At 73.9% G+C, this 49,465-nt stretch carries 42 protein-coding genes, 1 tRNA gene and 2 rRNA genes (1 of these 45 only partly in view); 35 read left to right on the top strand and 10 right to left on the bottom strand.

Going from position 1 to position 49,465, the window contains the following annotated elements; all coding sequences use genetic code 11:
* The 9 genes from AB0302_RS02605 to xerD all read left to right on the top strand — a co-directional run.
* Positions 1-105, top strand: a 23S ribosomal RNA gene (locus AB0302_RS02605); the annotation flags it as partial.
* Between the two features lie 182 nt (positions 106-287).
* A 5S ribosomal RNA gene (gene rrf / locus AB0302_RS02600) occupies positions 288-404 on the top strand.
* Positions 405-1,086: 682 nt separating this feature from the next.
* Complete coding sequence (locus tag AB0302_RS02595; RefSeq protein ID WP_366370435.1) at positions 1,087-2,055, top strand: hypothetical protein; 969 nt, start codon at positions 1,087-1,089, stop codon at positions 2,053-2,055.
* The gene (locus AB0302_RS02590) at positions 2,052-2,867 is read left to right on the top strand and encodes an HAD-IIA family hydrolase (protein ID WP_366370434.1); all 816 of its coding nucleotides are present in this window, start codon (positions 2,052-2,054) and stop codon (positions 2,865-2,867) included. Before AB0302_RS02595 ends, AB0302_RS02590 begins: the two co-directional genes overlap by 4 nt.
* Positions 2,860-3,672, top strand: a complete 813-nt coding sequence (locus tag AB0302_RS02585; RefSeq protein ID WP_366370433.1) for a TlyA family RNA methyltransferase — start codon at positions 2,860-2,862, stop codon at positions 3,670-3,672. The genes AB0302_RS02590 and AB0302_RS02585 overlap by 8 nt, the downstream gene beginning before the upstream one ends.
* Positions 3,673-3,742: 70 nt before the next feature.
* Positions 3,743-4,840 (top strand): NAD kinase, encoded by a 1,098-nt coding sequence (locus tag AB0302_RS02580; RefSeq protein WP_298988000.1) that lies wholly within the window; start codon positions 3,743-3,745, stop codon positions 4,838-4,840.
* A complete protein-coding gene (recN, locus tag AB0302_RS02575; RefSeq protein ID WP_366370432.1) occupies positions 4,837-6,591 on the top strand; it encodes a DNA repair protein RecN in 1,755 nt (584 codons plus the stop codon). Before AB0302_RS02580 ends, recN begins: the two co-directional genes overlap by 4 nt.
* On the top strand, positions 6,584-7,291 hold the full coding sequence (locus AB0302_RS02570; protein ID WP_366370431.1) for an NUDIX hydrolase: 708 nt from the start codon (positions 6,584-6,586) through the stop codon (positions 7,289-7,291). The genes recN and AB0302_RS02570 overlap by 8 nt, the downstream gene beginning before the upstream one ends.
* A 98-nt stretch (positions 7,292-7,389) precedes the next feature.
* Positions 7,390-8,316: a site-specific tyrosine recombinase XerD gene (gene xerD, locus AB0302_RS02565; protein WP_366370443.1), complete on the top strand. Its 927-nt coding sequence runs from the start codon at positions 7,390-7,392 to the stop codon at positions 8,314-8,316.
* A gap of 197 nt (positions 8,317-8,513) precedes the next feature.
* On the opposite strand, the gene AB0302_RS02560 is transcribed toward xerD, so the two are convergent.
* The 4 genes from AB0302_RS02560 to AB0302_RS02545 form a co-directional block, all read right to left on the bottom strand.
* Complete coding sequence (locus AB0302_RS02560) at positions 8,514-9,659, bottom strand: bifunctional 2-methylcitrate synthase/citrate synthase (RefSeq protein ID WP_366370430.1); 1,146 nt, start codon at positions 9,657-9,659, stop codon at positions 8,514-8,516.
* 67 nt (positions 9,660-9,726) lie between these two features.
* The gene (prpB, locus tag AB0302_RS02555) at positions 9,727-10,665 is read right to left on the bottom strand and encodes a methylisocitrate lyase (RefSeq protein WP_366370429.1); all 939 of its coding nucleotides are present in this window, start codon (positions 10,663-10,665) and stop codon (positions 9,727-9,729) included.
* A complete protein-coding gene (locus AB0302_RS02550; RefSeq protein WP_366370428.1) occupies positions 10,665-12,191 on the bottom strand; it encodes an MmgE/PrpD family protein in 1,527 nt (508 codons plus the stop codon). Before AB0302_RS02550 ends, prpB begins: the two co-directional genes overlap by 1 nt.
* Positions 12,188-12,874 carry a GntR family transcriptional regulator gene (locus AB0302_RS02545; protein WP_366370427.1) on the bottom strand — a complete coding sequence of 229 codons (687 nt, stop codon included), beginning with the start codon at positions 12,872-12,874 and terminating at the stop codon, positions 12,188-12,190. Before AB0302_RS02545 ends, AB0302_RS02550 begins: the two co-directional genes overlap by 4 nt.
* 156 nt (positions 12,875-13,030) lie before the next feature.
* Here AB0302_RS02545 and AB0302_RS02540 point away from each other — a divergent pair, with 156 nt between their 5' ends.
* The 9 genes from AB0302_RS02540 (at position 13,031) to AB0302_RS02500 (ending at position 23,131) form a co-directional block, all read left to right on the top strand.
* The gene (locus AB0302_RS02540; protein ID WP_366370426.1) at positions 13,031-14,986 is read left to right on the top strand and encodes an AMP-binding protein; all 1,956 of its coding nucleotides are present in this window, start codon (positions 13,031-13,033) and stop codon (positions 14,984-14,986) included.
* Between the two features lie 151 nt (positions 14,987-15,137).
* Positions 15,138-16,520 (top strand): cation:dicarboxylase symporter family transporter, encoded by a 1,383-nt coding sequence (locus tag AB0302_RS02535; RefSeq protein ID WP_319076069.1) that lies wholly within the window; start codon positions 15,138-15,140, stop codon positions 16,518-16,520.
* Between the two features lie 207 nt (positions 16,521-16,727).
* The gene (locus AB0302_RS02530) at positions 16,728-17,588 is read left to right on the top strand and encodes a ParA family protein (protein ID WP_248117807.1); all 861 of its coding nucleotides are present in this window, start codon (positions 16,728-16,730) and stop codon (positions 17,586-17,588) included.
* Positions 17,589-17,717: 129 nt separating this feature from the next.
* Positions 17,718-18,677 carry a pseudouridine synthase gene (locus tag AB0302_RS02525; RefSeq protein ID WP_343281964.1) on the top strand — a complete coding sequence of 320 codons (960 nt, stop codon included), beginning with the start codon at positions 17,718-17,720 and terminating at the stop codon, positions 18,675-18,677.
* Positions 18,674-19,816: a prephenate dehydrogenase gene (locus tag AB0302_RS02520; protein ID WP_366370425.1), complete on the top strand. Its 1,143-nt coding sequence runs from the start codon at positions 18,674-18,676 to the stop codon at positions 19,814-19,816. The genes AB0302_RS02525 and AB0302_RS02520 overlap by 4 nt, the downstream gene beginning before the upstream one ends.
* 2 nt (positions 19,817-19,818) lie before the next feature.
* Complete coding sequence (cmk, locus tag AB0302_RS02515; RefSeq protein ID WP_366370424.1) at positions 19,819-20,592, top strand: (d)CMP kinase; 774 nt, start codon at positions 19,819-19,821, stop codon at positions 20,590-20,592.
* Positions 20,589-22,127 (top strand): ribosome biogenesis GTPase Der, encoded by a 1,539-nt coding sequence (gene der / locus AB0302_RS02510; protein ID WP_248117749.1) that lies wholly within the window; start codon positions 20,589-20,591, stop codon positions 22,125-22,127. Before cmk ends, der begins: the two co-directional genes overlap by 4 nt.
* A gap of 103 nt (positions 22,128-22,230) precedes the next feature.
* On the top strand, positions 22,231-22,719 hold the full coding sequence (locus tag AB0302_RS02505; protein ID WP_248117747.1) for a hypothetical protein: 489 nt from the start codon (positions 22,231-22,233) through the stop codon (positions 22,717-22,719).
* A gap of 338 nt (positions 22,720-23,057) precedes the next feature.
* Positions 23,058-23,131: transfer RNA gene (locus tag AB0302_RS02500), tRNA-Pro, on the top strand.
* A gap of 97 nt (positions 23,132-23,228) precedes the next feature.
* Here the strand turns inward: AB0302_RS02500 and AB0302_RS02495 are convergent.
* Positions 23,229-23,750, bottom strand: a complete 522-nt coding sequence (locus AB0302_RS02495; RefSeq protein ID WP_366370423.1) for an adenine phosphoribosyltransferase — start codon at positions 23,748-23,750, stop codon at positions 23,229-23,231.
* 213 nt (positions 23,751-23,963) lie between these two features.
* Between AB0302_RS02495 and AB0302_RS02490 the strand changes: the two genes are divergently transcribed.
* From AB0302_RS02490 to AB0302_RS02455, 8 genes are all read left to right on the top strand, one after another.
* A complete protein-coding gene (locus AB0302_RS02490; protein WP_366370442.1) occupies positions 23,964-25,430 on the top strand; it encodes a peptide MFS transporter in 1,467 nt (488 codons plus the stop codon).
* A gap of 178 nt (positions 25,431-25,608) precedes the next feature.
* A complete protein-coding gene (gene gcvH / locus AB0302_RS02485; protein ID WP_248117743.1) occupies positions 25,609-25,995 on the top strand; it encodes a glycine cleavage system protein GcvH in 387 nt (128 codons plus the stop codon).
* 101 nt (positions 25,996-26,096) lie between these two features.
* Complete coding sequence (locus tag AB0302_RS02480) at positions 26,097-26,522, top strand: FHA domain-containing protein (RefSeq protein ID WP_366370422.1); 426 nt, start codon at positions 26,097-26,099, stop codon at positions 26,520-26,522.
* Positions 26,523-26,613: 91 nt separating this feature from the next.
* The gene (locus AB0302_RS02475) at positions 26,614-27,294 is read left to right on the top strand and encodes a MerR family transcriptional regulator (RefSeq protein ID WP_298985571.1); all 681 of its coding nucleotides are present in this window, start codon (positions 26,614-26,616) and stop codon (positions 27,292-27,294) included.
* Complete coding sequence (locus tag AB0302_RS02470; RefSeq protein ID WP_366370421.1) at positions 27,287-27,808, top strand: bifunctional nuclease family protein; 522 nt, start codon at positions 27,287-27,289, stop codon at positions 27,806-27,808. Before AB0302_RS02475 ends, AB0302_RS02470 begins: the two co-directional genes overlap by 8 nt.
* A gap of 246 nt (positions 27,809-28,054) precedes the next feature.
* The gene (locus AB0302_RS02465; RefSeq protein ID WP_248117737.1) at positions 28,055-28,633 is read left to right on the top strand and encodes a MerR family transcriptional regulator; all 579 of its coding nucleotides are present in this window, start codon (positions 28,055-28,057) and stop codon (positions 28,631-28,633) included.
* 81 nt (positions 28,634-28,714) lie between these two features.
* Entirely contained in the window at positions 28,715-32,245 is a 3,531-nt protein-coding gene (locus AB0302_RS02460) for a pyruvate carboxylase (protein WP_319076088.1), read from the top strand.
* A gap of 39 nt (positions 32,246-32,284) precedes the next feature.
* Positions 32,285-33,748: a mycothione reductase gene (locus AB0302_RS02455; RefSeq protein ID WP_366370420.1), complete on the top strand. Its 1,464-nt coding sequence runs from the start codon at positions 32,285-32,287 to the stop codon at positions 33,746-33,748.
* A gap of 25 nt (positions 33,749-33,773) precedes the next feature.
* On the opposite strand, the gene AB0302_RS02450 is transcribed toward AB0302_RS02455, so the two are convergent.
* The gene (locus AB0302_RS02450; RefSeq protein ID WP_366370419.1) at positions 33,774-35,609 is read right to left on the bottom strand and encodes an AMP-dependent synthetase/ligase; all 1,836 of its coding nucleotides are present in this window, start codon (positions 35,607-35,609) and stop codon (positions 33,774-33,776) included.
* A 103-nt stretch (positions 35,610-35,712) separates the two neighbouring features.
* Entirely contained in the window at positions 35,713-36,492 is a 780-nt protein-coding gene (locus AB0302_RS02445) for an alpha/beta fold hydrolase (RefSeq protein ID WP_298711340.1), read from the bottom strand.
* A 70-nt stretch (positions 36,493-36,562) separates the two neighbouring features.
* Here AB0302_RS02445 and AB0302_RS02440 point away from each other — a divergent pair, with 70 nt between their 5' ends.
* On the top strand, positions 36,563-37,276 hold the full coding sequence (locus AB0302_RS02440; RefSeq protein ID WP_298711337.1) for a lysophospholipid acyltransferase family protein: 714 nt from the start codon (positions 36,563-36,565) through the stop codon (positions 37,274-37,276).
* 65 nt (positions 37,277-37,341) lie between these two features.
* Positions 37,342-38,742 (top strand): class II 3-deoxy-7-phosphoheptulonate synthase, encoded by a 1,401-nt coding sequence (locus tag AB0302_RS02435; protein ID WP_298711332.1) that lies wholly within the window; start codon positions 37,342-37,344, stop codon positions 38,740-38,742.
* 21 nt (positions 38,743-38,763) lie between these two features.
* On the opposite strand, the gene pknB is transcribed toward AB0302_RS02435, so the two are convergent.
* On the bottom strand, positions 38,764-40,689 hold the full coding sequence (gene pknB, locus AB0302_RS02430) for a Stk1 family PASTA domain-containing Ser/Thr kinase (protein WP_366370418.1): 1,926 nt from the start codon (positions 40,687-40,689) through the stop codon (positions 38,764-38,766).
* Positions 40,690-40,733: 44 nt separating this feature from the next.
* Entirely contained in the window at positions 40,734-41,894 is a 1,161-nt protein-coding gene (locus AB0302_RS02425) for a LysM peptidoglycan-binding domain-containing protein (protein WP_366370417.1), read from the bottom strand.
* 269 nt (positions 41,895-42,163) lie between these two features.
* On the opposite strand from AB0302_RS02425, the gene AB0302_RS02420 reads away from it, so the two are divergent.
* Positions 42,164-42,562, top strand: coding sequence for an Rv2175c family DNA-binding protein (locus tag AB0302_RS02420; protein WP_343281957.1), 399 nt, complete (start codon positions 42,164-42,166; stop codon positions 42,560-42,562).
* A gap of 44 nt (positions 42,563-42,606) precedes the next feature.
* On the opposite strand, the gene AB0302_RS02415 is transcribed toward AB0302_RS02420, so the two are convergent.
* Positions 42,607-43,728, bottom strand: a complete 1,122-nt coding sequence (locus AB0302_RS02415; protein WP_366370416.1) for a polyprenyl synthetase family protein — start codon at positions 43,726-43,728, stop codon at positions 42,607-42,609.
* Between the two features lie 36 nt (positions 43,729-43,764).
* Between AB0302_RS02415 and dinB the strand changes: the two genes are divergently transcribed.
* The 6 genes from dinB to AB0302_RS02385 all read left to right on the top strand — a co-directional run.
* Positions 43,765-45,036 carry a DNA polymerase IV gene (dinB, locus tag AB0302_RS02410; RefSeq protein ID WP_298985444.1) on the top strand — a complete coding sequence of 424 codons (1,272 nt, stop codon included), beginning with the start codon at positions 43,765-43,767 and terminating at the stop codon, positions 45,034-45,036.
* 82 nt (positions 45,037-45,118) lie between these two features.
* A complete protein-coding gene (locus AB0302_RS02405) occupies positions 45,119-45,493 on the top strand; it encodes a DUF3040 domain-containing protein (RefSeq protein WP_319076108.1) in 375 nt (124 codons plus the stop codon).
* Positions 45,494-45,888: 395 nt separating this feature from the next.
* Positions 45,889-46,320, top strand: a complete 432-nt coding sequence (gene mraZ / locus AB0302_RS02400) for a division/cell wall cluster transcriptional repressor MraZ (RefSeq protein ID WP_248117707.1) — start codon at positions 45,889-45,891, stop codon at positions 46,318-46,320.
* A gap of 157 nt (positions 46,321-46,477) precedes the next feature.
* Entirely contained in the window at positions 46,478-47,503 is a 1,026-nt protein-coding gene (gene rsmH / locus AB0302_RS02395) for a 16S rRNA (cytosine(1402)-N(4))-methyltransferase RsmH (protein WP_366370415.1), read from the top strand.
* A 20-nt stretch (positions 47,504-47,523) separates the two neighbouring features.
* Positions 47,524-48,123 (top strand): hypothetical protein, encoded by a 600-nt coding sequence (locus AB0302_RS02390; RefSeq protein WP_366370414.1) that lies wholly within the window; start codon positions 47,524-47,526, stop codon positions 48,121-48,123.
* Positions 48,123-49,465: the 5' portion of a penicillin-binding protein 2 gene (locus tag AB0302_RS02385; protein ID WP_366370413.1), read on the top strand. Its footprint extends 481 nt past the window's final position; the window shows 1,343 of its 1,824 coding nt (coding positions 1-1,343); its start codon is at positions 48,123-48,125; its stop codon lies off the right edge, out of view. Before AB0302_RS02390 ends, AB0302_RS02385 begins: the two co-directional genes overlap by 1 nt.

Below are 49,465 nucleotides of genomic sequence, written 5' to 3'. Positions count from 1 at the left end.
TGTGAGGCCCCCAGCGAGAACACTGGGTTGATAGGCTGGATGTGGAAGCGAGGACTGAAGACTCGTGGAGCTGACCAGTACTAATAGGCCGATGATTTTTACACACATGTTCCTTCTGCTGCTTCAAGCGGGAGGGGTGATGGTGCTTGCGTCCACTGTGCGGTTGTCTGATTGCAACCGGTCCTGTTCCTTGTGGGGGTGGGGTTGAGAATTGAAGAGTGTGTCACTGTTGTGTGACCCGATGGTTTCCCGCTGCGCCTGTTTGGGTGTGTAGGTGGGGTTAGGGTTACGGCGGTCATAGCGTGGGGGAAACGCCCGGTTCCATTCCGAACCCGGAAGCTAAGGCCCACAGCGCCGATGGTACTGCAACCGGGAGGTTGTGGGAGAGTAGGTCGCCGCCGGACATCTTTTGAAGAGGGAAAAGGCCCTGCACCGAGTGTGCAGGGCCTTTTTCTGTTTCCGCACCACTACGCTGGACGACAGACCTCGCGCTGCCTCGGACCTCGAGGACGAGCGCGGATTGAGCACCGCCCGATTCGTCCCTTTCCACGGGGCGGCGGGGAGAGAGGACACCACATGGCAGACGGCACCCCCCGCGAGGAGACCCCCCGAGACGATCGCCGCGATCGACCCTCCGGAGGCCGTGGGCGTCCGGAGCGCTCCTCCGACGGCGGTCAGCGTTCTCGCTCTCCCCAGGCAGGGGCGGGACGCGGGGACCGCCGTCGGGATGAGGCCGGGGGCGGTCAGCGTCGCGCCTTCTCCGGGGACCGTCGTCGCGACGACGCCGGCGGCGGAGAGCGGCGCGCGTGGGGTGGCGACCGTCGCCGCGACGATGCAGCGGGCGATCGGCGGTCCTCCTTCGGTGATCGCCGGCGCGACGGTGCGGGCAATGGCGACCGGCGCGCCTCCTCCGGCGATCGCCGCGGCGGCGCGGGGGAGCGGCGCCGGGACGACGCCCCTCAGGGAGCCCGGCGGCAGGGTGACCGTGACGCCCGCGGCGGACGTCCGTTCGAGGACCGCCGCCGCCCGGACGCCGAGCGTCAGCGCCCGGCCCACAACCCCCGGGATCTGCGCGCCGCGAACCGGGTGGACCAGGAGCGCTCCCCGGACATCGACCATGATGTGACCGGCAAGGAGCTGGACCGCGGCACTCTCAAGGAGATCGGCGGCCTCGACGAGCGCCCCGCGGAGTGGGTGGCCAAGCACCTGGTGATGGCCGGCCGCTACCTCGAGGACGATCCGGCCCTGGCGTTCCAGCACGCCCTCGCCGCATCCCGCAAGGGCGGCCGCCTCTCCCGCGTCCGCGAGGCCGTCGCGCTCACCGCCTACGCGGCGGGGGAGTACGGCGACGCCCTGCGCGAGTTCCGCACCTACCGTCGCATGACCGGCGACGACACCCACATCGCGGCGCAGGTGGACAGCGAGCGGGCCCTCGGCCGTCTCGACAAGGCGCTGCAGCTGGCCGCTGAGGTCGACCCCGTGGAGCTCAGCCGTGAGGCCCGGGTCGAGCTGGTGATGGTCGTCTCCGGCGTGCACGAGGACCTGGGTGACCTGCAGGGCGCCCACGACGCGCTCCAGATCCCCGAGCTGGACCGCCGACGCGGATACCCCTTCTCTCCGCGCCTCTTCCAGCGGCAGGCCGACGTCCTGGCAGCCCTCGGCCGACGCGAGGAGGCCCGCCTGTGGGCGCGCTCCGTCCGTGTGGCGGAGAAGGCGCTCGGCATCGGCGGGTTCGCCGAGCCCGAGATCATGGACATCGAGGTGGAGCCGGCAGAGGAGCCCGACCGGGGTGCTCGGGCCGGCGACCGGGGCGGTGCCCGCCACGGACGCGCCGATGACCGCCGCGAGGACCGTCCTCCTCGCCCCGCGAGCCCCCACGAGGAGGCGTCGGTGCCCGATGCCGCGGACACCGACGAGGCCGCTCCCTCGGTCGCCATCGACCACGACCCGGAACAGATGGCCCTCTTCGACGCTCCGGCGGACGCCTCGGCCGAGGTCCCCGCGGCAGATCGGGCCTCGGAGGACGGTGCGGCGGCGGAGGGCGACGCCCGATGACGGCCCACGGTGTGCTCCACGGACACGACGGCCTGCTCTGCGACCTCGACGGGGTCGTCTACGCCGGCGGCGCCGCGATCCCGGGTGCGGTCGAGACCCTGACCACCCTGCAGGACCGGGGTGTCCCGGTCGCGTTCGTCACCAACAACGCCTCGCGCGCCCCCGAGGCGGTCGCCGAGCACCTCACCGCGCTGGGCATCCCCGCCGAGCCGTCCCAGGTCTTCGGCTCCGCCGTTGCGGGGGCCGACCTGCTCGGGGAGACGCTCGGGTCGCAGGCCGGCCGTGTGCTCGTCGTCGGGTCGCCGTACCTGCGGGAGGTCGTGGCCGAGCGCGGCCACACCCTCGTGGAGTCCGCGGCCGAGCACCCGGATGCCGTCATCCAGGGCTTCGACCCCTCCCTCGCGTGGTCCGACCTCGCGGAGGCGGCCTACGCCGTCACCGCCGGCGCCGCGTGGGTGGCGACCAACCTCGACCGGTCCATCCCCCGGGCCGAGGGCGTCGCCCCCGGCAACGGCGCCCTCGTGGCGGCGGTCGCCCACGCGACGGGCACGTCCCCTGTGGCCGCCGGAAAGCCCGAGCCGCACCTGTTCCGCAGCGCTGCCCGCGCGCTCGGCCTCTCCCGTCCCCTCGTGGTGGGAGACCGCTTGGACACGGACATCCGCGGGGGCAACGCCGCCGGCTTCGACACCGTCCTCGTCCTCACGGGCATCGACACGCGTGCGACGGCCGAGGCGGCGCCCGCGGGGGACCGCCCCACGTGGATCGTCGCGGACCTCTCCGCCCTCCTCGAGGCGCTCGGGGCCGATGCCTGAGGTCGGACGCGCCGACGTCGTCCTGGCCGCCCGGGGCCTCGCCCGTTCCCGCACGGACGCCGCCGCCCTGATCCGCGCCGGCCAGGTCCTGGCGGACGGGACGCCGGTGCGCCGTCCCGCCCAGCCCGTGGGGCCCGGCGTCGAGCTCGCCCTCGTGGACGACGGCCCGCGGTACGTGTCCCGTGCCGCCCACAAGCTCGTGAGCGCCCTCGCGGCCTTCCCGGACGTGGCGGTCGCCGGGCGCCGCGCCCTCGACGCCGGGGCCTCCACGGGCGGCTTCACCCAGGTGCTCCTCGAACGCGGGGCCGCCCCCGTGGTGGCCGTCGACGTCGGCCACGACCAGCTGGCGGCCGAGATCCGGGCGGACGAGCGGGTGACCGTGCATGAGGGGCTGAACGTCCGCGATCTCACGGCCGCGCACACGGGAGGGCCGGTCGAGCTCGTCGTCTCCGACCTCTCCTTCATCTCCCTGCGCCTCGTGGTGGGAGCCATCGCGGGCGTGTGCACGCCCGACGCCGACCTGCTGCTCATGGTGAAGCCCCAGTTCGAGGTGGGACGGACCGCGCTGCCGCGCACCGGCGTCGTGACGGACCCCTCGGCGCGCCGGCGCGCGGTGACCGACGTGGTGGCCGCGGCGCATCGCGCAGGGCTCGAGGCCACCGGCGTGGCCCGCTCGGGCCTGCCCGGCCAGGACGGCAACGTGGAGTTCTTCCTCCGCCTGCGCGCCGCCGCCTCGCCCTCCACCGACGACGCGGCCGGGCACGCGGAGCGGCTGTGCACCGCCCGGGCCGTCGACTGGGGCTGAGGCCGCCCCGCCTGGTTATCCTGGTCGGACGCGTCCCGCCCCACCCCGCCGTCCGCCCGCGGAAGGAACCATGCCCCAGAACCCCGCACGCCGCGTCCTCGTGCTCGCCCACACCGGGCGGCAGGACGCCATCAGTGCGGCGCTCCAGGCCACCGCGGCACTCGCGGACGAGGGCCTGAGCACCGTGATGCTCGAGCAGGACATCCGGGCCATCCGTGAGGCGGCCGACGAGCCGGACGGCTTCGCGCCCCTCACCCTCGGCGTGGACTGCGCGCTGACCGACGTCGCCCTCGGACTCGTGCTCGGCGGCGACGGCTCGGTGCTGCGCGCCGCCGACTTCGTGCGCGGGCACGGGGTCCCGCTCCTCGCCGTCAACCTCGGCCACGTCGGCTTCCTCGCCGAGTCGGAGCGCACCGACCTGCACCGCACGGTCCAGGCGATCGCGGACGAGGCGTACGTGGTCATCGAGCGGATGGCGCTCGACGTCGTGGTCCGGGTGGACGGGCACGAGGTGGCCCGCACGTGGGCGCTGAACGAGGCCTCCGTCGAGAAGTCGAACCGGGAGCGCATGCTGGAGGTCGTCGTCTCGGTGGACGACTCGCCGCTGACGGCCTTCGGCTGCGACGGTGTCGTCCTGGCCACCCCGACCGGCTCCACCGCCTACGCGTTCTCCGCGGGCGGTCCCGTGGTGTGGCCCGGGGTGGAGGCCCTGCTGTTCGTGCCCATCAGCGCCCACGCCCTCTTCGCCAAGCCGTGCGTGGTCGGCCCGCGCAGCACGATCGCCGTGGACGTCATGACCCGCACGCGGGAGACCGGCGTGCTGTGGTGCGACGGCCGCCGCACCGTCGAGCTGCCGCCCCAGGCGCGGGTCGAGGTGTCCCGCTCGGCGGAGCCGGTGCGGCTGGCCCGGCTGAACCCCACCCCCTTCGCGGAGCGCCTCGTGCGCAAGTTCCGCCTGCCCACCGAGGGGTGGCGTGGCCCCGTGACGGCCGAGGAGAGGGACGCGGCCGCGGGCTATGCCGTGGAGACGGTCGAGCCGCGGCACGCGGGTCCGCGTCCTGAGGTCGTCGCCCCGGCCACCGCCAGCCTGCCCGTGCTCTCCCCGGAGGAGCTGCGGCGGCACCGGGAAGAGGGCCGCCCGTGGCGCCGCTCGGAGGAGGGCTCGTGATCGACGTCCTGCGCATCTCCGGTCTCGGGGTGATCGGGGAGGCCAGCGTGGAGCTGGACCCCGGCTTCACCGTCGTCACCGGTGAGACCGGCGCCGGCAAGACCATGGTGGTCACCGCGCTCGGCCTGCTGCTGGGCGCGCGGGCCGACGCCGGCGTGGTCCGGCGCGGCGCCAGGTGCGCCGCGGTGGATGCCGAGGTCCGCGTCCCCGAGGGGCACGCGGCGCTGGCGCTCGCGGAGGGGGCCGGCGCCGTCGTCGACGAGGCGGACGAGGCCGGGGTGCGCGACCTGGTGCTCAGCCGTTCCGTGACCGCGTCCGGGGACGGCACCCGGTCCCGCGCGAGCGCGGGAGGACGCACGGTCCCGGTGGGGCTGCTCTCCGAGATCGGCTCCACGCTCGTCGCCGTGCACGGCCAGAACGACCAGGTGCGCCTGCAGAGCGCGCAGGCCCAGCGGCGCGCCCTCGACGCGTTCGGCGGGCCGCCGCTGCAGGCCGTGCTCGCCGCCTACCGCAGCGACCACGCGGCGTGGAGCGCCGCCCGCCGTGAACGCGACGAGCTCAGCACCCACCAGCAGGAGCGCGCCCGCGAGGCCGAGGCCCTGCAGCGCTCCCTCGAGGAGATCGACCTCGCCCAGCCGGCCGCGGGGGAGGACGAGGAGCTGCGGACGCGGATCCGCCGCCTCGAGGACGTCGAGGAGCTGCGCGCCGCCTCCGGCACCGCGTATGCCCACCTGACGGGCGGCGACGTGGACGCCGCCGAGGAGATCCCCGGGGCCGTGGCTCTCGTGGAGGCGGCCCGGCAGGCCCTGGCGGCCGCCCCCGGGAAGGACGCGGACCTCGAGGCCGCGGCGGCGCGCCTGGCCGAGGCCTCCCTCGTGCTCACGGACATCGCCGGGGACCTCGCGGGCTACGGCGCCGACCTCGACGCCGACGCCGCCGGAGACCTCGACGCCGCCCAGTCCCGGCTGGCCGAGCTCACCCGTCTCCAGCGCCTCTACGGGCCCGAGCTCACGGACGTCGTGGCGTGGGCCGAGACGCAGCGCCCGCGCCTCGACGAGCTGCAGGGAGACACCGGCCGCCTCGAGGAGCTCGACGCGGAGCTCGCCCGCCTGGACGCCGTCCTGCGCGAGCGCGCCGCGGAGCTCAGCGCCCTGCGCGCCGCCGCCGCCGAGCAGCTGGAGGCGGCCGTCACCGAGGAGCTGCACGCCCTGTTCATGCCGGACGCGTCCTTCCACGTGGGCCTCACCCCCCTGCCCGGGGAGGAGCTCGGACCGCACGGCGCGGAGGAGGTGGCCCTCGCGCTGCGCCCGCACGCCGGCTCCGAGCCGCGTCCACTGGGCCGCGGCGCCTCGGGCGGCGAACTGAGCCGCGTGATGCTCGCGCTCGAGGTCGTCCTGGCCGCCACGGACCCGGTGCCCACCTTCGTCTTCGACGAGGTCGACGCCGGCGTGGGCGGCGAGGCCGCCGTGCGCATCGGCGCCCGCCTGGCCCGCCTGGCCCGCCACGTGCAGGTGATCGCCGTGACCCACCTGCCCCAGGTGGCCGCCTACGCGGACCGCCACGTGCGCGTGGAGAAGAACTCGGATCCCGGAGCGGGCGTGACCGTCTCCGACGTCGTGACCCTCAGCGAGGAGGAACGCGTCGAGGAGCTGGCCCGCATGCTGGCCGGCCACGGGGACTCCGCGGCCGCCCGGGCCCACGCCCGAGAGCTGCTCGAATCCCGCACCCACGAGGAGGACGACGATGCCTGAGATCCCCGCCGCCGCGGGCCGCGCCCCGCTGCGCGACCTGCACGTCCCGCGCAAGGTGAAGAAGGCCAAGACCGTGTTCGAGGGGCGCGTGTGGGACATCGCCCGCGAGACCTTCCGGCTGGACCCGGCCGAGAAGGAGGTCGAGCCGATCACGCGCGAGCTCATGGTGCACCCCGGCGCCGTCGCCGTGCTGGCCCTGCGCACCGCCATGACCGGGGCCGGACCGCAGGAGCAGGTCGCCCTCGTGCGGCAGTACCGGCACCCCGTGGGCATGGAGCTGTGGGAGATCCCGGCCGGGCTGCGGGACGTGGACGGCGAGGCGCTCCACGAGGTCGCCGTGCGCGAGCTGCACGAGGAGGCGGACCTGCGCGCCGACGAGTGGCACACCCTCGTGGACTACTTCACCACCCCGGGCGGCTCCACCGAGGCCATCCGCGTGTTCCTCGCCCGGAAGGTGCGCGAGGTGGGGGAGGAGGAGCGCTTCGCCCGCACCGACGAGGAGGCCGACATGCCGCTGGCCTGGGTGGGCGTGGACGAGGTCGTCGACGCCGTCCTCGACGGACGGGTGCACAACCCCTCCACCGTGGTGGCCGTGCTCGCCCTCCAGGCGCACCGCGCGCGCGGCTGGCGGCGGCTGCGCCCCGTGGACGCCCCGTTCGTGCCGGACCGGCAGGGCCCGGGGGCGGACTGGCCCGCGTGAACGCGGCGAGGACGACGACGGCCGGCGGCCCGGGGGGACAGGGCGGGCCCGGCGAGACCGGGCGCGAACCCGACGCACCCTCGCCGCTCGCGGCCCCGATCCGGCGACATCTGGACCACCTCGCCGTCGAGCGGGGACTGGCCGCGAACACGCTGGCCGCGTACCGGCGCGACCTCGAGCGCTACCGGGCCTGGCTGGACGCACACGGCATCAACGAGCCGCGCGCCGTGGAGCCGGGGCACGTCTCCGGCTTCCTCCAGGCGCTCGGCTCCGGAGCCGACGGCGGCCGTCCCCTCGCGGTGCGCTCGGCCGCGCGGGTGCTCGCCGCGGTGCGCGGCCTGCATCGGTTCTGGGCGCTCGAGGGGATCACCGAGTCCGACCCCGCGCGGGACGTCCACCCCCCGCGGCCCGGTGCCCGCCTCCCGAAGGCGCTGCCCGTGGAGCAGGTGACCGCGCTGCTCGAGTCCGTCTCCGTGGACACCCCGGCTGGGCTGCGCGACCGCGCCCTGCTGGAGTTCCTGTACGGCACCGGAGCGCGCATCTCCGAGGTCGTCGGCCTGGACGTGGACGACGTCGTGGGGCTCAGGGGCGTCGAGGACGGCGACGGCGGCCAGCCCGTGGTGCGCCTGTTCGGCAAGGGCTCGAAGGAGCGCGTGGTGCCCGTCGGCTCGTACGCGTCCGAGGCCCTCGAGGCGTGGCTCGTGCGGGGCCGGCCCGCGATGGTGGGCGGGGCGACGGCCTCCTCGCCCGCGCTGTTCGTGAACCGGCGCGGCGGGCGGCTCTCCCGGCAGTCCGCATGGGCCGTGCTGAAGCGAGCGGCGGAGCGCGCCGGGATCGACGCCGAGGTCTCCCCGCACACGCTGCGCCACTGCTTCGCCACACACCTGCTGGCCGGCGGCGCGGACGTGCGCGTCGTGCAGGAGCTGCTCGGCCACGCCTCCGTCACCACCACGCAGGTGTACACGCTCGTCACCGTCGAGTCGCTGCGCGAGGTCTACGCCACGGCGCACCCGCGGGCACGCTGATCCGCGCACGCTGACCCGGGCCGGCACGACGACGGCGGGCCGCCTCCCGTGTGGGGGGCGACCCGCCGTCGTCGTGGGTCAGGTCGTGACGGCCGGTCCGGCCGCGGCCCTGGATCTGACCCCGCAGGCTGGTCACGACACGCCGTGTGCCGTTCGTGCAGACGGCGTGTCGTGACCACTCTGCGGCGAGGGGGTGCTCACTGCTGGGGCAGCTCGCGCTGCTCGGGGCCGTCGTAGGCCGAGAGGGGGCGGATCAGCGCGTTGGAGGCGCGCTGCTCCATGATGTGAGCGGTCCAGCCGGTGATGCGCGCGGCGATGAAGATCGGCGTGAACATCTCGGTGTCGAAGCCCATGAGGTGGTAGGTCGGGCCGGCCGGGTAGTCGAGGTTCGGCTTGATCTGCTTCGCCTCGTCCATGGCCTGCTCGAGACCGTCGTACAGGCCGAGCATCTCGGCGCGGCCGTAGTGCTCGATCATGCGGTCCAGCGCGGCCTTCATGGTGGGCACCCGGGAGTCGCCCTTCTTGTACACGCGGTGCCCGAAGCCCATGACCTTCTTCTTCTGGGCCAGCGCGTCCTCCATCCACGCCTTCGACCGGGCGGCGGCGTCCTCGCGGGACTCCTCCTTGCGGATGCCGATCTCGTCGAAGGTATGCATGACGGCCTCGTTCGCGCCGCCGTGCAGCGGGCCCTTGAGCGCGCCGATCGCGCCGGTCACGGCCGAGTGCAGGTCGGAGAGCGTGGAGGTGATGACGCGCGCCGTGAAGGTGGACGCGTTGAAGGAGTGCTCGGCGTAGAGCACCATCGAGACGCGGAACGCGTCCACCACCTCGGGGGCGGCCTCCTCGGCGAACGTCATCCAGAGGAAGTTCTGCGAGTAGTCCAGGTCCTCGCGGGGCTCCACGACGTCCTGGCCGCGGCGGCGGCGCTGGTCGTAGGCGACGACGGCCGGGAACGCCGCGAACAGCGCCTTGGCCTTCTCCAGCTCGGCCTCCGGGGAGGAGTCCTCCGCCTTCGGGTGGTTGGCGCCCAGCACGGACACGGCGGTGCGGCCCACGTCCATGGGGTGGCAGTCCGTGGGGAGCAGGTCGATCGCGGCCTTCACCTTCGGGTCCAGGGCGCGGTGGGCGCGCTCGAAGCGCTCGAACTCGGAGAGCTCCTCGTCCGAGGGCAGCTCGCCGGTCCAGAGCAGCAGCGCGACGGCCTCGAACGGCAGGCTCGCCGCGAGGTCCTGCACGGGGTAGCCGCGGTAGAGCAGGGAGTTGGTCTCGGGGTTGACCTTGGAGACCGCCGTGGTGTCCACGACGACGCCGGCCAGGCCCTTCTTGATCTCGGTCTCGGTCATGATGTGCCTCCTAGAGGAGAGGCGGCCCGCCCGGGCGGGCGGGCCGCGGTGGTGTCAACGGTGACGGTCAGAGAGTGGCGTTGTTGGACTCGATGTCCGTGGTCGGCACGTCGAAGTTGAAGATGCCGGTGTCGAAGGCGTTGTAGGCCTCGTAGTCCACGAGCTCGTACAGGCGGGCGCGGGTGAGCATGTGCTCCACCTGCGACTGCTGGGTGCCCTCGGACGAGATCGCGTCGAGCACACGCTCGGCGGCGCCCATCGCGGAGCGCAGCAGGGTCACCGGGTAGATGACCATGGCCACGCCCGCCTCCGCCAGCTGCTCACGGGTGAACAGCTCGGACTTGCCGAACTCGGTCATGTTGGCCAGCACGGGCACGCCGAGCGGGGCGAGCTCGCGGCACACGGTCTCGAACTCGGAGATGTCCTTGAGCGCCTCCGGGAAGATCGCGTCCGCGCCGGCCTCCACGAGCGCCTTCATGCGGGCGATCGCGGCGTCCAGGCCCTCGACGGCGCGCAGGTCGGTGCGCGCCATGATGAGGAAGTTCGGGTCCCGGCGGGCGTCCACCGCAGCGGCGATGCGCTTGACGGCGGTGTCCAGGTCCACCATGTTCTTGCCGTCGAGGTGGCCGCACCGCTTCGGGTTGAACTGGTCCTCGATGTGGCATCCGGCGAGTCCGGCGTTCTCGAGCTCCTGCACGGTGCGGGCCACGTTCATCGGCTCGCCGAAGCCCGTGTCCGCGTCGATCAGGCAGGGCAGGTCCGTGAGGCGGGCGATCTGCCCGCCGCGCTGGGCCACCTCGGTCAGCGTGGTCAGCCCGACGTCGGGCAGGCCGAGCTCATTGGCGAGCACGGCTCCGGAGATGTAGACGCCCGGGAACCCCTTCTCCTCGATGAGCTTCGCGGTGAGCGGGGTGAACGCGCCGGGGAACTGCTGCGCGCCGCCCTTCGCGAGGGTCTCGCGGAGGTCCCTGCGCTTCTGCTCGGCGGTCTTGGTGGAGTACAGCATCAGAAGAGGCCCTTCGGAGCGGCGGCCAGGTCGGCCTCGGACAGGTAGGCCGGGTCGGCCTTGACGTTGAGCTGGTCCAGCTCACCGGCCTCCAGCTCGGACACGCGCTGGGCGGCCGCGAGGAAGCGGTCCTGCTCCTCGGGCGTGACGATGCCCTCGGCGAGGGTGCGGAACTTCTGGATGTACTGCTCGCGGGAGAACGGGCGCGCGCCGAGCGGGTGCGCGTCGGCCACAGCGATCTCGTCCGTGATGACGGTGCCGTCGGTCAGCGTGATCTCCACGGCGCCGCCGAACGCCTTCTCGGACAGGTCGAGGGAGTGGTACCGGCGGGTCCACTCGGGATCCTCCACCGTGGTGACCTTGTGCCACAGCTCCACGGTGTCCGGGCGCGCGGCGCGCTCCGGGGCGTAGGAGTCCACGTGGTGCCACGCGCCGTCCTGGAGGGCCACCGTGAAGATGTAGGGGATCGAGTGGTCGAGGGTCTCGCGGGACGCCGTCGGGTCGTACTTCTGGGGGTCGTTCGCGCCGGAGCCGATGACGTTGTGGGTGTGGTGCGAGGTCTTGATCAGCACGGACGCCACGTTCTTCGGGTCCGTGGCCTCGGGGTGCTCGCCGTGCAGCTTGCGGGCGAGGTCGATCCAGGCCTGCGCCTGGTACTCCGCGGAGTGCTCCTTGGTGTAGGTGTCCAGGATGCCGCGCTTGGGCTCGCCCTTCTCGGGCAGCGGGACCTCGTAGGAGGCGTCCGGGCCGTCGAGCATCCACGCGATGACACCGTCCTCGCCCTCGTAGATCGGCACGGGGGAGGTCTGGCCGCGCATCGCGCGGTCCGCGGCCTCGACGGCCATCTTGCCGGCGAAGGCCGGGGCGTGGGCCTTCCACGTGGAGATCTCCCCCTTGCGGGACTGGCGGGTGGCCGTCGTCGTGTGCAGGCCCTGGCCGATGGCCTGGAAGATCGTCTCGGCGTCGAGGCCGAGGAGCGTGCCGATGCCGGCGGAGGCCGAAGGGCCGATGTGCGCGACGTGGTCGATCTTGTGGCCGTACAGGTTGATGGACTTCACGAGGTCCACCTGCACCTCGTAGCCGGTCGCGATGCCGCGCACGAGGTCCTTGCCGGAGCGGCCCGTGTGCTGGGCGACCGCGAGGATCGGCGGGATGTTGTCGCCGGGGTGGGAGTACTCGGCGGCCAGGAACGTGTCGTGGTAGTCGAGCTCGCGCACGGCCACGCCGTTGGCCCAGGCCGCCCACTCGGGGGAGACCTTCTGGTCGATGCCGAACACGGTGGCGCCCTCGCCGCCGGTGGAGGCGGGGTGGGCGAGCGCCTGGGCGCGGGCGGCGACGATCGGGCCGCGCTTGAGCGAGGCGACGGCGACGGAGGCGTTGTCGATGATGCGGTTGACGATCATCTCCTCCACCTCCGGGAGGATCTCCACCGGGTCCACGGCGACCTCGGCGAGCTTCATGGCGAGCTGGTCCTTGCGCTCGAGGTTCTCCTCGGAGCGGTGGACGCGGACGTGGTGGTTCTTCATGGTCGGTCTCCTTCGGTGGGGGTCAGCAGGGCCCCGGCGTCGTCGCGACGGCTCCGGGTGAGGTGGTGGAAGGCGTGGTGCAGGTGGACGCGGGTGGTGGCCTCGGCCAGGTCGGCGGCGCCGGAGGCGACGGCGGACGCGATGTCCGCGTGCTCCTCGGCGGAGGTGGCCAGGCGTGCCGGGTCGTTCGCCGCGAGCCGGCGCAGGCGCGCGAGGTGCAGGCGCAGCGTCCGCAGGGTCGAGACGAGGTACGGGTTGTCCGCCGCGGCGTCGAGCGAGGCGTCCAGCTCGGACGTCATCGCGTAGTAGGCGGTCGGGTCGGACCCCGCGCGCAGGGACGGCGCGGCGGCCGCGAACCGCTCGGCCAGATCGGCCAGCGACTCGGCCGCCTCGTCCGTCGCCCGCTGGGCGGCTCGCCGGGCGAGGAGGGACTCGAGCGCGATCCGCAGCTCGAACAGCTGGTCCGCCTGCTCGAGGGAGATGTCGGCCACGACGGCGCCGCGCCCCGTGGCCTGTTCGGCCAGGCCGTCCGCGACGAGCCGGGAGATGGCCTCCCGGACCGGGGTGCGGGAGATCCCCAGCCGCTCGGCCAGCTCGACCTCGGCGAGCCCGGCGCCGGGCGGCAGGGACCAGTCGAGGATCTCCGTCCTCAGCGTCTGGTAGGCCCGCTCACTCGCTCGCATGCCAGAAGTGTATACACGGGCACCCCCCACCGCCAAGGCCCCATCGGGGTGAATGCGCCTGAGAATCGCCTCGGTGTTCTCAATCAGGCCTGCCGTTGCGAGAACATGTATACAGAAACCCTTGATCTCTGTGATGTGGCGCACTACGATCGCGGCATGGCGACTCCCGACGCATCCCCGGCCCCCGGCACCCGCAGCTCCTACGCAGACGTCCACGCCCGCTCCCTCGCCGACCCGGAGGGGTTCTGGCTCGAGGCCGCCCAGGCGATCGACTGGACCACCCCGCCCACGCGCGCGGTCGACTCCTCGAACGCGCCCCTGCACCGCTGGTTCCCGGACGGCGTCCTGAACACCGCCCACAACTGCCTGGACCGCCACGTGGACGCCGGCCGCGGCGACGCGCTCGCGCTGGTCCACGACTCGGCGATGACCGGCACGGTCACCCGCTACACCTACGCGCAGTTGCGGGACGAGGTGGCCGCGCTCGCGGGCGCCCTCGCGGCCCAGGGGGTGGGCAAGGGGGACCGCGTGCTCGTCTACCTGCCGATGATCCCGCAGGCGCCCGTCGCGATGCTCGCGTGCGCCCGCCTCGGCGCCGTCCACTCGGTGGTCTTCGGCGGCTTCGCCCCGCGCGAGCTCGCCGCCCGCATCGACGACGCCGCGCCCGACGTCGTGCTGACGTGCTCGGGCGGCATCGAGCCGAAGCGCCGCGTGGAGTACCTGCCCGCCGTCGCCGAGGCGCTCGAGACGGCTTCGCACCCGGTGCGGACGGTCCTCGTCCACCACCGCGACGGCTTCGAGACCGCGCTGGCCGACGTCGCCGAGCGTGGGGGAGCGGCGTGGAAGGACTGGGACGAGGCCGTGGCCGCCGCTGAGCCGGCCGCCTGCGTGGACGTCGCCGCCACCGATCCGCTCTACGTGCTCTACACCTCCGGGACCACGGGCAGGCCCAAGGGTGTGGTCCGGGACAACGGCGGACACGCCGTGGCCCTGCGGTGGACCATGGAGAACATCTACGACGTCGGCCCGGACCAGGCCATGTGCACCGCCTCGGACGTGGGCTGGGTGGTGGGCCACTCCTACATCGTCTACGGTCCGCTGCTGGCCGGGGCGACCACCGTCATGTACGAGGGCAAGCCCGTGGGCACGCCCGATGCGGGGGCGTTCTGGCGCCTGATCGAGGACCACGGCGTCCGCTCCTTCTTCACGGCCCCCACCGCGCTGCGCGCCATCCGCCGTCAGGACCCCGAGGGCGCGCTCATGAAGGAGCACGATCTCAGCACGCTCGCGCACTTCTACGCCGCCGGCGAGCGCCTGGACCCGGAGACCCAGCGCTGGATCGAGGGCCTGCTGGGCATGCCGGTCATCGACCACTGGTGGCAGACGGAGACGGGCTGGGCGATCGCCGCGAACCCGGTGGGGCTGGAGGAGCTGCCCGTGAAGATCGGCTCCTCGTCCGTGCCCTCGCCCGGATTCGACCTCGTGGTGCTGGACGGCCTGGGCGAGCCGGTGGGCCCCGGAGAGGAGGGGAACATCGCGGTGCGCCTGCCTCTGCCCCCGGGCACCCTGCCCACCCTGTGGGGCGACGACCAGCGGTACATCGACTCCTACCTCTCCGCCTTCGAGGGCCACTACGCGACGGGCGACTCGGGCCTCGTGGACGAGGACGGCTACGTGTTCGTCCTGGGCCGCACCGACGACGTCATCAACGTGTCCGGGCACCGCCTCTCCACAGGCGTCCTCGAGGCGGCGCTCGCCGCGCACCCGGCCGTGGCGGAGTGTGCCGTCGTCGGGCTCGCGGATCCGCTCAAGGGCCAGCGCCCCTTCGGCTACGTGGTGCTCAAGTCCGGGGTGGAGACGCCGGAGCCGGGCTCCCCGGCGGAGGCCGCGCTCCTCGAGGAGCTGCGCCAGGCGGTGCGGCGGGGCGTGGGCCCCGTGGCCGACTTCCGCGACGTCGCGATCGTGGACGCCCTGCCCAAGACCCGCTCCGGCAAGATCCTGCGCAAGACCATGCGCCAGATGGCGGACGGCGAGGAGTACACGGTGCCCTCCACGATCGAGGACGCCTCCGTCCTGGACGATCTGCGCCGGCTCCTGCACCCGCAGCGCTGAGGCCGCGTCGAGGGCACGCGCCGTGACGGGGGTGGGAAGGCCGGCCGGCCTCTCCCGCCCCCGTCGCAATGCCGTGCGTGGCCGAAGTGGCGCTCATCTCATCTTAGGGTGATCCTTGACATCTCTCGCACTCTCTGAAAGGACCGTGCCCATGGCGCACTCGACCGCCGCCGCACCGCCCACGGCGAAGCAGCCGAAGGACCGCACCCACTGGCTCTACATCTCCGTGATCGCCTCGGTGGTCCTCGGCGCCCTCGTGGGCCTGCTGTTCCCGGAGTTCGGCAAGTCCCTCAAGCCCCTGGGCGACGGCTTCGTCTCCCTCATCAAGATGATGATCGGCCCGGTCATCTTCTGCACGATCGTGCTCGGCATCGGCTCGATCGCCAAGGCCGCCACCGTCGGCAAGGTCGGCGGCATCGCGCTGCTCTACTTCATCACGATGTCCACCTTCGCCCTGGCCATCGGCCTCGTGGTCGGCAACTTCGTGCACCCGGGCGAGGGCCTGGCCCTGAAGCCCTATGACCCGAGCGCCCCCAAGCCGGAGATGGACTCCACGGTCAAGTTCCTGCTGGACATCATCCCGGGCTCCGTGCCCGTGCTCCCCGTGCTGTTCGTGGCGCTGCTCGTGGGCTTCGCGCTGCAGCAGATGGGCCCGGCCGGCGCGCCGCTGCTGCGCGGCCTCACGCTCATCCAGGGCGTCGTGTTCCGCATCCTCATGATGATCATGTGGATCGCTCCCATCGGCGCCTTCGGGGCGATCGCCGCCGTCGTCGGGTCCACGGGCTGGTCCGCGATCGGCGCCATGCTCCTGCTGATGGGCTCGTTCTACCTGACCTGCATCCTGTTCATCACCCTGATCCTGGGCACCCTCTTGAAGGTGGTCACGGGCCTGAGCATCTTCTCGCTCATGAAGTACCTGGGCCGCGAGTACCTGCTCATCTTCGCCACGAGCTCCTCCGAGTCCGCCCTGCCGCGCCTGATCGCCAAGATGGAGCACGCCGGCGTGCACAAGTCCGTGGTCGGCGTGACCGTGCCCACCGGCTACTCCTTCAACCTGGACGGCACCGCCATCTACCTGACGATGGCCGCCCTCTTCGTCTCCAACGCGATGGGGATGGAGATGAACCTCGGCGAGCAGGTCGGCCTGCTGCTCTTCATGATCATCGCCTCCAAGGGCGCCGCCGGCGTGACGGGCGCCGGCCTGGCCACCCTGGCCGCCGGCCTGCAGGCGCACCGCCCCGAGCTGCTCGGCGGCATGGGCGTGATCGTGGGCATCGACAAGTTCATGTCCGAGGCCCGCGCGCTCACCAACTTCACCGGCAACGCCGTGGCCACCCTCCTCATCGGCCGCTGGGTCGGGGAGCTCGACGGGGAGCGCGCGCGCGCCGTCCTCGCCGGCGAGGTGAAGTTCGACGAGGCCTCCGTGGTCGGTCACGACGTCGTCGAGTCGCCCACGGCCGCCGAGCAGGCGTTCGAGGGCCACCCCGGGTCGAGCCTGCACACCGCGATCCCGGACGAGGCGACGCGCCGCTGACCGGATGGCGCACGCGCCGCCGTCGCGGAGGGGCCGGGGGCTGCTGCCCTCGGCCCCTCGGCGTCTCCGCCCAGGCACTAGGGTGGAGGGCGAGCATCGCGCCGACGGCAGCCGCGCGCCCGTGACCGGGCGAGGCGCCGGCAGGGCGCCACACCCCCCGTGGAAGGAGCCGGCACCGCCGTGACCTCGAAGGAACCCACCCCCGTCATGACCATCCACGGGGAGCCCGTGATCGGCCCCACCGGCCGCCCCAAGCACGAGTTCCCCGAGCCTGCGCCCCTGGAGGGCCACGGCCCGGCCCGCATCATCTCGATGGTGAACCAGAAGGGCGGCGTCGGGAAGACGACGTCGACCATCAACCTGGGCGCCGCCCTCGCCGGGTACGGGCGCCGAGTGCTCATGGTGGACTTCGATCCCCAGGGCGCGCTCTCCGCGGGCCTCGGCGCGAGCCCCCACGAGCTCGACACCACCGTGTACAACGTGCTCATGGAGCGCTCCGTGACGGCGCGGGACGCGATCCTGCGGACCCCCTTCGAGAACATGGACCTGCTGCCGGCCAACATCGACCTCTCGGCCGCGGAGGTGCAGCTCGTGAACGAGGTGGCCCGGGAGCAGGTGCTCGACCGGGCCCTGCGCCAGGTGCGCGACGACTACGACGTGGTCCTCATCGACTGCCAGCCCTCCCTCGGCCTGCTCACCGTGAACGCGCTGACGGCCTCCCACGGCGTGATCATCCCGCTCACCGCGGAGTTCTTCGCGCTGCGCGCCGTCGCGCTGCTCGTGGAGACCATCGAGAAGGTCCAGGATCGGCTCAACCCTGACCTGGAGATCGACGGCGTGCTGGCCACGATGTTCGACCAGCGCACCCTCCACTCGAAGGAGGTCGTGGGCTCGCTCGTGGCCGGCTTCGGGGACAAGGTGTTCGAGACCGTGATCAAGCGCTCCATCAAGTTCGCCGACGCGACCGTGGCCGCCACGCCGATCACCAGCTACGCCGAGAACCACGACGGCGCCCGGGCCTACCGCCAGCTCGCCCGCGAGCTCATCAGCCGCGGCGGCGCCCCGTGATCCGCTGAGCGTCCGGGATCTGCGACAATGGAGGGTGCACGCGTGCGAACCGCCGCGTGAACCCCTCCGCATTCCGGCCCCTGGCGGCCGATCTGCGGTCGAACGCCTCCCGGAAGGAAGCACCCTCCCATGAACTCCCGCAAGCCGCGAGGCTCCGGACGAACCCCCGCCGTCGGACGACGAGGCGGCCCGTTCCAGGAGCGCGACTTCCAGCGTCAGATCGGCCCCCGCCGCGGGGCCGCCGCCCGTCCGCAGGACGAGGCCCCCTTCGACGAGAACGCCGTCGAGCGCCCCCGCGGGCGTCGCGGCCGCGGCGCCGGCGCCGCCCGCGCGAAGGCCGCGGACCTCACGGGCGTCCACACCGAGGACGGCGAGCGCCTCCAGAAGGTGCTGGCCTCGGCCGGCGTCGCGTCCCGTCGCGTGTGCGAGGACCTGATCGCCGAGGGCCGCGTGGAGGTCAACGGCAAGATCGTCACCGAGCCCGGCGTCCGCGTGGAGCCCCGCTCCGCCGTGATCCGCGTGGACGGCATCACGGTGCAGACGGACACCTCCCGTCAGTACCTCGTCTTCAACAAGCCCCGCGGCGTCATCTCCACGATGATCGACCCCGAGGCCCGTCCCTCGATCGCCACGTACCTCAAGCCGGGCCAGGAGCACCTCTTCCACGTGGGCCGCCTGGACAACGAGACCGAGGGGCTGCTGCTCCTCACCAACGACGGCGAGCTGGCCAACCGCCTCACCCACCCCAGCTACGAGGTCCCCAAGACCTACGTGGTGCAGACGCGCGGCCCGCTCGCGAAGGGCGTGTCCAACCGCCTGCGCGAGGGCATCGAGCTCGAGGACGGCATCGCCAAGGTGGACTCCTTCAAGCTCGTGGACTCGACGCCGGGCCACGTGCTCGTCGAGGTCGTCCTGCACTCGGGCAAGAACCGGATCGTGCGCCGCCTCTTCCAGGAGATCGGCCACCCCGTGGAGCGTCTCGTCCGCGTGAAGGTGGGCCCGATCCTCCTGGGCGACCAGAAGCAGGGCAGCGTCCGTCCGCTCTCGCAGCAGGAGCTGGGCCACCTCAAGGCCCTGGTCGGGCTGTGAGCACCGCCGAGGCGCCCGCCGCCGCGGTCGGCGTCCCGGATCCCGTGCTCATCCGCGGCACGGGCCTGCTCGGCACCTCGATCGGCATCGGCCTCAGCGCGGCCGGGTCCACCGTGCTCCTCCACGACCCCTCGCCCTCGGCGAGCGGCGTGGCCCAGGACATCGGGGCCGGCGTCGCGGTGGACCTCGACGGCGACGCCCTCCGGGACACCCCGCCCGTCCTCGTGGTGGTGGCGGCGCCGCCGGACGTGACGGCCGCCGTCGTGGTGGACTCGCTGCGGCGCTGGCCGGGCGCCGTCGTGGTGGACATCGCCTCCGTCAAGGAGGGCGTGGCCCGCGCGGTGCGGGAGGCCGTGGAGCGCGGGGAGATCTCCGCCGCCGACGCCGATCGCCACCTGGGCACCCACCCCATGGCCGGCTCCGAGCGCTCGGGCCCCGTGGCCGCCCGCGGGACGCTGTTCACGGCAAGCCCGTGGGTGCTGTGCCCCGAGCCCACGACCGCGCCGACGGCCCTGGCGGCGGGGGAGGCTCTCGCCCGCGTCCTGAAGGCGACCCCGTCCCGCATGGACGCGCAGGCGCACGACGAGGCGGTGGCCCTGATCTCGCACCTCCCCCAGATCGCGGCCTCCCTCGTGGCGGCGCGACTGCAGGACACCGCGGACGCGTCGCTCGCGCTCGCGGGCAACGGGCTGCGGGACACCACCCGGATCGCCGCGTCGGACCCGCAGCTGTGGGTGCAGATCCTGGCGGGCAACGCCGAGCGGATCATGCCTGCCCTGCGCAGCCTCCGGGACGACCTGGACGGCCTGCTCGACGTGCTCGAGGAGCCGGCGGCGCCGGGCGCGCGCCTGGGGATCGCCCGGCTCATCGCCGAGGGGAACGCGGGCCGGGCCCGCATCCCCGGCAAGCACGGGACGCCGCCTCAGGCGTTCGCCGTGGTGACCGTGGTCGTCGACGACGCCCCGGGCCAGATCGCAGCGCTCCTGGAGGCCGTCGGCCGCACGGGCGTCAACGTGGAGGACCTGCGCCTCGAGCACGCCTCCGGGCATCGGGCGGGCATGGTGGACGTGTCCGTGCTGCCCGGATGCAAGGACGAACTCGTGTCGGCACTGGCCGACGCCGGATGGAAGGTGGTCTGAGGATGACCGAGAACACCGCTGAGCACGCCCGCGCGGCCGAGGCCGCGCGCACGGACGCCGCGCCCCTCGTGGTGGCCGTCGACGGCCCCTCCGGGTCCGGCAAGTCCTCCGTGTCCCGCGAGGTGGCCCGGCGCCTGGGCGCCGCCTACCTGGACACGGGGGCGATGTACCGCGCCGTGGCGTGGCACTGCCTGGACTCCGGGGTGGACCTCGCCGACCCCGAGGCCATCCTCGAGGCGGCGCGCACCATGCCGCTGACCCAGTCGACCCACCCGGACGAGGACGTCGTGCTCGTGGGCGAGGCGGACATCACCGAGGCCATCCGCGGTGCCGAGGTGACCGACGTCGTCTCCACCGTGGCCGTCGTCATCCCCGTGCGTGAGGAGCTGCGCCGCCGCCAGCGCGCGGCCATCGCGGGCGCCGGGCGCATGGTGGCCGAGGGTCGGGACATCACCACCGTGGTGGCCCCCGATGCCCACGCCCGCGTCCTGCTGACGGCCTCCGAGGCCGTGCGCACGGCCCGCCGCTCCGGCCAGCTGGCCGCCGCCGGCGAGCCCGGCGTCGACGCCGGCACGTTGAATCGCCAGGTGGTCGGGCGCGATGCGCGCGACGCCGCCGTCTCCACGTTCGACCGCCCCGCCGAGGGCGTGGTGCTCGTGGACTCCACCGAGCTCGACTTCGAGCAGACCGTGGCGGCCGTGATGGCCGCCGTCGAGGAACAGGCCGGGGAGGCAGCCCGTGGGGCGCGCCCGGCCGAGAAGGGACAGGGACGATGAGCGAGAACCCGCAGAACCGCCCCGAGGACGACGAGTACACGCCCGCGGGCGACGACAAGGTGGCCGAGCGCCTCGCCGCGATGAGCGACGAGGAGGCCGCCGCGCGGGCCGCCTCGCTGCGCGCCGGCCTGGCCGACTACGAGCTGGACGACGAGGACGCCGCGCTCCTGGGCGACTGGGACGTGGACGACGACCTCGAGCCCGATGCGCCCGTGCCCCCGGTGCTCGCGATCGTGGGCCGCCCCAACGTGGGCAAGTCCACCCTCGTGAACCGCATCATCGGCCGCCGCGAGGCCGTGGTGGAGGACGTGCCGGGAGTGACCCGTGACCGCGTCTCCTACGAGGCGGAGTGGAACGGCCGCACCTTCACCGTGGTGGACACCGGCGGCTGGGAGCACGACGCGAAGGGCATCCACCGCCGCGTGGCCGAGCAGGCCGAGCTGGCGGTGGACGTGGCCGACGCCGTGGTGTTCGTGGTGGACTCCACCGTGGGCATGACCTCCACCGACGAGGCCGTGGTGACCATGCTGCGTCGCAAGGACCGCCCCGTGATCGTGGCCGCCAACAAGGTGGACGACATGGTGCAGGAGGCCGAGGCGGCCTCGCTGTGGTCCCTCGGCTTCGGCTACCCCCACCCCGTCTCGGCCGTGCACGGCCGCGGCGTGGCCGACCTGCTGGACGCCGCCCTCGAGGCGCTCCCCGAGGAGTCGGCGCACGGGGGCCTGGTGCCGCGTGGCGGCCCCCGCCGCATCGCCCTCGTGGGCCGCCCGAACGTGGGCAAGTCCTCCCTGCTGAACAAGCTCGCGGGCTCCGACCGCGTGGTGGTGGACGACCTCGCGGGCACGACCCGTGACCCGGTGGACGAGCTGATCGAGCTCGGCGGGCGCCTGTGGCGCTTCGTGGACACGGCGGGCATCCGCCGCCGCCAGCACATGGCGCACGGGGCGGACTACTACGCCTCCCTGCGCACCGCGTCCGCCCTGGACCGGGCCGAGGTGGCCGTGGTCCTCCTGGAGGCCCCCTCGGTCATCTCGGAGCAGGACGTGCGCATCCTGCAGATGGCGCTCGAGTCCGGCCGCGCCCTCGTGGTGGCGTTCAACAAGTGGGACAAGGTGGACGAGGACCGCCGTGAGCAGCTCGAGAAGGAGATCGACCGGGACCTCGCGCACGTGGCGTGGGCTCCGCGCGTGAACATCTCGGCGCTCACCGGCTGGCACAAGGACCGCCTCGTGCCCGCGCTGGACACGGCGCTCGACTCGTGGGAGACCCGCATCCCCACGGGCAAGCTCAACGCGTTCCTCGGCGAGCTCGTGGCCGCGCACCCGCACCCGCTGCGCGGCGGCAAGCAGCCCCGCATCCTCTTCGCGACGCAGGCCTCGGTCCGCCCCCCGAAGTTCGTGCTGTTCACGACGGGCTTCCTGGATCCGGGCTACCGCCGCTTCATCACGCGCCGCCTCCGCGAGACCTTCGGGTTCGAGGGCACGCCGATCGAGATCGGCATGCGCGTGCGCGAGAAGCGCGGCCGCCGCCGCTGACGCCGGCACCCCCTCCGCCGGGGGAGTCCGCCGCTCGTGGACTCCCAGGCGGCGGAGGCGGTGCTCCCATGCGGCGTCCATGCCGCCCGGCTAGCCTGGATCCATGAGAACCCGCCGACGCCCCCGCCCCGCGGCCTCGATGGCCGCCGTCGCCGCCCTGGCGCTGACCCTCAGCGGCTGTGCCGCGGACGACTCCGAGACCCAGGCCGCCCTGGAGAGCGCGAACGAGCGGATCTCCCGGGCCGAGCAGCGCATCCAGGAGCTCGAGGACGAGGCCGACCGCCGGGTCGACCTCCCGGACCTGCGGCAGCGGGCCGAGGACGCCCTCTCCGGGCTCGGCGACGCCTCCGAGGACGCGCAGGCCACGGCCGACGAGCTCGTGTCCTCCCTGCCCTCCGTGGACGACGTCGTGGACGTGGAGGCCATGAAGGAGGAGGGCAGGGTGATCGTGGACTACGCCGACGACGTCCTCTCCGCGGACCCCGCCGAGCTCGAGGGTCAGCTGCGGGACGCCGCCGAGAGGGCCAAGGAGTCCATGCCGGACCTGAAGGACGTGGAGTTCCGCGTGGGGGACCGCGCGTTCACGTTCTGACCTGCGGCGCCGTGGCACGGCGGGAGGCCGCTCCCGTGCTATCCTCGCCTGCGTACGCATGATCATCGATGGTTCGTGCCGTCCCCCGGGACGGCCCTGCCGCAGAGGCGTGTAGACCACCGCGGGACGCCTCGGCGAAGGCCGCGGACACCGGGGGACTCTCGGTCGGGTCACCCTTGGTACAGGGGCAAGGGGTGCATGGTCGCGGAAGCGGACGTGGGCCCCTTGTTCGTCTCCGGGCGGGGGGTCCCCGCCGCGTCGTCCTCGCCGATTCGCCTCCCGGCCGGGGGCGGTGTAGGATCATCGGGTGCCGAACCGCGCAGGACGCGGAGTCGCCACGGGCTGTAGCGCAGCTTGGTAGCGCACTTGACTGGGGGTCAAGGGGTCGCAGGTTCAAATCCTGTCAGCCCGACCGATCGAAGGACCCGGTTCCGCCGCAGGCGGGGCCGGGTCCTTCTGTGTCCGGGCCCCTCGGTGTGACGGGCCGTCCATGTGACCGCCCGTCCGGGTCAGACGCGGATGAGTGCGTGGGCATCGGGCACGGCCGCCCGTCCGCCGAGGCTCTCGAGCTCGAGCAGGCACGCCGCGCCGGCCACGTGTGCCCCCCGCTCCCTCACCAGCCGCGCCGCCGCGGCGAGCGTGCCGCCCGTGGCCAGGACGTCGTCGAGGACGAGGACGCGGTCTCCCGCGTGCAGTTCGGCGGAGACCTCGATGGCGGCCTCTCCGTACTCCAGCGCATAGCTCGCGGAGGCCACCGGGGCGGGGAGCCTGCCCGCCTTGCGCAGCGGCACGAGTCCCGTGCCCGTGAGCACTGCGGCGGCGCCTGCCAGCAGGAAGCCACGGGCCTCCACCCCGGCCACCACGTCGAACGACCCCGCGAAAGGCTCCACCAGCGCCTCCACGCACGCCCGGAACGCCCGGGCGTCGGCCAGGAGCGGGGTGATGTCCTGGAACGCCACGCCCGGGACGGGGTGGTCCTGGACGACGCGGATCAGGGAGCGCGCGCGGTCGATCTCGGGTGAGTGTGGCATGGGGCCAGCGTAGACGGGCGCCCGCGGGTGGCCCTCCGGGCGCGGGATGAGAGGGCCCGCCGCCCCCGCAACGTCCGTCGAGTGTCGAGCATCACCCCTTGTCAGTTTGATAACGAGGGCGTCCGGGAGGACAGTGGATCGGTGATCCATCGCACAGACACCGCCCCCGGCTCCGCGCCCGACGTCGAGCCCTCCGCCCGCGTGAACCCCGCCATGGCGCCGTCGCCCGGCGCGCCGGACGCGCACAACCCCTCGGGCCGGCGGTTCTTCGGCCAGCCCGGACCCCTCGCCAACATCTTCTCCGTGGAGATGTGGGAGCGGTTCTCCTTCTACGGCATGCAGGCCATGCTCGTGTACTACATGTACTGGTCCGTCGCGGACGGCGGCCTGGGGATCGACCGCGCGGTCGCCACGGGCATCGTGGGCGCGTACGGCGGCATGGTCTACGTCTTCTGCATCCTCGGCGGCTGGGTCGCCGACCGCCTGATCGGCTCCGAGAAGACCCTGTTCTTCTCCGCCATCGGGATCATGCTCGGCCACATCGCCCTCGCCCTCGTCCCGGGCGTGCCGGGCCTCATCCTCGGCCTCTTCCTCGTGGCCATCGGCTCCGGCGGCCTCAAGGCGAACGCGGCCAACATCGTGGGCTCGCTCTACGCCAAGGGCGACCGGGCCCGCGACGCCGGCTTCTCCATCTTCTACATGGGCGTGAACATCGGCGCCCTCATCGGCCCGCTCCTCACGGGCTGGGCCCGCGACATGTGGGGCTTCCACGTGGGCTTCGGCCTCGCCGCGGCGGGCATGGCCATCGGCCTGACGCAGTACGCCCTGACGCGCAAGGACCTCCCGGACAGCGTGCACGGCGTCCCGGACCCGCTGCCGCGCTCCCAGTACGGCCGCTGGGCGCTCATCGCGCTCGCCGCCGTGGCCGTCGTCGCGGCGCTGTTCCTCACCGGACTGGTGACGGTGGACAACCTCGCCGACGCCGTCGTCGCGCTCTCCGCCCTCGCGGCGGTCGGGATCTTCGTGATGCTCCTGACCTCGTCCAAGGTGGACGCGGACGAGCGGTCGCGCGTGAAGGCCTTCATCCCGCTCTTCGTCGGCACCGCGGTGTTCTTCGCGCTGTTCCAGCAGCAGTTCACCGTGGTGGCCCTGTACTCGGAGAACCGCCTCGACCGCGTCGTCGCCGGCTGGGAGGCCCCGATGGAGTGGGTCAACTCGATCAATCCGGTGTTCATCATCGCCTTCGCGCCGATCTACGCGGCCCTGTGGACCCGCCTCGGGAACCGCCAGCCCTCCACCCCGGTGAAGTTCGGCATCGGCATCCTCCTGATCGGCCTCGCGTTCCTGCTCTTCATCCCCATGGCGGGCGTGGCCTCCGTGCCGCTGCTGTGGCTCACGCTGATCCTCTTCGTCATGACGCTGGGCGAACTGATGGTGTCGCCCGTCGGCCTCTCCCTGTCCACGAAGCTGGCGCCCGCGGCCTTCCCCGTGATGACGGTGGCACTGTTCAACCTCGCCGTCGCGCTGGGCTCGGCCCTCGCCGGGTCCCTCGCCGGGTCCTACTCCGAGCAGAACGAGGCCGGCTACTTCGGCGTCATCGGCGCCGTGACCGTGGGCGTGGGCCTGCTCATGCTCCTGTTGGCCCCGGCCATCCGCCGCGGCATGCGCGGCGTGCGCTGACGCACGCCGTTCCCCTCCCGGCCCGCGCGCCGTCGCAGGCCCGCTCCGCGCCCCGCACCCCTCCCGGTGCGGGGCGCCGAGCGTTCCGAGTGCCGTGCGGTGGCGCGAGTCACCCGCGGATTCGGTAAGGTGCTGGAGAGCACCCACCGTCGTCTCCACCAGTGAAGGGGCCCTCCCGATGAGCACCATCCCCGCAGGACTGAAGTACTCCGCCGAGCACGAGTGGATCGCCGAGGCCGACGCCGCGGGCACCGTGCGCGTCGGCATCACCGACTTCGCCCAGGACGCCCTCGGCGACGTGGTCTACGTCGACCTCCCCGAGGTCGGCACCGAGGTCACCGCGGGCACCGCTGTCGGTGAGGTCGAGTCCACCAAGTCGGTCTCCGACATCTACGCCCCGGTGTCCGGCACGGTCTCGGCCGTCAACGAGGAGCTCGACGGCGAGCCCGGCCTCGTCAACAGCGCCTCGTACGAGGGCGGCTGGCTGCTGGAGATCACCCTCTCCGACGCCGCCGAGCTCGACGGCCTCATGGACGCCGAGGGCTACGCCTCGCACGTCAGCTGATCCCCTCCCTCCGACGCCGCCCCGCCCCCTTCGCGCGGGGGCGGCGTCGGCGGCACCCACACCACCCCCGCGCGTCGGGGGCCCGCGCACAGGAGCACCCCATGCAGCAGCCCGGATACGAACCGGACCTCCACACCTCCTCCATCAGCCTGACGGAGCTCGCCCCCCTCGTGGCGGCCGACCTCACCCCGGAGGAGTCCGATGCGGTGCGCGCGCTGCCCGTCGGCTCCGCGCTGCTGCTGGCCCACGGCGGCCCCGACCACGGGGCGCGCTTCCTCCTGGACCAGCCCGTGGTGACCGTGGGCCGCCATCCGGACGCGGACATCTTCCTCGACGACGTGACCGTCTCCCGCCGCCACGCCGAGCTGCGCGCGGAGGGCGGCGGGCACCGGATCGTGGACATGAACTCCCTCAACGGCACCTACGTGAACAACGACCGGGTGGATGAGGTGCGCCTGCGCTCCGGCATGCAGGTGCAGATCGGCAAGTACCGCCTCGCCTACTACGCCGGCGTCGCCGGCGCCTGAGCGCCGCCTCCGCTCCGTGAGCGCCCCCTCCGACGAGCCGACGCCGCCGTCCCGCACCGACGCGGGGACGCGGCCGCTCGGCGCGCTCGGCATCGGGGACGTGGTGGCCGAGCTCAAGCCGCACTTCCCCGCCGTGAGCGCCTCCAAGGTCCGATTCCTCCAGGAGCGCGGCCTGGTCCATCCGGAGCGCACCCCGGCCGGATACCGCCGCTACACCCCGGCCGACGTCGACCGGCTGCGGTTCGTGCTCACCCTCCAGCGCGACCAGTTCCTCCCGTTGAAGGTGATCCGGGAGCACCTCGACGCCATCGACCGCGGCGAGCGCCCCCAGGACCTGCCGGGCGGGGTCACGCTGGCCCCCCAGTCCGAGGCCGAGCGCCTCGGCCACGAGGTGGCCGGAGGCGAGCGGCGGCGGTCCCGCGCCGAGCTCGCGCGGGACTCCGGGGCGGCGGAGGAGCTGCTGGAGGAGCTCGAGAAGTACTCCCTGCTCCCCGTGGACGACGACGGCGGGTACAGCGTGCACGCCGTGAGCGTGGCGAGGGCCGCCGTCGCCCTGGCCGCCCACGGGCTCGAGCCGCGCCACCTGCGCCCCTTCCGTGCGGCCGCGGACCGGGAGCTCGGCCTCGTGGAGCGGGCCGTCGTGCCCCTGACGTCGCGCCGCGACGCCGCGACCCGCACCCGCGTGGCCCGCCGGGCCCACGAGATCGCCGAGGCGTGCCTCCAGCTGCACTCCGCGCTGGTGAGCACCGGCCTGGAGCAGTGGGATGACTGAGGGCGGGGACGGCATGGCCCGCGGACCGCGCAAGCGCGGTCCGGACGTGCCGCTCACGGTGCTCGGCGTGCGCGTCGAGCTGCCGGAGCAGCACCACGTCGTCCTGCTGCTCAACCCGGAGGGGGACACGATGCTGCCCCTCTGGGTCGGGGCGCCGGAGGCCGCGGCCGCCGCGCTCGCCCTGGACGCCGCACCCACCCCGCGGCCGCTCACCCACGAGCTGCTGGTCTCCGTCCTGGCGGCCCTGGGCCAGACGCTCGAGCGCGTCCGCCTCACGGAGGTGCGGGACGACGTCGTGCATGCCGAGCTCCACCTCAGCGGCGGCGCGACCGTGGACGCCCGGGCCTCCGACGCCGTGGTGCTGGCCCTGCGGGCCGAGGCCCCCGTGCTGTGCGACCCCGCGGTGCTGGCCGAGGCCGGGATGGACGCGCGCGGGCAGGAGGCCGGAGACGAGGGCGAGCTGGACGACTTCCGTCACTTCCTGGACTCGGTGCGCCCCGAGGACTTCGGCTGAGCGGTGCGCCCGGGCCCGCGCGGTGACGCCCGGCGAGTCCCCGCGGGCGCGAGCCGGGAGGGTCCGGGGGCGCGACACGACCGCCGTTCACGGCCGGGTTCGTTGACCGGCCCGGGGCTCGGACGTACCGTCGAGCAGAAGGGTCCCGCGCCGTGGACCGCCAGGACGCGTCCCCGCCTCGCCGGCCGGGCCGTCCGGGCGTCCTCGGCATCTCGCACGGGGACCCATGATCAGAAGGGTCCACCCATGACGCCGAGGACAGGTGCCGGCCATCCGCCCGTGATCGACGGCCGGCAGGACAGCCTCTTCGAGGCCGCCTCACCCGACGGCGACGTCGGCTACCGCGGCCCGACCGCGTGCAAGGCCGCGGGCATCACGTACCGGCAGCTCGACTACTGGGCGCGCACCGACCTCGTGGTGCCCACCGTGCGCGGAGCGGCCGGCAGCGGATCTCAGCGCCTCTACTCGTTCCGCGACATCCTCGTGCTCAAGGTCGTCAAGCGGCTCCTGGACACGGGCGTGTCCCTCCAGCAGATCCGCACCGCCGTCGCGCACCTGCGCGAGCGCGGCGTCGCGGACCTGGCCCAGATCACCCTGATGAGCGACGGCGCCTCCGTGTACGAGTGCACCTCCGCGGACGAGGTCGTGGACCTCGTGCAGGGCGGGCAGGGCGTCTTCGGGATCGCCGTGGGCCGCGTGTGGCGTGAGGTCGAGGGGAGCCTGGCCGACCTCCCCAGCGAGCTGCTCGGCGCCGCGACGGACGAGCCCGCGGACGAGCTCGCCCGGCGCCGGCACGCCCGCCGGCCCGCCCGCAGCGCCTCCTGAGACCCGCCTGGCGGCGGTCCCCGCGCGTCATGTGTGGGTCAGGTCACGGGCAATCAGGGTGCGCTGTGACACACTCGGGGCATGAATGCACCTGAGGAATCCGTCACCACCCGCAGCGCCGCGGGTCGGCAGGCCGAGGCCGGTTCGACCCCCGTCTTCTCCAAGGTCCTCGTGGCGAACCGCGGCGAGATCGCGGTGCGCGCCTTCCGTGCCTGCTACGAGCTGGGAGCCCGCACCGTCGCGGTCTTCCCCGTCGAGGACCGCAACTCCATCCACCGCCAGAAGGCGGACGAGGCCTACCGCATCGGCGAGGAGGGCCACCCGGTCCGCGCCTACCTCGACGTGGACGAGATCATCCGCGTCGCCAAGGACGCCGGCGCGGACGCGATCTACCCCGGCTACGGCTTCCTCTCCGAGAACGCGGGCCTGGCCCGCGCGGCGGCCGAGAACGGCATCACCTTCGTGGGCCCGCCCGCGGACGTGCTGGAGCTGACCGGCAACAAGGTGGAGGCCCTGCGCGCCGCGAAGAAGGCGGGCATCCCCACGCTCGCCTCCTCCGAGCCGAGCGCGGACGTCGAGTGGCTCCTGGAACAGGCGGAGGGCATCGGCTTCCCCATCTTCGTCAAGGCCGTCGCCGGCGGCGGCGGTCGTGGCATGCGCCGTGTCGAGCGACGCGAGGACCTGCGGGACTCCCTCCAGGCCGCGATGCGCGAGGCGGAGACCGCGTTCGGCGACCCCACGGTCTTCCTCGAGCAGGCCGTCCTGCGCCCTCGGCACATCGAGGTCCAGATCCTTGCGGACTCCGAGGGCAACGTGGTGCACCTCTTCGAGCGCGACTGCTCGCTGCAGCGGCGCCACCAGAAGGTCATCGAGATGGCGCCGGCACCGAACCTGGACGAGGACATCCGCCAGGCCCTGCACCGGGACGCCGTCGCCTTCGCCAAGGAGATGGGGTACGTCAACGCCGGCACCGTCGAGTTCCTGGTGGACACCGCAGGCGAGCGCGCCGGCCAGCACGTGTTCATCGAGATGAACCCCCGCATCCAGGTGGAGCACACGGTCACCGAGGAGGTCACGGACGTCGACCTCGTGGCGGCCCAGCTGCGCATCGCCGGTGGCGCCACCCTGCCGGAGCTCGGCATCACGCAGGACTCCCTGCACGTGCGCGGCTTCGCCATGCAGTGCCGCATCACCACCGAGGACCCGGCGAACGGGTTCCGCCCGGACACCGGCACCATCACGGCGTACAGGTCCGCCGGCGGCTCGGGCGTGCGGCTCGACGGCGGCACCATCTACGCCGGTGCCGAGGTCAGCCCCCACTTCGACTCGATGCTCGTGAAGCTCACGTGCCGCGGGCGGGACTACGCCACCGCCGTGCGCCGCGTCCGCCGCGCGCTGGCCGAGTTCCGCGTGCGCGGCGTGGCGACGAACATCCCCTTCCTCATGAACGTCATGGACGACCCGCAGTTCCTCAGCGGGGACGTGGCCACCGACTTCATCGACAAGCACCCCGAGCTGGCCTCCGTGAACCGCTCGCAGGACCGCGGCTCCAAGGCGCTGCAGTTCCTCGCAGACGTCACGGTCAACCAGCCGCACGGCCCCCGCGTCGAGGGCATCGACCCGCGCGACCGGCTGCCCGAGCACCCCGGGGACAAGCGCCAGGAGCCCGACCGCTCGCCGTTCGACGGGCCGAGCCGTGACCCCGCGGCCGTGCCGCCGCCCGGCTGGCGCCAGGTGCTGCTCGAGCGGGGCCCGGAGGGCTTCGCCGCCGCGCTGCGCGAGCAGACCGCGCTGGCCGTCACGGACACCACGTTCCGCGACGCCCACCAGTCCCTCCTCGCCACCCGCGTGCGCACGCGCGACCTCCTGGCCGCCGCGCCCGCCGTCGCCCACACCCTCCCCGGGCTGCTGTCCGTGGAGGCCTGGGGCGGGGCCACGTACGACGTCGCCCTGCGCTTCCTGCACGAGGACCCGTGGAAGCGGCTGGCCCTGCTCCGCGCGGAGCTGCCCAACATCCCGATCCAGATGCTGCTGCGCGGGCGGAACACCGTGGGCTACACGCCGTACCCCACCGAGGTGACGGACGCGTTCGTGGCCGAGGCCGCCGCCACCGGCGTGGACGTCTTCCGCATCTTCGACGCCCTCAACGACGTCTCCCAGATCACCCCGGCGATCGAGGCCGTGCGGGCCACGGGCACCGCCGTCGCGGAGGCGGCGCTGTGCTACACGGGCAACATGACCGACCCGGCCGAGACCCTCTACACCCTCGACTACTACCTGGGGCTCGCCCGCCGGATGGTCGACGCCGGCGCGCACGTGCTGGCCATCAAGGACATGGCCGGGCTGCTGCGCCCCGCCGCCGCGCGGGAGCTCGTGGGCGCCCTGCGCGCCGAGTTCGACCTGCCCGTCCACCTGCACACGCACGACACGGCCGGCGGCCAGCTGGCCACCCTGCTCGCGGCCTCCGAGGCGGGCGTCGACGCCGTGGACACGGCCACCGCGTCCATGGCGGGCACGACGAGCCAGGTGCCGCTGTCCGCTCTGGTGGCCGCGCTCGAGCACACCGAGCGGGACACCGGCCTCGGCCTCGACGCGGCCACGGCCATGGAGCCCTACTGGGAGTCCGTGCGCACCGTGTACGCGCCGTTCGAGGCCGGCCTGCCGGCACCGACCGGCCGCGTGTACCGCCACGAGATCCCGGGCGGACAGCTCTCCAACCTCCGCACCCAGGCGATCGCCCTGGGGCTGGGGGAGCGGTTCGAGCAGATCGAGTCGATGTACGCGGCGGCCAACGGCCTGCTGGGCAACATCGTGAAGGTGACCCCGTCCTCCAAGGTGGTGGGCGACCTCGCACTCCAGCTCGTGGGCCAGGGCGTGGACCCGGCGGAGTTCGGGGAGCGGCCTCAGGACTTCGACATCCCCGACTCCGTGGTCGGCTTCCTGCGCGGCGAGCTCGGCGACCCGCCCGGGGGCTGGCCGGAGCCCTTCCGCACGAAGGCCCTGCAGGGCCGCCGCGAGGGCGCCGGCACGGCCGAGGTGAGCTCCGAGGACGCGGCCGCCCTGGCCGCCGGCGGCCAGGAGCGTCGCGACACCCTGAACCGCCTCCTCTTCCCCGCCCCCACGCGGGAGTACGAGGCGCACCGCGACGAGTTCGGCGACACCGGGACGCTGCACACGCGCGACTTCCTCTACGGGCTCGTCCCGGGGCGGGAGCACGTCATCTCGCTCGGCCGCGGCGTCCGCCTGCTGGCCGTCCTGCAGTCCGTCTCCGAGCCCGACGAGAAGGGCATGCGCACCGTCATGCTCACCCTCAACGGGCAGCTGCGCCAGGTGATGGTGCGGGACCGCTCGGTGGAGTCCACGGTCCGCACCGCCGAGAAGGCCGACCCCGCGGCGGCCGGCCACGTGGCGGCGCCCTTCGCGGGCTCGGTGACGGTGCAGGTCGCCGTGGGCGACGCCGTGGAGGCCGGCCGGCCCGTGGCCACGATCGAGGCCATGAAGATGGAGGCGGCCATCACCGCCCCCGTCTCCGGCACGGTCTCGCGAGTGGTGACGGAGGGCGTGACGCCCGTCAACGGCGGCGACCTGATCCTGGTGATCGACGGTCAGTGAGCCAGCGACGACATGCCCCCCGGCCCCTAGGCTGGGGGCATGTCCACGTCTGAGGAACGCTTCGACCTGATCGTCATCGGCTCCGGATCGGGCAACACGCTCATCACGGAGCACTGGGAGGGCCGCCGCGTCGCCCTCGTGGACTCCGGCACCTTCGGAGGCACGTGCCTGAACGTGGGCTGCATCCCCACGAAGATGTACGCCTACCCCGCCCAGCTCGCGGCGACCCCCGCCGAGGCCGCGCGCCTCGGGGTGGGGCTCGAGTTCACGGGGGCGGACTTCCCGGCCATCCGCGATCGGATCTTCACCCGCATCGACGGCATCAGCGCCGACGGGCTGCGCTTCCGCAGCGAGGACCAGCCGCACGTCACCGTGGTGCGCGAGGAGGTCAGGTTCACGGGGGAGCGGCGCCTGGAGACGGCGACCGGGCGCGTGCTCACCGCTGACCGCGTGGTCGTGGCGGTCGGCTCCCGCCCGGCCGTGCCGGACGTCCCGGGCATGGACCTGCCCTCGGTCCACACCTCGGACACGGTGATGCGCCTGGACCGTCTCCCGCGCCGATTGGTGGTGGTCGGCGGCGGCTACATCGGCGTGGAGTTCGCCGCGATCTTCTCCGCCCTCGGCTCCGAGGTGATCGTGCTGAACCGCGGACACCGGCTGCTGAAGGAGCACGACCTCACGGTGTCCACGCGCTTCACCGAGATCGCCCGCGAGCGGTGGGACGTGCGCACCGGATGGACGCTGGCAGGCGTCGAGCCCGCCGCGGACGCGGCGCGCGCCGCCGATGGCTGGGTGCGGGTCCGCCTGGACCCCGCCGAGGGCCAGGAGCAGAGCGGGACGGTGGAGGAGGAGATCGAGGCCGACGCGGTGCTCGTGGCCGTCGGCCGCATCCCCAACACGGACCGGCTGCACGTGGACGCCGCCGGCCTGGACCTCACCGAGGGCGGCGTGCTCGCGGTGGACGAGCACCAGCGCGTGCTGCGCGGCGGCGAGCCGGCCGAGGGGGTCTTCGCCCTGGGCGACGCCGCCAACGACTGGCAGCTCAAGCACGTCGCCAACCGCGAGGCCCGCGTGGTGGCGCACAACCTCGAGCACCCCGACGACCTCCGCGCCATCGGCGACGTCCCGGTCCCCGCCGCGGTGTTCACGCGGCCCCAGGTCGCCTCGGTCGGGCAGACCGAGGCCGAGGCCCTCCTCGAGCACGGCGCGGAGGCCGTCACCGTGAAGGTCCAGCGGTTCGGCGACGTGGCGTACGGCTGGGCCATGGAGGACCGTGAGGGGCTGTGCACGGTGGTGGCCGAGCGGGCGACGGGACGCATCCTGGGTGCCCACATCCTCGGGCACGAGGCCGCCAACCTCATCCAGCCCTTCGTGCAGGCCATGACGTTCGGGCTCGACGCCCACACGATGGCGCGGGGGCAGTACTGGCCGCACCCCGCCCTCACGGAGGTCATCGAGAACGCCCTGCTGGGGCTCGACGTCCCGGACTGCGGGCTCCTCTGACGCCGCCCCCGCCACGCCGCCCCGGTCAGGGGCGGGGGGCGGCGCCCGCGTAGATGTCCTCGATCTCCTTCTGGAAGTCGCGGAGGATGGCCGCGCGCTTCATCTTCAGCGAGGGCGTCATGTGGCCCTCGTCCTGGGAGAAGTCCCGGTCCAGGATCCGGAACTCGCGGATGCCCTCCGCGCGGGACACGGTGGCGTTGGCGCGGTCCACGGCGGCCTGGATGTGGGCGCGCACCTTCTCCTCCCGGGCGGCGGCGGCAACATCCAGGGTCCGGGGCAGGCCGTGGGCGGCGAGCCAGGCGGGCAGGGTCTCGGCGTCGAGGGTCACGATCGCCGCGACGAAGGGCTTCGCATCGCCCACGACCATCACCTGGGAGATGAGCGCGTCGGAGCGGATGGCGTCCTCCAGCTGGGCCGGCGCCACGTTCTTGCCGCCGGCCGTCACGAGGATCTCCTTCTTGCGGCCCGTGATGCGCAGGTAGCCGTCGTCGTCGAGGCTGCCGAAGTCGCCGGTGCGGAACCAGCCGTCCTCGAAGGCCTCGGCGTCCGCCTCGGGACGGTTGTGGTAGCCGCGCATGAGCGAGGTGCCGCGGGTGAGGATCTCCCCGTCCTCGGCGATCCGGACCTCGTTGCCGCCCAGCGGAAGACCCACCGTGCCGATGCGCAGGCCGCCCGGACGGCCGACCGTCACGGGCGCCGTCGTCTCGGTCAGGCCGTAGCCCTCGAGGATGGTGACGCCCAGGCCGCGGAAGAAGTGCGCGAGGTCGGGGGAGAGGGGGCCGCCGCCGGAGACCGCGTACCGCAGGCGTCCGCCCATGGCGGTGCGGATGCGACGGTAGATGAGCGCCGAGTAGAAGGCGCGGCTGACGCGCAGCGGCACGGGCACCTTCCCGGAGTCCAGGGCCTTGGAGTAGCGGACCGCGATGTCCGCGCCGCGCTCGAAGATCCGCCCCTTGCCCCCGGACTGCGCGGAGAGCAGTGCGGCGTTGTAGATCTTCTCGAACACGCGGGGCACGGCCAGGAGGAACGTGGGCTGGAAGGACTGCAGCGAGCCCGAGAGCTGCGCGAGGTCCGCGACGTGCCCGCAGCGCGCGCCGGCCCCCACGGTGAGCACCGAGACGAAGCGTGCGAACACATGCGCGAGCGGGATGAACAGCACGGTGCTGGCGTCCTCGGTGACGACCTCGCCCAGCGAGGAGGAGAGGGTCTGGTTCACCAGCTCCGCGAAGTTCCCGTGGGTGAGCTCGCACCCCTTGGGGCGGCCGGTCGTGCCCGAGGTGTAGATGATCGTGGCGAGGTCGGCCAGGTGCGTGGCGGAGCGCCGCGCCTCGAGGTCGGCCTCCGTGACGTCCGCCCCGAGGCGGGTCAGCTCGTCCAGTCCGGCGCCCGGCTCGGCGTCGGGGGCGTCCATGGTCCAGAGGCCCACCAGGGCGTCGAGCCCCTCACGGTGCACGGCGTCCCGCACGGTCTTGGCGCGCTCGGCGGTGTCGGCGACCACGGCGCGAACACCGGAGTCCTCGAGGATCCAGGCCACCTGGGAGGCGGACGAGGTCTCGTAGATCGGCACGGTGACGGCGCCGGCGTACCAGATGGCGAAGTCCACCAGCGTCCACTCCAGGCGCGTGGCGGCCATGAGGCCCACGCGGTCCCCGGGACCGATGCCGGCGGCCATGAGCCCGCGGGCGAACTCGGCGACGCGGTCCCGGGCCTGCGCCGCGGTGACGTCCCGCCAGCCGCCCTCGCCCTCGGGCACGGCGAAGAGCGCGGCGTCCGGGCGTTCGCGGGCCTGGCGCTCCAGGACGTCGGTGATGTTGGCCTCCGGCGCCAGCCGGGGGTGGTAGGGCTCGCTGACCTCGCGCATGGTCCTCCTTGGGTCGGGTGCCTCCTCTGCGCCGCTGCGGGGACCCGGGCGGATCGCGGCGTGGACGCACGGGGCTGGCAGGTGAGGCGGATCACAGGCCAGCCTACCGCAGGAGCCCCTGCACGGCGCCGGCGACGGCGGTCCGGCTGCGCTCGACCAGCAGCTCCCTGTCGAGGTCCATCGTGGCCACGTGCCGACTGCGCGGCAGGGGCACCACCTGGACGGGCGCGCGGCGCAGTCCGCGCAGGAGGGTGCGGTGGCTCGCGGCGGGGACGACGGCGTCGCGCGCCGAGCGGAAGACCGTCACGGGAGCCGTGACCCGGCCGAGCCCGCGGCGCGCCGCCCGCTGGATCGCGCCCACGGCCGCGACGCCGGCCACCGGCGTGCGCTCGTACGCGAGCTCGTCCGCCTCGGGGTCGGCCACGTCGTTGGCGATCGAGGCCACGGTGGGCACCACGTGCCGCAGCAGCGGTGCGGTCGGGGCGAGCGGGCTTGCGAAGCGCAGGGCGGGGTTCACGAGCAGGACGCCCGCCACCGGCCGGTGCGCGGCGGCGTCGAGGGCCAGGGCGCCGCCCAGGGACAGGCCTGCGACGACGACCGGCAGCCCGCGGGCGAGCTCGGCGTCGACGGTCCGGCGCACGGCCGCCCGGATCTCAGGGGCGGGGGTGTCCGCGAGGTCGCGCCAGTGGGTGCCGTGGCCGGGGAGCAGCGGGACGGCGACCTCGGAGCCCGCCGCCGCGAGGCCCTCGGCCCACGCCCGCACGGAGTGGGGACCGGAGGTGAAGCCGTGCAGCATCACCACGGTGTGCGGCACGCGGGCGGGCGCGGCGGGGGGCAGGCGGAACGGGCGGTGCTCGGCGCGGACTTCGGAGTGCTGGACCATGGCGTCAGACTACGACGGACCCCTGCGTAGGATGGTCTCCGCACCCGCCCCGTCTCCGGAAGGCCCCGCCGTGTCCACGTTCTACTGGTCCGCCAAGACCTTCGTCGTGGCCCCCGCCACCCGCGTGCTGTTCCGCCCCTGGGTCAAGGGCCTGGGCAACGTCCCGGCGTCCGGCCCGGCGATCCTCGCGTGCAACCACCTCTCCGTCTCGGACTCCGTGTTCATGCCGGCGATGCTCGACCGCCAGGTGCACTTCCTGGCGAAGAAGGAGTACTTCACCGGACCCGGCGTCAAGGGCTGGGTCACCCGGAAGTTCTTCGAGGCCGCCAACCAGCTGCCCATGGACCGCTCGGGCGGGGCCGCCTCCCTGCGCTCGCTCGAGGCAGGCGTGGACTGCCTGCGCCGGGGGGACCTGTTGGGCATCTACCCCGAGGGGACCCGCAGCCCGGACGGGCGGCTGCACCGCGGCAAGATCGGCGTGGCGAAGCTCGCCCTGGCCACCGGCGCCCCCGTGGTGCCGATCGCCATGATCGGCACGGACCGCGTGCAGCCGATCGGACGCAGCCTGCCCTCGATCCGCCGCCTCGGGATGATCTTCGGCGAGCCCCTGGACTTCTCCGACCGCGTCGCGGACGCGGACGACCCGCGCGTCCTGCGCGAGGTCACTGACGAGGTCATGGAGGCGATCCGCCGGCTCTCCGGCCAGGAGTACGTGGATGCGTACGCCGGGGACGTGAAGGCGGGCCGCGCCGTGGCCCCGCCCCGGAGACGCCCGGGCGCGTGAGGCGCGGGCCGCCGCGCCGCGTCATGCGCGCGCCCCGGCCCCCGGTGCGCCCCTAGCCTGGAGGCATGAGTTCGGACCCCCGCGATCAGATCCTGGCCTTCGGCACCGCCATCACGGAGGGCGCCGCGGACACCCCGGGCCTCGACGACTGGCGCTCGCTGCCCATCACGCAGGCCCCCTCCTGGGCGGACCGGGAGGACTACGAGGCGGCCGTCGCCGAGCTGAGCACCGTGCCCCCGCTCGTCTTCGCCGGCGAGGTGGACGTGCTGCGCACCCGCCTGGCCGCCGTGGCCCGCGGTGAGGCGTTCCTCCTTCAGGGCGGCGACTGCGCCGAGACCTTCGCCGGCTCCACCGCCAACCGCATCAGCGCCCGCGTGAAGACCATCCTCCAGATGTCCGCCGTGCTCACCTACGGGGCGTCGATGCCCGTGGTGAAGATGGGGCGGATCGCCGGGCAGTTCGCCAAGCCGCGCTCCTCGGACACCGAGACCCGCGACGGGGTCACCCTGCCGAGCTTCCGCGGGGAGATCGTGAACGGCTACGAGTTCACGGAGGAGGCGCGCCGCCACGACGCGCGGCGCATGGTGCGGGCCTACCACACGGCCGCCTCCACCCTGAACCTGGTGCGAGCGTTCACGCAGGGCGGCTTCGCGGACCTGCGCAGCGTCCACCAGTGGAACCAGGGGTTCATGGCCAACCCCGCGTACGCGCAGTACGAGGAGCTCGCGGCGGAGATCGACCGCGCCGTCCGGTTCATGGACGCCGCCGGCGTGGACTTCGAGGCGATGCGCCGCACCGAGTTCTACTCCGCGCACGAGGCGCTGCTCCTCGACTACGAGCGTGCGCTGACGCGCGTGGACTCCCGCAGCGGCGACCCCTACGCCACGAGCGCGCACTTCCTGTGGATCGGGGAGCGCACGCGCGACGTGGCCGGCGCCCACGTGGACTACCTCTCCCGCGTCCGCAACCCGATCGGCGTGAAGCTCGGCCCCACCACGACGGCGGCGGACGCGCTCGAGCTCGCGGAGAAGCTGGACCCGGAGCGCGAGCCCGGCCGCCTCACCTTCATCACGCGCATGGGGGCGGGCGTCATCCGCGACGTCCTCCCCGGGATCGTGGAGGGCGTGCGCGATGCGGGCGTGCAGCCGGTGTGGGTCACCGATCCCATGCACGGCAACACGGTCACCGCCGCGAACGGCTACAAGACGCGCCGCTTCGAGGACGTCATGGACGAGGTCAGCGGATTCTTCGAGGTGCACCGCGCCCTCGGCACCCACCCGGGCGGCATGCACGTGGAGCTCACGGGCGACGACGTGGCCGAGTGCCTCGGCGGCTCGGAGCCGGTGAACGAGGCCGACTTCGACGCGCGCTACGAGACCCTGTGCGACCCGCGGCTGAACCATCAGCAGTCGCTCGAGATGGCGTTCGCCGTCACCGACGCGCTCTCCCACCCCGAGCGCGGCTGACCTTCGGCGGGGAGGGCGCCGTCAGAGGCCCCAGACCTCGACGGCGGTGCCCTCGTCCAGCTCCGTCCCGGCGGCAGGGCTCTGGCGCGCCACGACGGGGGAGCGCTCCCGCAGCGGCGTGAGCGGGGCCTCGTGGACGCGCACCGTGAAGCCCAGCTCCTCGAGGGCGGCCCGGGCCCGGGCCACGTCCTGCCCGCCGAGCTCGGGCACGACGCGGCGCGCCGGACCCGCGGACACCACCACGCGGACCGCGGAGTCCGGCGCGGCCTGCGCTCCGGCGGCCGGGGTCTGGAGGAGCACGGTGCCGGCCGGGACCTCGCGGTCGGTCCGCCGCTCCGCCACGCTCACCCGCAGGTGCCCTTCGGCGGCGCGCGCGTGGGCCCGCCTGATGGTGGAGCCCGTCAGGTCCGGGACGGACACGGGGGCCGGGCCGGTGGAGACGGTCAGCTCCACGCGCGTGCCCGGGGCCAGCGGGGCTCCCGCGGCCGGAGCGGCGGCCGCGACCGTGCCGTCCGAGTAGCGCTCGTCGGCCCGGGCCGAGACCTCGACCGCCACACGGGCATGGGCGAGCCGCTCCTCCGCCGTGGCGCGGTCCAGCCCCTCGAGCGCCGGCATGACGGCGACGCCGGCCGCGCCGAGCGGGGCACCGCCCGAGCCGAGCGTCCATCCCAGGAGCAGCGCGGCACCGGTGAGCAGGAGGGTGACCGCCGTGCCGATCGCCACCGTCCTGCCGGCCCCCTCGCCGAGCGGCACCTCGGCCCGGCGCGCGGCGCGACGGCCCTCACGGGCCGGACGGGGGGACCGGGGGGTGGCCGCGGGGCGCGCGCGGGACGCGGCGGGCTCCCGCATGTCAGGACGGTCTCGCGACGCGGGCGGGTCCGTGCGCGGGAGCGGCGCCGGGTCCGCCGCCGGTGCCGGGGATGCCGAGGGTGCGGGCGCCGGGGAGGAGCGGGGCGTGGAGGCGCCGTGGACGGCGTCGAGCACGGCGGTCTCGGGGTCGCCGGAGTGCCGCGGCGCAGAGGCCAGCACCCGCGTCTCGTCGTCCACCGGGACAGGATGGCCGTGGGGACGGTGGTCCAACTCCTCGGGCGTGAGCCGCACGGCCAGGGAGCGCAGCTCGGTGAGGAGCGCCCCAGCGTCGGCGGGACGATCCGCGGGGTCCGGCTCCGTGCACCACAGGACGAGGTCGTCGAGGGGCTCGGGCAGCCCGGGGACCACCGAGGACGGCACGGGCACGCGCTCGTGCACGTGCCGGTAGGCCACGCGGATGGGGGTCGCCGCCGGATAGGGCTGCCGGCCCGTGAGCAGCTCGAAGAGCACGATGCCCGCCGCGTACACGTCGGCGCGGGCGTCCGCGGTCCCGCCCGTGATGAGCTCCGGGGCGAGGTAGGCCGGCGTGCCCACGAGCGCCTGGCCGGTGGCGGTGTGGGTGGTGGCCGCGCGGGAGAGGCCGAAGTCGGCCACGGTGATCCGCCCGTCCGTGGAGACCAGGACGTTCTCCGGCTTCACGTCCCGGTGCACGAGCCCCGCACGGTGGGCCGCCGCCAGGCCGTCCACCGCCGGGGCGAGGACGGCGAGGGCCTCGCGCGGGGTCAGCGGCGCGTCCTCGCGGACCACCGTGCGCAGCGTGTGGCCCGGCACGAGCTCCATGACGAGGTAGGCCAGCACCCCGCCGTCGCCGTCGTCGGTGTGCCCCTGGTCCAGCACCGCGACGACGTGCGGGTGCGAGAGCCGGGCGGCGGTCTTCGCCTCGCGTTCGAAGCGGCCCACGAGGGCCGGGTCCTCCGCGAGGTGCGGGTGCATGACCTTGAGCGCGACCTCGCGGTCGAGGCGCAGGTCCACGGCCCGGTAGACCGTGGACATGCCGCCGCGGGCGAGGCGGTCCCGGACCTCGTAGCGGCCGTCGACGATGCCCCCGACGAGGGGGTCGCGGCGTGTGCTGCTCATCGCTCCAGCCTAGAGGACCGGATCCCGCCCGCGGCGGGCGCCGCTCAGAACATGGCCATCCCGGCCTTCACCTTGGCGATGTAGTCCACGGTGTCCGGGCGGGGGCCGTCGCGCAGCACGCCGCCGAGGCCCTGGTAGTAGGCGCCGATCCCCAGCTCGAGGGTGGGCGTGCGGGCCTGGATGTACTTGATGTACGCGATGCCTGCCGTCACGTTGTCGTACGGGTCCAGCAGATTCAGCTTCCGGCCCACCAGCTGGGACGCGAACTCGCCCGTCACGGGGATGACCTGCATCGTGCCGATCGCGTTGGCGGGGGAGACCGCCCGCTGGTTGAAGCGCGACTCGGTGTACGCGTGGGCCAGGGCCAGGCGCGGGTCGACGCCCATCTTGGCGGCCGTCTCGCGGACGATCTGCTGCATCTGCTCGCGGGAGGGCACCGGCACGGACTGGAGCAGGCGGTAGTTCTCGTTGGCCGCGGCGGTCACGTGCGGCGGGTACGTGTAGTGCAGGAAGGTGTTGCCGATCGGCTGGACGTCCGAGACGGGCTGCGGGGCCACGGCGCCGTTGGAGATCACGAGCACCTGGCCGGGCCGCAGGATGGACTCCGCGGTGATCCTGTTCAGGCTGAGCAGCTGGGAGATGGAGACCTCGAAGCGCTGGGAGATGCCCCACAGGGTGTCGCCGGTGACCACGGTGTAGCGCACGGTGGACGCGGTGGTCGGCGCGGGGGCGGGCGTCGGGGTCGGCGCGGGGGCCGGGGTGGAGGCGGCCGCGCCGGTCTTCAGGACCATGCCGGGGTGGAGCATCGTGGAGGCGCTCATCCCGTTGAGGGACCACAGGGTGGACATGGAGACGCCGGTGCGCTCCGAGATGACCCACCAGCCGTCGCCGGGGCGCACGGTGTAGGTGCCGGACCCGGTGGTCGGCGCGGGGGCCGGGGTGGAGGCGGCCGCGCCGGTCTTCAGGACCATGCCGGGGTGGAGCATCGTGGAGGCGCTCATCCCGTTGAGGGACCACAGGGTGGACATGGAGACGCCGGTGCGCTCCGAGATGACCCACCAGCCGTCGCCGGGGCGCACGGTGTAGGTGGTCTCAGCGGCCTGGGACTGCGCCGGGACGGCGGCCAGGAGCATCAGGGGGACGGCTCCGCCGGCGAGTGCGGAGCGCAGGCGGCGGCGGGCGGGGGTGCGAGCGGAGAGGGGCACGGTGAGGACCTCGGATCCAGGGTCATGCGGGACATGGCGGTGGGGAAGCGCCGGGGGTTCCCCAGCAGTCGGGCGGAGTGGGGGAGCGTGAGCCCTCCCCGTCGTGCCGTGCGACCTCGTCGATGTTATCGGAACGTGATCTGATCTCCTATTCCCTATTGCTGAGGAATTTCTGTGCAGCTCGGACGTCAATTGTCACTCGCAGTTCACCCTGTATTCACCGTCACGGGGGCCCGGAGGCGTCCCGCGGCCGCGCGTACCCTTGACGCGTGACCATTCCTTCCTCAGACTCCCGCGTCCCCGCCGACGCCATCCCCGCCGAGCTCGATGCCCTCGTGGGCGAGTGGCTCGCGCTGCCCGACGTCGCCGAGCGGCTCGACGTCGTGGTGACGCGCGTGCACTCCCTCGTGAAGGACCGCCGCCTCATCGCCGTCCGTCGTCCCGATCCCGCGGTGCGCGCCGTCCCGGCGCTCTTCCTCGACGAGGAGGGGATCCTCGACTCCCTGCGCGGCACGCTCGTGCTCCTGCAGGACGCCGGGTACAACGACGCCGAGGCCCTGCGCTGGCTCTTCACACCGGACGAGTCCCTCCCTGGCCGCCCGATCGACGCGCTGCGCGGCGGACACAAGACCGAGGTGCGGCGGCGCGCGCAGGCACTCGCCTGGTGACGTCGGCCGGGTGAGCCCTCCCGTGGTGCCGCGCGCGCCCCACCTCAGGCGGAGCGGCGGGTGAACGCGTCGATCAGCCCGCTCACCGCAGAGCAGACCGCGTCCTCCACGCCCAGCCCCTCCCAGGCGGCGACCCCCGCGGTCGCCTCGGCGGAGAGCCGGTCGACGTCGGCCGCCACCGCGGCGCGCGCGCCGCACTCCTCCAGGCGGCGCTGCCAGTGGGCCACCCGGTCGTCCGCGAGGTCGGCGTCGCCCAGGTCGGCGTCCAGGGCCTCCGCCTCGGCGGGGTCGAGGAGCGCCGCGGCCCGCGCGATCAGGACCGTCCGCTTGCCCTCCCGCAGGTCGTCTCCACTCGGCTTGCCCGTGAGGGCAGGGTCGCCGAAGACGCCCAGCAGGTCGTCGTGATACTGGAAGGCCAGGCCGAACGGCAGCGAGACCGCCGCGAACGCCTCCAGGAGGGCGTCCTCGGCCCCGGCGAGCAGCCCGCCCAGGGCGAGGGGGTGCACGGCCGAGTAGCGGGCTGACTTGAACTCCACGACGGTGGCCGCGGAACGCACGGCCTCGGCGGGATCCGGGTCCGGGGGCGTCATCTCCGCGAGGACGTCCAGGTACTGGCCGGCCATCACCTCGAAGCGCATCCGCTCCATCTCCGCACGAGCCCGGCCCGCCCGCGGCGAGCCGGCGATCGCCTCGGCGAACGCCTCGTCGCTCAGGGCCAGGCACACGTCGCCGGCCAGGATGGCCGCGGAGACGCCGAAGTGCTCCGCCTCGTGACGCCATCCCGCCGCGCGGTGCGTCGCCTCGAAGTGCCGGTGCACGCTGGGCATGCCGCGGCGCGTGTCCGAGCGGTCCAGGATGTCGTCGTGGATGAGCGCCGCCGCCTGGAAGAGCTCGAAGGCGGCCCCTGCCGTCACGATGCGCGGGTCGGCCGGGTCCGCGCCGGCGGCGCGCCAGCCCAGCCAGCACAGCACGGCGCGCAGGCGCTTGCCGCCCGAGGTGAGCCGGGCGATGGCGTCCACCACCGGCACGGCCCCGGGGTGGATCGCCCGCGCGTCGTCCCGCCGTCGGTCCAGGATCTCCTCGAGCCGGGCCGCGACGGCGGCGCGGTGGGTGTCCGGCGAGGGCGCGTCGGCGGGGGAGGGGCTCAGGGTCGCGGCGTCGGGCATGCCCACACCCTAGCCGCCGGTCACTAGGCTCGACCCATGCCCGCACGCCCGTCCGATGCCGCCGCCGCACCCGTGCGGGAGGCCTCGATCCTGCACGTGGACATGGACGCCTTCTTCCTGTCCGTGGAGGTGCGGGAGCGGCCCGGGCTCCGGGGCCTGCCCGCGGCCGTCGCGTCCCCGATCGGGCGCTCCGTCGTCCTCTCCGCCTCGTACGAGGCGCGCGCGTACGGCGTCCGCTCCGCCATGCCGCTCGCCCACGCCAAGGCGCTGTGCCCCCCGCTCGCGGTGGTGGCCCCGCGGCAGGACGTCTACCGTGCGGTCTCGGCGGAGGTCATGGCGCTGCTGGGGAGCGTCACCCCGGTGATGGAGCAGCTCAGCGTGGACGAGGCGTTCCTGGACGTGGCCGGCGCCCGACGGCGGCTGGGACCGCCCGAGCGCATCGCCCGGCTCATCCGCCGTCGGGTGGCGGACGAGCTGGGCCTGCCCTGCACGGTGGGCGGGGCCGCCGTGAAGTTCGTGGCGAAGATGGCCTCCACCGCCGCGAAGCCGGACGGGCTGCTGATCGTCCCGCCCGAGCGCACCCTCGCCTTCCTCCACCCCCGGCCCGTGGGGCACCTGTGGGGCGTGGGCCCGGTGATGGCGGGACGGCTCGAGACCCGGGGGATCGCCACGATCGGCGACCTCGCGCGGACCGACCCCGAGCGGCTGCGCGGGTGGTTCGGCGCCGCCGGCGCGGCCTGGTCCGAGCTCGCCCGCGGCCGTGATCCCCGCCCGGTGGCCCCGCGCGCGGCGGCGCGCACGGTGGGCGCCGACCACACCTTCGACGTCGACCCCACCGACGGGGAGGCGGTGGCCCTCGAGCTGCTGCGTCTCGGCCACCGGGTCGCGGCGCGGCTGCGCGCCGACGGCGTGGAGGCCGCGGGGGTGACGGTGCGCCTGAAGGACCCTCGCGGCCTGGTGCGCGCCCGCACCGCACGGCTGCCGAGGCCGAGCGCGGCCGCCCACGACCTCGTGGCCGCGGGCCGGCGGCTGGCCGACGAGCTGCTGGCAGAACGCCGTCACCCCGTCCGTCTCGTGGGACTGCGGGCCGAGCGCCTGACGGCAGCGGGGGAGCCCGTCCTCGAGCAGGACGCGCTCTTCCCCGCCGAGGGTGAGGAGCCGGCGGCCTCGTCGTCGGCCTGGACGGAGGCCGAGACCGCCGCCGACGCCGTCGCCCGGCGCTTCCCGGGGGCGGCCGTCCGTCCGGCGTCGCTGCTGCCGGCCCCGCGGCCGGACTCGCGCGGGGCTCCTGGCACGCCCGTCCGGTGAGCACTATCCTGGTCTGACCCGGCGCCCCCGTGCGCCCGCGTCCGCGGCCTCACGGACGACGCCTGTGATCGAAGGAGCGGGAGTGCCTCTCTCGGAGCACGAACAGCGCATGCTGGACCAGCTGGAGCGCCAGCTCAACGACGAGGACCCACGCCTCGCCACCCAGCTCGCGGAGACGTCGCGACCCGCCCTCCCGGTGCGTCGCATCGTGCTGGGGGCGGTGCTCGGCGTCGTCGGCCTGCTCGTCATCCTGGCGGGCGTGTCCACCCACCTCCTCCTCGTCGGCGTGCTGGGAACGCTCCTGCTGGGCGCCGGGATCCTGGTGCTCACGGCACGGGGGCCGGCCCAGGCCGCCCGCCCCGGGCGCTCCGGGCGTCCGACCCCGGACGCCGGGCGGGGCGAGTTCATGTCCCGCCTCGAGCAGCGCTGGGACGAGCGCCGGCGCCGCGAGCCGTGACCGCACCGGCGCGCTGAGCCCGCCGGTGCGGGAGATCCGGTCCGTCCTCGCGCCGCCCCGTCCCCACTCTCCTCCACCAGACCCCTCCACTTTCCTCCTCCACCGCCTCCTCGGCCCTCCATCGGCCCCGATCCCGCCCCGGGATCGGGGCCGGCGGCGTCCTGGGGCTCATCGGCGTGTCCCGGAGTGGGCGGCTCTCCACCGCCCCCCACCCGCCGACGACCGCGGGATTCCGCGGAGGTGAGCGGCGTCATCGGGCCGACGGGAAACGCCGCGCCGACGCGGTGGGAGGAGGGGGTTGTCGGTGGGGGAAAGTGGGGTAAAGTGGAGCACAGGAGAGAGCAGTGGTCCCGACTCTGGTCGGGAGGGACCACTCGGCGAGTCAGGGGGGTGCCATGTTCCTCGGGACCTACACCCCCCGGCTCGACGAGAAGTTCCGGCTGATCCTCCCCGCGAAGTTCCGTGAGGAGCTGTCCGAGGGACTCGTCCTGACGCGCGGGCAGGAGCGGTGCCTCTACGTCTTCAGCGCCCGTGAGTTCGAGAGGGTCCACGAGCAGATGAGGGCGGCTCCGCTGTCCTCCCGCCAAGCCCGTGACTACATCCGCGTCTTCCTCTCGGGAGCGTCGGACGAGGTCCCGGACAAGCAGGGCCGCGTGACCGTGCCCGCTCCGCTGCGCCAGTACGCGGGGCTGGACCGGGACGTGACCGTGATCGGCGCGGGGACCCGGGTCGAGATCTGGGACACCGCGTCCTGGAACGAGTACCTGGCGGAGCAGGAGGCCGCGTTCTCCGAGACCGACGAGGACGTCCTCCCCGGCGTGTTCTGACCACCGACTCACCGACTTCCCCCGCGTGAGACCTCCACCCGACGTCGCCGCACCTGACCCGCCTTCCCCTGGGCCAGGCACGGCGACGGACGGATGGGGATCCCGCCCGAGGGACCATGTCCCACCGATGGATGAGAGCAGGAGCAGGAGGTCGCCCATGGACGCCGACGCCCCCCTCTCGGACCGCTCCGCGGATTCCGCCCCCCGCCCCGAGGACCGCCACGTCCCCGTCATGCGCGACCGTGTGGTCGACCTGCTCGCCCCCGCCGTCCAGGCCGCCGTCGACGCCGGGCGCGTCCCCGTCGCGATCGACGGCACGCTGGGCATGGGCGGGCACACGCAGGCCCTGCTCCGCCGTTTTCCCACGCTGCGCGTGATCGGGATCGACCGCGACCCCCACGCCCTGCGCATGGCGCAGGAGCGCCTCGGGGAGCTCGCAGAGCGCCTCGTCCCCCACCACGGCACCTACGACGAGGTTCACGAGGCCATGGATGCCGCCGGCGTGAGGCGCGTAGACGCGGCCCTCTACGACCTCGGCGTCTCCTCCTACCAGCTGGACGACCGGGAGCGGGGCTTCGCGTACTCCTACGACGCGCCGCTCGACATGCGCATGGACACCACCGCAGAGCGCTCGGCCGCGACGCTGGTGGCGGACCTGGACGAGGACGAGCTGCGTCGCATCATCCGACGCGACGGCGAGGAGCGGTTCGCCGGGCCGATCGCCGCGGCGATCGTGCGCGCCCGTGACGAGGCCCCCATCGAGACCACGGGCCGCCTCGTGGACGTCATCCGGGATGTCGTGCCCGTCTCCGCCGGCGCCAAGGGCGGCCACCCGGCCAAGCGCACCTTCCAGGCCCTGCGGATCGCGGTGAACGAGGAGCTCGACATCCTCGACGCCGCCGTGCCGGCCGTCCTGGACGCCCTCGCCGTGGGAGGCCGGCTCGTCGTGATGAGCTACCACTCGCTCGAGGACCGGATCGCCAAGCGGCACCTGAGCGCCTGGGCCACCTCGACCGCCCCGCCCGGGTTCCCCGTGGTCCTGGAGGAGCACGAGCCCGTGGTGCGCATGCTGACCCGCGGCACCGAGAAGCCCACTTCCAGGGAAATCGCTGAGAACCGCCGTGCCTCCTCCGCGAAAGTGCGTGCGGTTGAGAAGATCAGGGCGACGAGGACACCGCAATGACGGCGTATGAGGAGTTGGGCATGAGCGCACAGGCGCGGATCGAGACCACGCTGCACCCGGTCTCGCCCTACGAGGCGGTCCCGCCGCGGGCCCCCGAGCCGCGCACCCCCCTCTCCGTCGTCCCCGCCCCGCTGCCGCGCTCCGGACCGGGGCTCGTCGTGTTCTGCGTGAGCCTGCTGGTCGCGGCCCTCGCGGCCGTCCTCGTGCTCAACATCACGCTCTCCAACCGTCAGTACGCCCTGCTCGAGCTGCGCGCAGAGCAGCAGACCCTGATGCAGACCAACGAGCGCCTGGCCGAGCAGGTGGGCTACCTCGAAGCACCCCAGAACCTCGCCGCGCGCGCCGACGCCCTCGGCATGGTGCCCCCCGCCGGCACCGCGGCCCTGGACGCCTCCACCGGGGAGTTCTCCGGCGAGGCCGTCGGGGCGGGCACCGGCAGCGTCTCGGCCGCCTTCGTCGCCCCGCCCGCCGGCGCTGACGCGGCGGGCCCCGCGGACGCCGAGGGCCGCATCCCCGCGCCGCGCACGGGGGCCGGCGCGGCCGACCCGGCAGCGTCCGCCCCTGCCTCCGGCGAGCCGTCTGCGCCCGCCGCAGGCCAGCCGGGGCCCTCCGTCGACTGATGACGCGTTCCGCCCCCCACCCCGCCCACGGCGGGTCTCGGGTCCTCTCCGCGCCCGGACTGCCCACCGTCCGCACCCGAGCCGCCCTGCTGGTGGTGTTGGGACTCCTCGCCGCCCTCGCGCTCCGCCTCCTCTTCGTGCAGGGCGTGGACCCCACGGGCCAGGCCGCCAGGGCCATGGACGAGAGGCTGCGCACCCAGACGCTCGAGCCCGAGCGCGGGTCCATCCTCGACCGCGACGGCGACGTCCTCGCCGCCAGCGTCCGCCGCTACGACATCGTGGTGGACCAGCGCCTCGTCAAGGACTTCGACGAGTGGGACCGGGAGAGTGGCGGGGAGAAGCGGGTGAGCGTGGACGAGCGGCTCCGGGAGCTCGCCGGGGTGCTGGAGCTCTCCGAGGAGGAGGTGCGCCGCTCCACCCTCGGCGACCGTCCCTACGCGGTGGTCAAGCGCTCCGTCACCCCCGAGGTCCGTGAGCGGGCGCTCGCCGTCCGCGTGCCCGGCGTCCTGGCCGATCCGGTGGACCGTCGGACCTATCCGAACGGGGCGGTGGCCGGCAGCGTCGTGGGCTTCATGGGCGGCGACGGCGAACCCCTCGAGGGCCTCGAGCTCAGCCAGGACGCCGTCATGTCCGGCACGGAGGGCACGCGCACCTTCGAAGTGGGCGCGGACGGCATCCGCATCCCCAACGCGGAGTACGAGGAGACACCCGCGGTGGACGGTGCGGACCTGCGCCTCACGCTGGACAAGGACGCCCAGTGGTACGCGCAGGAGCAGATGGGCGCCCTCGCGGCCCAGCACCAGGCGGAGTGGGCGAACGCCGTCGTGATGGACGCCCGCACCGGCGACGTGCTGGCCATGGCCGACTCCACCACGGTCGACCCGGCGGAGCCGGACGCCACCGACGCCCGCTTCCGCACGCCCACCACGCTCACCACGCCGTACGAGCCGGGGTCCACGGGCAAGGCCCTCACGCTGGCTGCGGCCCTCGACGCCGGCGTGGTCGAGCCGGAGGACGCCTTCACCGTCCCCAACCGGATGGACTTCCACGGCCAGACGATCAGCGACGCCGGGCGGCATCCGACCTTCGACATGACGGCGGCGGGCATCTTCGCGCGCTCGTACAACACGGGCACGGTCCAGATCGCGGAGCGGCTCACGGACCAGCAGCGGTACGACGCGATGCGCGCCTTCGGGATCGGCCAGCCGATCCCGCTCGGCCTTCCCGCGCCCGCGACGTCCGTGCTCGTCCCGCCCTCCGCGTGGGACGGCCGCCAGCGCCTCGTCACGGCCTTCGGGCAGGGCTACACGCAGACCACCCTGCACACCGCCCAGATGTACCA

Source organism: Micrococcus sp. NPDC078436 (genome assembly GCF_040702705.1).
Classification (GTDB): Bacteria; Actinomycetota; Actinomycetes; order Actinomycetales; family Micrococcaceae; genus Micrococcus.
Note: the sequence above shows the minus strand (reverse complement) of the source record. Positions and strands in the feature narration are given on the sequence as shown.

What these genes read in the sequence shown, in the direction of transcription:
- rsmH (WP_366370415.1), top strand. Translation starts at nt 46,478, where the DNA reads ATGGACGCCGACGCCCCCCTCTCGGACCGCTCCGCGGATTCCGCCCCC.
- AB0302_RS02455 (WP_366370420.1), top strand. Translation starts at nt 32,285, where the DNA reads ATGTCCACGTCTGAGGAACGCTTCGACCTGATCGTCATCGGCTCCGGA.
- AB0302_RS02445 (WP_298711340.1), bottom strand. Translation starts at nt 36,492, where the DNA reads ATGGTCCAGCACTCCGAAGTCCGCGCCGAGCACCGCCCGTTCCGCCTG.
- AB0302_RS02465 (WP_248117737.1), top strand. Translation starts at nt 28,055, where the DNA reads ATGACGCCGAGGACAGGTGCCGGCCATCCGCCCGTGATCGACGGCCGG.
- dinB (WP_298985444.1), top strand. Translation starts at nt 43,765, where the DNA reads ATGCCCGCACGCCCGTCCGATGCCGCCGCCGCACCCGTGCGGGAGGCC.
- AB0302_RS02590 (WP_366370434.1), top strand. Translation starts at nt 2,052, where the DNA reads ATGACGGCCCACGGTGTGCTCCACGGACACGACGGCCTGCTCTGCGAC.
- AB0302_RS02450 (WP_366370419.1), bottom strand. Translation starts at nt 35,609, where the DNA reads ATGCGCGAGGTCAGCGAGCCCTACCACCCCCGGCTGGCGCCGGAGGCC.
- AB0302_RS02585 (WP_366370433.1), top strand. Translation starts at nt 2,860, where the DNA reads ATGCCTGAGGTCGGACGCGCCGACGTCGTCCTGGCCGCCCGGGGCCTC.
- prpB (WP_366370429.1), bottom strand. Translation starts at nt 10,665, where the DNA reads ATGCTGTACTCCACCAAGACCGCCGAGCAGAAGCGCAGGGACCTCCGC.
- AB0302_RS02435 (WP_298711332.1), top strand. Translation starts at nt 37,342, where the DNA reads ATGAGTTCGGACCCCCGCGATCAGATCCTGGCCTTCGGCACCGCCATC.
- cmk (WP_366370424.1), top strand. Translation starts at nt 19,819, where the DNA reads ATGACCGAGAACACCGCTGAGCACGCCCGCGCGGCCGAGGCCGCGCGC.
- AB0302_RS02415 (WP_366370416.1), bottom strand. Translation starts at nt 43,728, where the DNA reads ATGCCCGACGCCGCGACCCTGAGCCCCTCCCCCGCCGACGCGCCCTCG.
- AB0302_RS02480 (WP_366370422.1), top strand. Translation starts at nt 26,097, where the DNA reads ATGCAGCAGCCCGGATACGAACCGGACCTCCACACCTCCTCCATCAGC.
- gcvH (WP_248117743.1), top strand. Translation starts at nt 25,609, where the DNA reads ATGAGCACCATCCCCGCAGGACTGAAGTACTCCGCCGAGCACGAGTGG.
- AB0302_RS02580 (WP_298988000.1), top strand. Translation starts at nt 3,743, where the DNA reads ATGCCCCAGAACCCCGCACGCCGCGTCCTCGTGCTCGCCCACACCGGG.
- AB0302_RS02470 (WP_366370421.1), top strand. Translation starts at nt 27,287, where the DNA reads ATGACTGAGGGCGGGGACGGCATGGCCCGCGGACCGCGCAAGCGCGGT.
- AB0302_RS02535 (WP_319076069.1), top strand. Translation starts at nt 15,138, where the DNA reads ATGGCGCACTCGACCGCCGCCGCACCGCCCACGGCGAAGCAGCCGAAG.
- AB0302_RS02460 (WP_319076088.1), top strand. Translation starts at nt 28,715, where the DNA reads ATGAATGCACCTGAGGAATCCGTCACCACCCGCAGCGCCGCGGGTCGG.
- pknB (WP_366370418.1), bottom strand. Translation starts at nt 40,689, where the DNA reads ATGAGCAGCACACGCCGCGACCCCCTCGTCGGGGGCATCGTCGACGGC.
- mraZ (WP_248117707.1), top strand. Translation starts at nt 45,889, where the DNA reads ATGTTCCTCGGGACCTACACCCCCCGGCTCGACGAGAAGTTCCGGCTG.
- AB0302_RS02390 (WP_366370414.1), top strand. Translation starts at nt 47,524, where the DNA reads ATGAGCGCACAGGCGCGGATCGAGACCACGCTGCACCCGGTCTCGCCC.
- AB0302_RS02570 (WP_366370431.1), top strand. Translation starts at nt 6,584, where the DNA reads ATGCCTGAGATCCCCGCCGCCGCGGGCCGCGCCCCGCTGCGCGACCTG.
- AB0302_RS02525 (WP_343281964.1), top strand. Translation starts at nt 17,718, where the DNA reads ATGAACTCCCGCAAGCCGCGAGGCTCCGGACGAACCCCCGCCGTCGGA.
- AB0302_RS02490 (WP_366370442.1), top strand. Translation starts at nt 23,964, where the DNA reads ATGGCGCCGTCGCCCGGCGCGCCGGACGCGCACAACCCCTCGGGCCGG.
- AB0302_RS02505 (WP_248117747.1), top strand. Translation starts at nt 22,231, where the DNA reads ATGAGAACCCGCCGACGCCCCCGCCCCGCGGCCTCGATGGCCGCCGTC.
- AB0302_RS02545 (WP_366370427.1), bottom strand. Translation starts at nt 12,874, where the DNA reads ATGCGAGCGAGTGAGCGGGCCTACCAGACGCTGAGGACGGAGATCCTC.
- der (WP_248117749.1), top strand. Translation starts at nt 20,589, where the DNA reads ATGAGCGAGAACCCGCAGAACCGCCCCGAGGACGACGAGTACACGCCC.
- AB0302_RS02560 (WP_366370430.1), bottom strand. Translation starts at nt 9,659, where the DNA reads ATGACCGAGACCGAGATCAAGAAGGGCCTGGCCGGCGTCGTCGTGGAC.
- AB0302_RS02540 (WP_366370426.1), top strand. Translation starts at nt 13,031, where the DNA reads ATGGCGACTCCCGACGCATCCCCGGCCCCCGGCACCCGCAGCTCCTAC.
- AB0302_RS02530 (WP_248117807.1), top strand. Translation starts at nt 16,728, where the DNA reads ATGACCATCCACGGGGAGCCCGTGATCGGCCCCACCGGCCGCCCCAAG.
- AB0302_RS02495 (WP_366370423.1), bottom strand. Translation starts at nt 23,750, where the DNA reads ATGCCACACTCACCCGAGATCGACCGCGCGCGCTCCCTGATCCGCGTC.
- AB0302_RS02550 (WP_366370428.1), bottom strand. Translation starts at nt 12,191, where the DNA reads ATGAAGAACCACCACGTCCGCGTCCACCGCTCCGAGGAGAACCTCGAG.